The following is a 55,594-nucleotide window of genomic DNA, read 5'->3' on the forward strand; positions in this document are numbered from 1 at the left end:
TCTGGTGCGCCTGTGGCTGTCGTCACCCCGGGGCCCTTGGTTCCGGCACCACATCTTCGACCTCCTCGTCGTCATCATCCCGCCGCTCAAGCCGCTGCGGCTGCTTCAGGCGTTCACGCGGGTGGCGTCGAAGCGCACGTCGCAGGGGACCGCGCTGCGCAGCCGCATCTCGGTGTATGGCGCGGGAGCCGCCCTCATCCTCATCTGGGTCGCTGCCCTCGCGGTGCTCGACGCGGAACGCGGCAAGCCGGGCGCGAACATCGAGACGTTCGGGGATGCCGTGTGGTGGGCGTTCGTCACGATCACGACGGTGGGGTACGGCGACTACTATCCCGTCACCGCGGCGGGTCGGACCGTCGCGGTGGGCCTCATGGCCGGAGGCGTTGCGGTCGTCGGCGTCGTGACCGCGACGTTCGCGTCGTGGGTGCTCGAGAGAGCGGCGGCCCGGTCCAGCGACGACGACGAGCCGGCGACGCGCGGCCAGATCCGCGCCATGTCGAAGGACCTCACGCGGATCACGAACCGGCTCAGCGGAGGTCCCCCGCCGGAGCAGTGATCACCCCTTGAAGCTCAACGGCTGCTCGAATCCTGGACCCGCAGGAGCAGATGCGCCTCGCGATGGCCAGACAGCAGCGCGCATCCGGGGCGATATGCTCGGCCTGTCAGCCGTCCGAGCCCAGAGGGAGCGCCGATGACCGACGGTCACAGCGGCCGGCAGGGTCGACGGGTCGGCGGCCTGCATCTGGTGCGGCGGCATTTCGCAACCGACGAGGGCGTCTACGGCGTCATCCTCGTCGCGGGCATGATCGTCGCTGCGGGCTCACACGAAGCGACGGCCTGGCAGGTCTTCCTGCAGGTGGTCGGCACGGTGATCGTGTTCTGGGCTGCGCATGTGTACGCGGGCACCGTCGCACATCACGGGTTCGAGGACGGCCGGATCATCGGCATCCGAGAATCGCTTCGACTTTCGCTGCGCCGATCGTGGGGGCTTCTCGTCTCGGCTCTGATCCCCTCGAGCATCCTGCTGCTGGGGGTCGCGCACATCGTGCCCGACGACGCCGCGGCCTGGATCGCCCTCTGGACGTGCGTGGCCGTGCTGGCCGTGCTCGGCTACATCGCGTTCGCGCGTCGCAAGGCACGCTGGTACATCCGCGTACTGGGTTCGATGGCGACGGCCGGGTTCGGCATCCTGATGATCCTGCTCAAATCCGGCGTCCACTGACCGATGCAGACGGGGGGTCCGGCCGGGTGACCGGCTCGGACCCCCGCTGCGATCGCGCTCAGCTCAGCAGCTTGGCCTTGGCCGCTGCGAACTCCTCATCGGAAAGGATGCCCTGTGCGTGCAGGGTGCCCAGCTGGTTCAGCTGCGCCATCAGGTCGGAGCCGCCCCCGGCCGGAGCTGCAGGCGGCGGCGGTGCAGCCGCCTGGGCGTTCGCCACGGCCTGCGCCGCTGCTGCGTCCATGGCGGCCTGCTGCTGCTGGGCCTCGTAGGCCTGCGCTTCGTAGGCCTGATTCGCCTTGTCCTGCTGGTGGCCGGCGACGGCGCCGGACACCGCGGTTGCGGTCCCCGCGACGACGGCGGTGCGAGCGGCCATTCCTACGAGACCGGGACGGCCTCTCCTTCTCATCATGATCTTCTCCTTCAGCCCATGTGCTCGGACAGATATGCATTCACCAAGGGTGCGGGGATTCCCTGCCGGGCGACGACCATGCCGCCGGCATCGTAGAGAGCGCCCGCGAAGGCCTTCGCCCAGAGCAGCTCGACGACGAGGATCGCCGCCGACGTCCCTGGTTCGATGCCCTCGGTGAGGTCGCTGATGTCCTCCTCGCTCGCGAGACCGGCGAGGTCCAGGGCGGGGACGCCGGCATCGTCCATCGTGTCGGAGAGCTCCAGCACGGTCAGTTCGCCGTCCTCGGACTTCGTGGCGAACACCAGGTCGAGGAGATTCACCGTGCCCGACGTGACGAGGTCGTCGATCGCCTGGAGGACCCCCGGCCCTGGTCTCTCGCCCTCGAAGCCGATGGCGTAGAACTCGATCGGGCCGTAGTCGAACGTTGTCATGGATACCTCCGAATTCAACTGCCGTAGGCGGTCGAAGAGCCGCTCGGCGGATGGGTTGTGAACCCAAGCCTCGTGTCGTGCCGACCGGCGGTCGTCATCCCACTCGGGTGATTTGAGACTACGGCTGAACACGCAAGAGCGGCAGGCCTGTTCGGATGAACAACGCCTGCCGCTCTGGACGCTTCTGCAGCGCTCAGCCGGCCAGCGCCTTCGCCTTGATGGCGTCGAACTCCGCCTGCGTGATGGCGCCGGAGTCGAGGAGGGACTTCGCCTTGGCGATGTCGTCCACGCTGCTCCCTCCCGCTGCCGTGCCCGCGGTCTGACGGATGTAGTCGTCCTGCGCCTTGCGCATCTCGGCGGCCTGCGCCATGCCGCGCTTGGTCATGCCGTTGCCGCGAGCGATGAGGTACACCAACGCGGTGATGAATGGCACGAAGATCAGGAAGACGATCCAGACGGCCTTCCACCACCCGCTCAGCTCGGAGTCCCGGAAGAGGTCGCTCAGGATCGAGAAGAGGACCATCAGGTAGGCGAAGAAGACGAAGACCCAGAAGAACCAGACAAGCAGAGACCACAAGCTGCTGTTGTCAGAGAAGATCATGTCGTTCCATTCGTTCGGGGCGAGCCGGGTAGCCCACCGCTTCTCTTTGACGCTAACGATGCGTCCGCTGGCGTTGCGTCACCCGCCACGGGTGAGAATTTAGGCCTCTCCGGGGTCGACCGGGTTCACCGACACGACTTCGATGTGCAGCCCGTCGAACATGTCGAGCAGGCCGAACAGCATCGACTGATCCGGAACGGGCCCGATGATCCGTGTCAGTCCGCCCTCGCCGGGCTCGACGTCGAAGCCGTCCAGCGCGGCGACGAGATCCGCTCCGAGCCTGCCTCGCACGACGACCTCCATGACGTGAGCGTGCATGCACGACCTCCTCGCCCCGCGGTCGTAACCCGCGGATAGCGGTATCGTGCGACATCCTCACCCGGCTGCCGTCATCCCTGTGGGATGATTCTCCTGCCCACGCGAACTCGCACGCAGAAGGCGGTGACGGATGCCGGTTGACCGGATCGTTCCTCCCCACGCCGTGGACCGGCCCGAACTCCTGAGCCGTCTCGACGTCGGGATGGATGCGCCGCTGACCCTCATCGTGGCGCCCGCCGGCTCAGGCAAGACCGTCCTCCTCACGCAGTGGGCCGCCACGGTGGGCGAGGGTCGCGTCGGGTGGCTGGACATGAGCTCCGCCGATGACGACGCCGTGCATTTCGTGCGGCGCCTGGTGGCCGAGCTCGCCTCGCTCGACCCGGCGCTGGCCGGCCTCGACGGCCCGCTCTCGACGGTCGGCGAGGGGCTCGGCGACGCACTGCTCGAGCTGATCGCTGTGACACTGGCCGAGGTGCCGCACAAGATCGTGATGATCTTCGACGATCTGCACCGCGTGTCGAACCGGGAGATCGTGACCGACCTGTGGCGCCTGGCCGACCTGCTTCCGCCGAACACCCACTTCGTGTTCTCTTCGCGCGTCGACCTCCAGCTCGGCTGGAGCCGCCACCGCCTGCAGCACGGGCTGGTGGAGCTGCGACAGGCGGAGCTCGCGTTCGACCGCGACACCGGCGGCAGGGTGCTCGAGCGGATTCTGCGACGGCCGGTCGACCCTGCCACGGTGGCCACGATCGTCGAACGGACCGAAGGATGGGCAGCCGGCATCCAGCTGACGGCGCTCAGCCTGCGATTCCGCTCCGATCCGGACGAACTCGTCGATGCGCTGGCCGAGAGCGATCGGCTCGCGATCGACTACCTCAGCGAGGAGGTGCTGGACGCGCAGTCGGCCCGCCGCCGCCGCGCCCTGCTCCAGCTGTCGGTCCTCGACGAGATCAGCCCCGGTCTGGTCGAGGTCGTCGGCGGGATCGACGAGGGGGCGTCGTTCCTGCGCGACCTCGAGAACGAGTCGATGTTCGTGGTCGCCGTCGCCGGCAGGCCCGATCACTACCGCTTCCATCATCTGTTCCGGGATCTGCTGCGCTACCGCCTGCGCGCGTCCGACTCCGAGGCGGAGCCCGAGCTGCTCACCGCCGCCGCCGGATGGCACTCGGCCCGCGGTGACGCCGCTGCGGCGATCGAATGCCTGCTCGCAGCGCGGCGCTGGGATCGGGCCCTCGACCTGATCCTCCTTCGCGGCCGCGATGTCTACGAGCGGGGCGAGACGGCGACGGTCGCACGCTGGCTCTCGCTGGTGCCGCCGCGGGACCGCTCCGCGCGGATCGACGCCGAGCTGCTGTACGGCATCCTCGAGGGGATGTCAGGTCATGCCGCGACCGCCGAGGAGGTCTTCCGCGGGATGCTTGCAGACCGCGGGCTGCCCGTCGGACATCGGCTCGTCGTGCTCGCCTACCTTGCGGCGGCCGTGCAGTTCCGCCCGCACCCCGAGGTCTACCTCGATGCGGGACGCCGAGCACTGGAGCTGCTCGAAGAGGCCGGTGACGCGTCGATGCCCGACGTCATCCACATGACGGACCGGGGGCTGGTGACCTCGCTCGGACTCGCGTCGGTGGGCCGCGCGCACTTCTATCTCGGAGACGTGACGGCGGCGCGCGAATGGCTCGAACGGGCGCTGGAATCCTCGGGCGGTACGTACGGGCCGTTCCGCGTCCACATTCTGGGCAGTCTCGCACTGGTGCACGCGTGGCAGGGCCGGCTCACGCGGGCCGCCGAGCTGGCCGACGAAGCACTCGCGCTCGCCACGGAGCTCGCTCTGCTCGGGCATCCGTCCCCGGCAGACGCCTACCTCGCCAAGGCGCTCATCGCGATCCAGCGCGGCGAACCCGAGGCCGGCGCCTTCGCGCTGCACGAAGGGCATCTGCGCGCCGCCTCGAACGGCCGGGTCCAGCTCCTGTGGATCGCCCACGCCCTGTCCCGCCTGGTGGACCCTGACGGGACGGATGCCGCGGCGATGCCGCCCGCCGGGGCAGCCCCGCCGATCGTCCGCACCGCCCTGCGCGCGATCGACCATCGGAGGATACGAGAGAGCGGCGGGTCCACGCCGCCGAGTCCCGAGACCGACTGGTCCGGCCTCTCGTTCGAAGACGTCGCCGGGGTGCTGGCCGCGGGTGATGCAAGCGCAGCGCGGGCCAGGCTGCAGGCCATGCCGGGACAGGAGATCACGAGCCCGGCGCACACCGTCGAGCGCGACATCCTCCTGTCGTGGCTCAGCGATCTCGAGGGGCGTCCGTCGGAGTCCCGCCGACTGCTGTCGGCTGCGCTCGCGGCGGCCGAGGGCGAGGAGCTGATCCACCCGTTCCTGCGAGCCGGCGCGTACATCGAGGGACTGCTCCTGGCGATGCCCGGTCAGCCCACAGGCTTCCGCCGAGTGATCCTCGGCCGCTTCACGCCGAGCACGCACCGCCAAGCCGGACAGCTCACCGAGCCACTCACCGCCCGTGAGCTCGAGCTGCTCGCCTACCTTCCCAGCAGGCTCACGAATGCGGAGCTCGCGGCGCGATGCTTCGTGTCGGTCAACACCGTCAAGACGCACATGGCGCACATCTACCGCAAGCTCGACGCGGGCGGGCGGGATGCCGCGATCGCTCGCGCCCGCGAGCTGGGCCTCCTTGAAGTCGGCGATATCGCCCGCGTGGGATGACCCGCCGCCCGTCTCACGGGTCTACAGTGCGGCGCATGAGCAACTCGTCCGACGAGGTCGTGCCGGGGCATCCGGAGCCGACTCCGCCAGCAACACGTGCGGAGGCGGCTGCCGCGCGCAGCGACATGCTCACCCAGGAGCCTGAGCCGGCACCCCCGGTTTCGCGCGAGGCCCGGCGCGGAATCCTCACCGTCATCGAGCGCCCGCTCGCCGTCGGATTCATCGCGACGCTGGGCGTGCTCGGGGGCATCGTCCTCGGATCCGCGATCGCCTCGATCACCTCGATCCTGATCTACATCATCCTGGCGCTGTTCATCTCGCTCGGCCTCGACCCCATCGTGCGGATGCTGGAACGCAGAGGTCTCAAGCGCGCTGCCGGGATCGCCATCGTGTTCGGCGTGTTCGTCCTCATCGCCACGGCCTTCCTCTTCTTCGTCCTGCCGCCGGTGGTTCAGCAGATCGGCCTGTTCATAGAGTCGATACCGAAGGCGATCAACGAAACGCTGCACAGCGAGTGGTTCCTTTCGCTGCCTGCGGACCTCCAGCTGGCGGTCACGGGTGCACTCGAACAGGCTTCGTCAGGGCTCGCGCATCCGGAGACGATCGCCGCGATCGGCGGCGGCATCCTCAAACTCGGGGTCGGCATCGCCAGCGCCATCACGGCGGGCTTCATCATCACCGCCCTCACGCTGTACTTCCTCTCGTCCCTCGACGGGATGAAGCGGGCGCTGTACTCGCTCGCGCCCGCCTACGACCGCCCGACTCTCTCACGGATGACGGAGCGGGTGACCGCCTCGGTCGGCAGCTCGCTGCTGGGGTCGGTGATCCTGTCCGCCATCAACGCGGGCGTGGTCTTCTTCCTCCACCTGGTGATCGGACTGCCGTTCCCCGCGCTGATGGCTGTCATCGCGTTCGTCATCACCCTTATCCCGCTGTTCGGCTCGGTGATCTTCCTGATCTTCGCGTCGATCGTCGCGCTGTTCTCGAGCCCGACCCAGGCGCTGATCTTCGCGATCGGGTACCTCATCTACATCCAGCTCGAGTCGTACGTCGTGAGTCCTCGGGTCATGAACCGCGCGATCTCGATTCCGGCCGCCCTCGTCCTGATCGGGGCGCTCGTCGGCGGCACGCTCGCGGGAGTGATCGGCGTCCTCGTCGCCCTTCCTGTGATGGCATCCATCCTCCTCATCATCCGAGAAGTCGTGGTTCCGAAGCAGGACGCGAAGTTGCGAGCCTGACGCTCCCGTTGAGTTCGCCCTCGGCGGACGTGAGCCCACCTGGTCGGTGAGTGTCGGCGGGGTCTGAGATCCTGGATGTCGGCGACGGGCGCACTTGCGCGCCCAGGGATGACGACGCTGACGTCACCGTCGCCTCACCTCACCCTTTTGGAGACCTCCGTGCTCGGCAAACTCCTGTTCCGATATCTGAAGACGTATCGCTGGCTGCTCCTCGGCGTCCTCGTCTTCCAGTTCGCGTCGGCGATGGCGTCGCTCTACCTGCCTCGCCTCAACGCGAACATCATCGACCAAGGCGTCGCCAAGGGCGACACCGCCTATATCTGGTCGACGGGCACGGTCATGCTCGCGATCTCGCTGGCCCAGATCGTGACCTCCATCATCGCCACCTACTTCGCGGCCCGCGCGGCGATGGCGATGGGGCGCGACATCCGCCGCGATGTGTATGGGAAGGTGAGCGGCTTCTCGGAGCGCGAGGTCTCGAAGTTCGGGTCTGGTTCGCTCATCACCCGCAACACCAATGACGTGCAGCAGGTGCAGATGCTCGCGATGATGGGCGCGACGATGCTCGTCACGGCGCCGCTCCTGGCCATCGGCGGCGTGATCATGGCGCTCCAGCAGGACGTCGAGCTGAGCTGGCTGATCGCGGTCGCGGTTCCGGCCCTGTTGCTGCTGGCCGGCATCGTCATCAGCCGGATGGTCCCGCTCTTCCGCATGTTCCAGACGAAGCTGGACGCCGTCAACCGCATCATGCGCGAGCAGCTCACCGGCGTGCGGGTCGTCCGCGCGTTCGTACGCGAAGACATCGAAGAGGAGCGCTTCCGCGGCGCGAGCACCGACATCATGGTGGTCGGCCGCAAGGTCGGGTCGCTGTTCGTGCTGCTGTTCCCGCTCGCGATGCTCGTGCTCAACGTCACGGTCGTCGGCGTGATCTGGTTCGGCGGCATCCAGGTGAATGCCGGCACGATCGAGATCGGGACGCTGTTCGCATTCATGCAGTACGTGGGTCAGATCCTGATGGGCGTGCTCATGGCCAGCTTCATGACGATCATGATCCCCCGCGCCGCCGTCTCGGCCGAGCGCGTGAGCGAGGTGCTCGCCAGCGAGTCCACTCTCACTCGGGCGGAGAACGCCGTGAGCGACTTCCCCGAGCCGGGGTCGCTGAGCTTCGACAGCGTGCAGTTCACCTACCCGGGTGCGGAATCCCCGGTCCTGCAGGGCATCAGCTTCACGGCCCGTCGCGGCGAGACCGTGGCCATCGTCGGATCGACCGGATCGGGCAAGACGACCCTCGTGTCGCTCATCCCGCGCCTGTTCGATGTGACCGGCGGCGCGGTGCGCATCGGCGGAGTCGACGTGCGGGATGCCGACCTCGACCAGCTGTGGAAGGGCATCGGGCTCGTGCCGCAGCGTCCGTTCCTGTTCACGGGAACGGTCGCATCGAACCTGCGCTTCGGGCGCGAAGAGGCGACCGACGACGACCTGTGGCGGGCCCTGGAGATCGCGCAGGGGCACGACTTCGTGGCAGAGATGGACGGGCAGCTGGGTGCGCGCATCGCGCAGGGCGGCACCAATGTCTCGGGTGGCCAGCGGCAGCGGCTCGCGATCGCGCGTGCGATCGTGCATCAGCCCGACATCCTCGTCTTCGACGACTCGTTCTCGGCACTGGACCTGACCACCGATGCGAGGCTGCGGCAGGCGCTGTGGCGTGAGCTTCCCGACGTCACGAAGATCGTCGTCGCCCAGCGGGTGTCGACGATCACGGATGCCGATCGGATCGTCGTGCTCGAGGACGGGCAGATGGTCGGCGTCGGCACGCACGAGGAGCTGCTCGAGACCAGCGTCACCTACCGCGAGATCGTCGAGTCGCAGCTGGGGGTGGAGGCATGAGCGCCCCCGACATCCTCACCGAGGAAGAGCGCCTCGAGCTCGAGCTCGCCGAGCAGGCGCGACTGACCTCGGGCGACTGGGACAGCGTCAAGCCCGGTAAGGCGACCGATTTCACCAAGAGCTTCCTGCGCCTGATCGGCCTGCTGAGGCCTCATGCCCTCGGGTTCATCTTCGTCTCGATCCTGGGTTCCGTAGGCGTGCTGCTCGCGGTGATCGCGCCGAAGGTGCTGGGCCAGGCGACCAACATCATCTTCGAGGGCTTCGCGTCCAATGCGCTCGCCGCGCAGTTCCCGGCGGGCACGTCTCAGGCGACGGTCGTCAAGGCCCTCGACGCCGCCGGGCAGACCGATCTCGCCAACATGATCGGCGCCATGGGCGACTTCGTCGTCGGAGCGGGGGTCGACTTCGACCAGCTGCGGATGGTGATCGTCGCCGTGCTCGCGATCTACGTCGTGTCGTCGCTGCTCAACTGGGTGCAGGGCTATGTGATCAACGTCATCATGGTCCGCACGATGTGGCGCCTGCGCGAGTCGGTCGAGGCCAAGATCAACCGCCTGCCGCTCTCGTATTTCGACAGGGTGCAGCGCGGCGAGCTCATCTCGCGGGTGACCAACGACATCGACAACATCACCCAGACGATGCAGCAGTCGCTGTCCACGGTGGTGACGTCGGTGCTGACGGTGGTCGGCGTGCTCATCATGATGTTCTCGATCTCATGGCAGCTGTCGATCGTCGCACTGGTGTCGCTGCCGCTCATGGCCGTGATCTTCGGCGTCATCGGTCCCCGCTCGCAGAAGGCCTTCGGCATCCAGTGGCGCAAGGTCGGCCGCCTGAACGCGCGTGTCGAGGAGTCGTTCTCGGGTCACGCCCTCGTCAAGGTGTTCGGTCGCGAGGCCGATTCGGCCGCCAAGTTCCAGATCGAGAACGAGGAGCTGTACGAGGCGAGCTTCAAGGCGCAGTTCCTCTCGGGCATGATCATGCCGGGCATGATGTTCATCGGGAACCTGACCTATGTCGGCATCGCGGTGCTCGGCGGGCTCATGGTCGCGAACGGCCAGCTGCGCCTCGGCGATGTGCAGGCGTTCATCCAGTACTCGCAGCAGTTCACCCAGCCGCTGTCGGAGCTCGGCGGCATGGCGGCGGTCGTGCAATCGGGCACGGCGTCGGCCGAGCGCGTCTTCGAGCTGCTGGATGCCGAGGAGCAGCACCCCGATTCGCCCGATGCTCCGAAGCCGGTCGACGGCGAGGGCGTCATCGAGTTCGAGAGCGTCCGCTTCTCGTACACCCCCGAGCGCCCGCTGATCACCGACCTGTCGTTCCGCGTGGAGCCGGGTCAGACCGTCGCCATCGTGGGGCCGACGGGTGCGGGCAAGACGACGCTCGTGAACCTCATCATGCGGTTCTACGAACTCGACGGCGGCCGCATCCTGCTCGATGGCCAGGACATCGCCGAGCTCACGCGCGATGACGTCCGCTCCCGCACCGGCATGGTGCTGCAGGATCCGTGGCTGTTCGCGGGCACGATCCGCGACAACATCCGGTACGGACGTGAGTCGGCCACCGACGATGAGATCGTGGCGGCGGCGAAGGCCACGCGCGTCGACAGGTTCGTGCATTCTCTGCCCGACGGCTACGACACGGTCCTCGACGAGGATGCGTCGAACGTCTCTGCGGGTGAGAAGCAGCTCATCACGATCGCGCGAGCCTTCGTGGCGCAGCCGTCGGTGCTGATCCTCGATGAGGCGACGTCCTCGGTCGACACCCGCACCGAGCTGCTGCTGCAGCACGCGATGGCGGCACTGCGCGAAGGACGCACGTCGTTCGTGATCGCGCACCGCCTGTCGACGATCCGGGATGCCGACCTCATCCTCGTCATGGAGCACGGCGACATCGTCGAGAAGGGCTCGCACGACGAGCTCATCGCGGCGCGCGGCGCGTACTGGCGGCTCTACCAGTCGCAGTTCGAGCAGGCCGCCACCGACCTGGACGCCGAGGCGGCGCTTCTCGAGACCGGCGCCGTGCCCGTGGGCAGCGGGGCGGATCAGCCGCAGGACGCCTAGCCTGGCCGGCGCTGCCGGGGGCCCCGCCGGCGCGGGAACCTGGCCGTCGCTGCCGGGGGCCCCGCCGGCGCGGGAACCCGGCCGGCGCTGCCGGGAGCCCCGCCGGCGCGGGAACCCGGCCGGCGCGGGGCCTGGTGAGCAGTCGAGAGCACTGCCGGCGCGGGAACCCCGTCGGCGCTGAGAAACCACTTCGGCGGTGAGAAACCACTTCGGGGCTGACAAACCATGCAGGATGTGGTGTCTCATCGCAGGAGTGGTTTATCGAACGACGTCACGCCCGGAGCGGTCGGCGCTGGGGTCGGGCCGCTCGCCAGGCTCGGCACATGACAGCTCCGGCCGCGCCCGTCGCATCACCGCGGCGGGCCCGGTGACTGCTGCCGACCTTCGCGGGATATCGGCGCGCGTGGCTCGCGCCCGACATCGTCGGCGGTATCTCGGCAGGCGCGGTCGTGGTGCCTCAGGCCATGGCCTACGCGACCATCGCGAACCTGCCGGTGCAGGTCGGCCTCTACACCTGCATCGTGCCGATGCTCGTCCGCGACTGAATCGCGGACGTCGAGTTCGATTTTTCCCTGGAATTCACGCGCCATCCTGCATCACCCTTCGAACGTCGAACCGTCAGACGTCCCGGACGCAGCGGAACCCGATGTGCGACATGCCGGTGTCCTCGGCCTGCGGCGACCGCGCGGCGGGCCGGAACCGCAGGCAGTAGTCCGGCGAGCACAGGTGCGATCCGCCCTTGAGCACTCGGCGCGGAATGGTCGGGAACCCCTCCTGCGCGCTCGCGGTGGCGAGCAGGTTGTCGCGCCTGCCGGCGTCGACCGGCCGGTCCGAGAGCCGCAGATGTCGCGGCGTGTAATAGTCGGTGGTCCACTCCCAGACATTCCCGGTCATGTCGTAGAGCCCGTACCCGTTGGGCGGGTACGAACCGACCGGAGCCGTCCCCCCGACCCCCCGGTTCTCGTAGGGGAAGCGGCCGAGCCACGAGTTGGCCTGCGGCACCCCGCCGGGATACGTGTCGTCACCCCACGCGAACCGCGCGCCGTCCACGCCGCCGCGAGCCGCATACTCGTGCTCTGCCTCGGTCGGCAGGCGCTTTCCCGCCCAGGCTGCGTAAGCCCGCGCGTCCTCGAACGAGACGTGGACGACGGGATGCCGCATCCGCTCGTCGATCGACGAGCCAGGTCCCTCGGGCGCTCGCCAATGGGCCCCGGGCTCCCAGCGCCACCACTGGCGCCAGTCCCGCAGATCGACCGGCCCGGTCGTCGGAGTGAACACCATGGCGCCCGGGACGAGGTCGGCCGGATCGGCGTCCGGCATCGTCGTGGGATCGATGTCGCGCTCGGCGACTGTGACGTACCCCGTGTCCGTGACGAACGCCGCGAAGTCCTCGTTCGTGACCTCGTAGCGATCGATCTCGAAGGCGCCGACCGACCTCTCGTGCACCGGGCGCTCGTCGGGATAGAACTCGTCCGAGCCCATCTGGAACGTGCCGCCCGCGATGCGAACCATGTCGTCGGCCATGCACCTACGCTATCCGCGCGGCTCCCGCTCGTTGAGCGAGGAGCGCAGCGACGAGGCGAAACGCGCCGGGCCTATCGGCAGGGTGTGGCGCGTTTCGTCTCGCTTCGCTCGCTCAACGACCCTGGACGGAACCACGGCGGTTGAGCGAGGAGCAGAACGCGGGCCGGGTCAGCTCAGCAGCTTCGCCTTGGCCAGCGCGAACTCGTCGGAGGTCAGCACGCCGGCCTCATGCAGGGCCGCCAGCTTCTGCAGCTCGGCGACGACATCCGTCCCTGCTGGTGCGGGCGGCGGAGCAGCCGCGGCCTGCTGCGCTTGGGCGTTCGCGACGGCCTGCGCCGCCGCGGCGTTCATCGCGGCCTGCTGCTGGGATGCCTCGTACTGCTGGGCGTTGTACTCCTGCTCGGCCTTGTTCTGCTGGTGGCCTCTCACCGCGCCGCTCACCGCGGTCGCGGTGCCCGCCACGACGGCGGTGCGCGCCGCAAGGCCGACGAGCCCGGGGCGTCCCATTCTGCGCATCATGAGCTTCTCCTCTCACTCCTGCTCCGCGGCGAGCGCGAGCACTTCGTTGACGATGGGGGCGGGGATGCGCTCGCTGCGCAGGATGACGCTTCCCGAGGCGGCGAAGCGCTCCGCGAGGCGGCGCGCCCAGACCAGTTCGAGAGCGACCAGCGCCGCGGACGATCCCGGCTCGATCTGCTGGGCGAGCTCGTCGATGTCTTCGTCGCCCGCGAGCCCCACCTCGGCGAGTTCCACCCCGCCGAATCCGTACTCTTCGGTCTGGTCCTCGATCTCGGTGACGGTGACCTCGCCGTCCTCGGACTTCGACACGATCGTGAAATCGAGCAGCCGCACGATGCCAGCCTGGATCAGATCGACGATCGCCTCGATCACCGACGGGTCTGGCCGGTCGCCCTCGAATCCGATGAGGTGGAGCTCAACAGGTCCGTACTCGAATTCCGCCACGATCTTCCCTTCCTCGAGGACGCGGCGCTCGACGCGTCAGAAGCCGGCGATCCCCTTGCCGATCAGCGAGACGCCGATCACCAGCAGCAGCACAGCCATGATGACGGCATTCTCGCGCGCAAGCCAGACCCTGAGCGCGTGGAGGGGGGCGCGCAGCCGGTCGGCGGCGAGCTGGTAGCCCAGCACGGGAATGAGGACGGTGGATGCCGCGATCACGGCGTAGATCACGATGACCCCACGCCGACGCGCCCACCCTCAGCTCGGCGTCGCCGATCCCCGTGCCGGCCGCGGCCGCCGTGAGGATGGCGGCGATGATCGGGATCGGGCTGATCGCGACTCCCAGGGCGAAGGGGAGGATCTCGCCGATGACCGCACCGATGCGCCGCTCCCGTCAGTTGCTGCCCTTCGTGACGTCGATCGGGCCGGTGTCGAGGCTGTCCTCGGGCCGCATCCTGCCGGACAGCCGCTGCCAGAGCTTCTCACGCCAGCCGACGTGCGGCGTCAGCGCCTCGATCGCCGCGCGGTTCGTCGCGTAGACGTGTCGTTCCCGATGATGCCGAAATGCTCGAGGCGCGGACGCGCGCCCGACCGCACGCGGCTGAAGGCCAGCGTGATCGACTGGCTGTCGAGCCACTCGCGCAGGGCCGTGAACGACTCGGATGCCGTCACGTCGATGTCGGTGACGGCTTCCATGTCGATGACCATGTGGTGGACGGCATCCGCGCCACCGGCCGACGTGACCGCGGACTTGACCGCCGTCGCGAACACGTCGCCGTTGGCGAAGAAGAGCGGTGGCGCCGGAATCGATCTTGACCCCGAGCATCTTCGCGATCTGCGAGACCAGGTCACGCCCGCGAGGAGCTCGCGGCCGAGGTTCTTGCGCGTGAGCCCGGCGAGTGGTCGTTGCACGTGAGCCTCCGGGGGTATGGCTCGAGGCTAGCGCGACGATCAGGCGGGATCGATCCTCAGGAATTCCGCGGCCTCGCCGATCGCGAGATCCTCCACGATCCGAAGGGTGCGAGCCAGGTGGTCGACCGCGCCGATGACGATCCCGAAGCGCTCGCGATCGGCGCAGACGGCGGTGACCGTGACGAAGTGGGTGCCGGTGTCCCACGTGTAGGTGGCGAATGGAGGCGTCCGGGTGTCCGAGGGCAGCGGCATCGCGAGCTTCTCGCCTACCCCGAGGTGCACGTTGCGGAAGGCCTCGGTGTCGTCGTACTCCATCGGCATCATGGCCCGGGCCGTGCGCAGCTGGGGCGTGGCCTCCTGAACCTGAGCCATGACGACGAGCAGATCAGGGTTCGCCTTCCACACCCACACCAGCACGCGCCCTCCGGCGCGCTTCATGAGGAGCGGCGCAGCCTGGCTCACCCCCCAGGCCAGGATGCTGCTGCCCGGGCGCTCGGTCTGGCCCATCGCACGATTCGCCTGGGTCAGCAGCATCCGGATCGCCGCCTTGCGGTGGCGGCGACCCGCGAAGCCGAGCGAGTCGGTGACGGGCACCCACAGGGTCGGATCGGCATCGGCCTGCAGTCGCATTGTTCCAGCGTACGGCCGGGTCCGTTCTCGGGTGCGGGCGACCCCCTCGGGTACAGTGGAAGCCGCGCGCCCACCACCCCACCACCCCGCCGGCCGCGCCCCTCCGCCGCACAGACAGGCCATCCCCTCCCCGTGACCGATCCCGCGACGCCCGACGACACGCACGCCGACGGCGCGCCTCGACGTCCGCTGACGATCGTCATCGGGGCCGACACGTTCTCGCCTCACGTCAACGGCGCCGCGCGCTTCGCCGAGCGCCTCGCCGCCGGCCTCGTCGCACGGGGCCACGAGGTGCACGTCATGGCGCCGGGCAAGACCCACGCCCCGCACGGCACGTTCACCGAGGTCATCGAGGGCCAGGAGATGATCGTCCACCGGATCCCGTCCCACCGGTACTGGCCGCACGACTGGCTCACGTTCGTGTTCCCCTGGATGACGAAGCACTACTCGCGCCGAGTGCTGAACGACGTGAAACCGGATGTGGTGCACATCCAGTCGCACATCAATCTCGGTCGAGGTCTCTCGCGCGAGGCGCGCAAGCGCGGCATCCCGATCGTGGCGACGAACCACGTGATGGCGGAGAACATCCTCGACTTCACGACGCTGCCGCCCCTCCTCGACAAGGTGGTGGTGAAGCTCGCGTGGGATGACGCGAAGCGCACGTTCGACATGACCCGTGCAGTGACCACCCCCACCCGCAAGGCCGCGGACTTCCTCGAATCGACGATCGACATCAAGGACGTCATCCCGATCAGCTGCGGCATCGAAGCGAGCAACTACAGGCCCGACTACACCCCGCGCGAGGCGAATCGCCTCGTGTTCGTCGGCCGGCTCACCACCGAGAAGCAGATCGACGTTGTACTGCGGGCGATGACGAAGCTCGATCCGAGCCTGGACGTGACGTTCGACATCGTCGGGAACGGCGACCAGCGGCGCAACCTCGAGCAGCTGATCAAAGAGCTGGACCTGAGCGACCGTGTCACGTTCCACGGGCTGACCTCGGACGAAGAGCTGCGCGCAACGCTCAGCCGGGCGAGCCTCTTCGTGATCGCCTCGATCGCAGAGCTGCAGTCGATCGCGACCATGGAGGCCATGGCATCCGGCCTGCCGATCGTCGCCGCCGATGCTGTCGCGCTGCCGCATCTCGTTCACGACGGCGAGAACGGCTATCTCTTCACGCCCGGCGATCCCGACGACCTGGCGGCGAAGCTCACCAAGGTGCTCACTCAGACGCCCGAGGAGCGGCTGCGCATGCAGCGGGCATCCCGAGACGGTGTCAAGGTCCACGACATGCAGCGCACCCTCGACACGTTCGAGGCGCTCTACCGCGGCGAACCGATCCCCGAGTAGCGCCGTGCACGTCGTGATGTTCGGCGATCAGCACCTCGAGTCACTCGGCGGCGCGCAGGTCTCGATGCGGCTGCAGCGGCGGTTCCTCGAGAAGGCCGGGCACACTGTCACCGTCGTCGCGCCCGCGATGCACAGGCCGCGCGCGGCTGCTGCGGCGGTCGCCACTCCTCCCGATGCCTCGTACATCGACCTTCCGTCGCTGCCCATCACTCCCGACCGCGAGTACTCGTTCACCTGGCCGGGCGCAAGGACCGATCGGTTCCTCGACGACGCGATGCGAGGCCGGCCCCACGTCGACCTGGTCCACGTGCAGGCGGACTTCTGGGGCGCGATCATCGGGCACCGGTTCGCGAGGCGGCACCAGCTGCCGGTCGTTCACACGATGCACAATCGGGTGGATGTCGGAATCGAGGCGACCACGCCGTTTCCCGGTCTCGTGCTGAGAGTGCTCAACGCATGGCAGCGGCGCGCGCTCGGCGGCTACATCGAGTCGAGACCGCCCGGACGTGACGGGTGGTCGTATCTGCGTCGGTTCGCTTCGCGGTCGGATGCCGTCACCGCTCCGTCATCCCACTTCGCGGACCGGCTCGAGGATCGAGGGGTCGTGCCTCAGGCGGACCCGCACATCGACGTCATCTGGAACGGGATCGACGACGACGTGCTGGACGCTGCGCTGGCATCGGCTCCAGCCACCCGCCCGCCCGGACCGCCCCGATTCGTGTGGATCGGGCGGATGAGCCCCGAGAAGGGACTGCTGCCGTTCCTCGAAGCGCTCGCCGAGGCCGACGTTCGCGCCGAGGTCGAGGTCATCGGCGGGGGCGGCCAGCTGCGCGCAGCACGCAGACTCATCGAGAAGCGCCGGCCGACGGCATCCGTCGTCTTCGCAGGCAGGATGCCGTATGCCGAGACGCTCCGCCGGATTCAGGTGGCCGACGCCGTGGTGCAGACCTCGATCGGATTCGAGACGCAGGGCATGACGATCTTCGAGGCCGCGTCGCTCGGCACCCCGGCGGTGGTCAGCGACCCCGACCTCGCGCGCGAGCTCGGCTCGGGCCGGTGGGATGTCGCCGACGGCTCGGTCGGCGCGCTCGCGGGGGCGCTGCGCCGAGCTGCCGCGGATATCGACGCCGGCACGACGCCCGCGCCCGACCCGACCGTGCGGGAGCGTTTTCGCCAGTCGTCCCGCACGGCCGCGATGATCGAGGTCTACCGGCGGGTCACGGCCTGACGAAACGCGCTGAACCTCGCGTCCCGGATCAGGGGATGCGGGACCAGTCGGTGGGGGTCGGACGGTAGCCGTCGTTGCGGAGGACGGCGATCGTCGAAGCGATCCCGGCGATGGACAGTGCTGCAAGAAGGATCACCATGAACATGGCAGAAACGCTACGCTTGCCCTAGGACTGCCACCAGTGGCAGAATAGCCACACATCGTACGAAAACTGCCACGCTCCGGCTGGCCAGCACAAGGAGATCCCGATGAAGACAGTCGCCGTGATCGTGCAGGACGGCTTCGCGCCGTTCGAGTTCGGCGTCGCCTGCGAGGCGTTCGGCCTCGATCGGTCGGATGACGGCATCCCGAACTTCGACTTCCGCATCGTCACTCCCGAGCCCGGCGTCGTGCAGTCCAAGATCGGCTTCTCGATCAACGTCGAGAACGATCTGTCCTTCGCCTACGAGGCCGATCTCGTCGTCGTCTCCCCCACGCCGCACGAGTACTGGGCCCACACCGACGAGCGCGTCCTCGATGCGGTGCGCGACGCGGTCGCGCGCGAGGCGTGGGTGCTGAGCGTCTGCAGCGGATCGTTCATCCTCGGCGCGGCGGGCGTGCTCGACGGGCGCAGGGCGACCACGCACTGGATGTACGCCGACACCATGGCGCGCATGTACCCCGCGGTCGACGTCGATCCCGACGTGCTGTACGTGCAGGACGGGCGCATCATCACCAGCGCCGGCACCGCGGCCGGGCTCGACGCGTGCCTGCACCTGCTCCGGCAGGAGCTCGGCGCCGAGATGACCAACCGCATCGCGCGGCGCATGGTCGTTCCGCCGCAGCGCGACGGCGGCCAGGCGCAGTTCATCGACAAGCCACTGCCGCAGGTCGCGTCGCTCTCGCTCGCGCCCGTGACCGACTGGATGCTCGGCAACCTGCGCCTCGAGCTCACGGTCGATCAGCTCGCGGCGAAGGCGCACATGTCTCCGCGCACGTTCGCCCGCCGATTCAGGGCCGACCTCGGCGCGACGCCGGCGGCCTGGCTCGCGCGTCAGCGGATCATCCACGCCCAGCGTCTGCTCGAGAAGACCGATCTGGGGCTCGACCGCATCGCCTACGAGAGCGGATTCGGATCCGCGGCGGTGCTGCGCCAGAACTTCGCTCGCGTGCTCGCGACGACCCCGACGGCGTATCGGGCGCGGTTCTGCTGCACGCGGGAGGCCATGGAGGCAGCCGGCGCTGACGCTGCGCTGCTCGAACCCGTCGCCTGACGGCGCTCCCGCCCGCGGCTCACCAGGCGGGGCCGGCGATGGCCTGCGGGTTGCGGCGGACGTACGAGCTCACGAAGAATCCGCGCAGCGGCAGGCAGTCGACGTTGGATCTGATCCCGGTCGATTCGGACGGGTGGGACGTGTCGAGCATCACTGTCACATCGTCGCGATCGGGCTGGTTGGGGTCGTAGACGCGAATGATCGCCGTCCTGCCGCGCTCCGAATAGCCGTAAGCGACCACCTGGTGGCACTTGCCGAGGGCGGCGGGGTCGAGCGAATGCACGGTGACCAAGCCGAGGTTCGCCGGACGCCCCGCATCGATCTCACGAGCGATCTTGGGGATCTGATCGAGGATCGTCCGGCTGGCGATGCCCCGGAAGACGAGAGGCGGGATGCCGGTATCCGCGTCGGGTGTGTTGGCCCAGCTGTAGTACCTGAGCACCCCGTGCGGAAGATCGAAGCTGTCGAGCATCCGCGCGGAGACGTACCGGAACACCGGGTCGTCTTCACCAGGAGGGGTGGTGGCGGCCGGCGGCAGCCGCTGCGCGAGATAGATGTCGGAGGCTGTGAACGCCATCCCCCCGCACAGTCCGTTGCCGGCGTCACCGAAGCGGATCCGGCCGACAGGCGCGACATCGACCACGTAGCCCGGTGCGCCGTGCGGCCAGGCATTGGGGAAGTGCAGTCCCTGGGTCGACGGGAGGAATCGCGGCAAGGTGGGCATCGATGGCTCCTCTCGTGGACCGATGCACCAGAGAGAGGATGTGGCGTCAACGGCTGATACACGGGGGCCGGCTGCGGCATCCATGATTGCCCTTGTACCGCACGTTGGTTAGACTTGAGTCCCGGCGACTCAACTTTCACGTCGGCCGGCTCAGACTTCCAGGAGAACCCATGAACGCCACCCAGAACCCCGGGCAGGAGGATGCGCGCAGCGCCCTCGAGCAGTTCGGGATCAACCTCACCGACCGCGCCAGGCAGGGCAAACTCGATCCCGTCATCGGCCGCGACAGCGAGATCCGCCGCGTCAGCCAGGTGCTGACCCGGCGCACCAAGAACAACCCGGTCCTCATCGGCGAGCCGGGCGTCGGCAAGACCGCCGTCGTCGAGGGACTCGCGCAGCGCATCGTCGCGGGCGACGTCGCCGACTCGCTCAAAGACAAGGAGCTCGTCACCATCGACATCTCCGCCCTCGTCGCGGGCGCGATGTACCGCGGCCAGTTCGAGGAGCGGCTCAAGAGCGTCCTCAAGGAGATCACCGACTCCGACGGCCGCATCATCACGTTCATCGACGAGCTCCACGTGCTGATGGGCGCCGGCGGCGGCGAAGGGTCGGTCGCGGCATCCAACATGCTGAAGCCCATGCTCGCCCGCGGCGAGCTGCGCATGATCGGCGCCACCACCCTCAACGAGTACCGCGAGTTCATCGAGAAGGATGCTGCGCTCGAGCGCCGCTTCCAGCAGGTCTACGTCGGCGAGCCGAGCGTCGAAGACACCGTCGCGATCCTCCGGGGACTCAAGGAGCGATACGAGGCGCACCACAAGGTGGCGATCTCGGATGCCGCCCTCGTCGCCGCGGCATCGCTCAGCCACCGCTACATCCCGAGCCGTCAGCTGCCCGACAAGGCGATCGACCTCATCGACGAGGCCGCGTCGCGGCTGCGCATGGAGATCGACTCGGCCCCCCTCGAGATCGACGAGCTGCGCCGCCATGTCGACCGGCTGAAGCTCGAAGAGCTCGCCCTCAAGCGTGAGAAGGACGATGCGTCCAAGGAGCGCCTGGCACAGCTGCGCGCGACGCTCGCGGCCGAAGAGGCGAATCTCGGAGAGCTCCAGGCGCGCTGGGATCAGGAGCGCGCATCGCTCAACCGCATCGGCGACCTCAAGACCAAGCTCGACGCGGCGCGGATGGAAGCCGAGCGCGCGCAGCGCGAGGGCAACCTCGAGAAGGCGTCTCGACTGCTGTACGCCGAGATCCCGGCCCTCGAGCGGCAGCTCATCGAGGCCGAGCGCGAAGAGCCGACCGGGCCGCGCATGGTCAACGAGCAGGTCACCGACGAGGACATCGCCGCCGTCATCGCGGCGTGGACCGGCATCCCGGTCGGAAGGCTGCTGCAGGGCGAGACCGAGAAGCTCCTGCACCTCGAGACGGAGCTCGGCAAGCGCATCATCGGGCAGAAAGTGGCGGTGAAGGCGGTGTCGGATGCCGTCCGCCGGTCGCGCGCCGGCATCAGCGATCCCGGTCGCCCGACCGGGTCGTTCCTGTTCCTCGGGCCGACCGGCGTGGGCAAGACCGAGCTCGCCAAAGCGCTCGCGGAGTTCCTCTTCGACGACGAGCACGCCATGGTGCGCATCGACATGTCGGAGTACGGCGAGAAGCACTCGGTGTCGCGCCTGGTGGGCGCTCCTCCTGGCTACATCGGCTACGAGCAGGGCGGGCAGCTGACCGAGGCGGTGCGGCGGCGCCCGTACAGCGTGGTGCTCCTCGACGAGGTCGAGAAGGCGCACCCCGAGGTCTTCGATGTCCTCCTGCAGGTGATGGATGACGGCCGCCTCACCGATGGCCAGGGCCGCACGGTCGACTTCAAGAACGTCATCCTGATCCTCACCTCGAACCTCGGCTCACCGATCCTCATCGATCCGACGCTGTCGACGGAGCAGAAGCGCGAACAGGTCCAGGTGCTCGTGCGGCAGGCGTTCAAGCCCGAGTTCATCAACCGGCTCGACGACATCGTGATGTTCGAGGCGCTCACCGAGGACGACCTCGCCCAGATCGTCGAGCTCGCCGTCGACGCGCTCCAGCGCCGCCTGCGAGACCGGCGTCTGACGCTCGCCGTGACGCCCGATGCCCGTGCGTGGCTCGCCGAGCGCGGATACGACCCGGTGTTCGGCGCGCGCCCGCTGCGGCGGCTCATCCAGTCCGAGATCCAGGACCGCCTCGCGATGGCGATACTGTCGGGCGGTGTCAAGGACGGCGATGTGGTGCGGGTGGATGTCGCAGCCGACGGGTCTCAGCTCGTTCTGACGAGCGAGGGACCCGCCGCCGCAGACGAGCCTCCGCTCGACGACGACGAGGTCATCGAGGCCATCCTCGAGGACTGATTCCCGGCTACGCGTCGACCAGGATCGACTCGGCGATCGGGCGGCGCGTGCGCGGCGCGGTCTCGCGGGTCTGCAGCTCCTCCGAGACGGTCCGGATGTCGCCCAGCTCGCCGACGGCCATGATCGTGATCGGGGTGAAGTCATCGTCGAGGCCGAACGCCTCGGAGATCGCGGCGCGGTCGAAGCCGCCCATCTGATGGGTCGACAGGCCATCGGCGTGCGCCTGCACGGTGAAGTGCGCGGCGACCTGGCCGGTGTCGTAGAGGGCCCACGTCATCGGCTGCCCGTCGCGGGTGGTCTCGGCCACGAACACGACCAGTGCCGCGGCATCCCCGGCCCATGCGGAGTTGAAGCCGGCAAGGGTCGCCATGATGGCGGCGTGCGCCTCGCTGCCCCTGCGGGCGACGATCAGCCGCCACGGCTGGGTGTTCGCCCCGGTGGGTGCCCAGCGCGCGGCTTCGAGGGCGCTCGCGAACGCCGTCTCGTCAAGCGGGGCCTCCCGGTCGAAGATGCGGGTGCTCCAGCGCTCGGCGAGGATGTCGAGGATCGGAGAGTCGGTCGGGGCGGTGCGGGCGAGGATTGCGGACATGGCGTCTCCTTCGGTTCGGATCTTTCGAGCGGGACGCCGTCGGCCCATCCCATGCAACCGCATGCACGTGTGAACTGTTCCCAGGTGGGCGCATTCACGTCGGGCGCCGAGCCGAAGCGACCCGCGCCAAACGGCGGACTGCGCCGCTACGGTCGGAGAATGCACCGACCGACGCCCCTCCGCGCGACGGCGCGGGCACTGTGGGGCTCGACGCACCCGGGGCCGACGCTGGTCGTCTCGGCGCTCGCCCTGGTGCTCGGCATCGCGGTGGGGCTCGAACCCTGGCGGCTGGTGCTCCTGACCCTCGCAGTGTTCTGCGGCCAGCTGTCGATCGGGCTCTCGAACGACGCGATCGACGCGCCACGCGATCGCGCCGTCGGGCGCACCGACAAGCCGATCGCGCGAGGCGACCTGAGCGAGCGACTCGCGTGGAGCTGGGCGCTGGGCACGCTGGTGGCTGCACTGCTGCTCTCGGGAGCGCTCGGGTTCGGGATGCTGGCAGCCCACGCACTGTTCCTGGCATCGGCCTGGGCGTACAACGCCGCTCTGAAGTCGACGGTGTTCTCGCTCGTGCCGTTCCTGGTGAGCTTCGGCATCTTCCCGTCGCTGGTCACACTCTCCGCGGCGGACCCGCGCGTGGCGGCGCCGTGGGGCTGGGTCGCAGGCGCCGCGCTCGGGGCCGCCGTGCATCTGACCAACGTGCTGCCGGACCTCGATGACGACCGGCGCACCGGCGTCCGCGGCCTGCCGCACCGTCTCGGACCCCGCGGGTCGGCCGTCGTGGCGGCCGCCGGAATCATCGTCGGGGCCGTGGCCGTGCTGCTCGGCGCCTCCGATGGGGTCGTAGCGGCCATCTCGCTCGCGTCCTGGCTCTTCTTCGCGGCCGTCGTCGTCGTCGCGGTGGCGACGGCGGTGCTGGCGCTGGTTCGCCCGCCCACACGCGCCCTCTTCCGCCTCGTCATGCTGGCCGCGCTGCTGCTGGCCGCGCAGCTCGTCGCGACGGGCGGAGCGGTCGCGGCTTGAGGGAACTCCGTGAGCTCGTTCGCGGGGGCCAGGCGCCCGAGCGCCTGATCACGCGTCGCGGTCGAATCCCATCGCGTAGGCGTGGGCGAGCAGCCGCGCGCCGGGCGGCAGCAGCGCGAGGCGCAGACCGATGCGCCGGACGCGATGCGCGCGCGGCCCGAGCGGTCGCCCGAGCGACGTGTTGAGGGACGCGATCGCGGCTGCAATGCGTGCCGAGGCCACGCGGCGCTGCTCCCACCGGGCCAGTTCGACATCGGGTGGTTCGCCGGTGCGCACCCATCGTGCGAGGAGCGGCGCCAGGGTGACGGCATCCATCAGCCCCAGGTTCATGCCCTGGCCGCCGATGGGACTCACTTCGTGCGCCGTGTCGCCGATCGCGAACAGGCCGCCGCGGCGCAGCGACGGAGCCACCGCGCGTCGCACGGCGAACGGCGTCGCGGACGTGATCTCTGCGGCGGCCACGTGCTCGCCTCGCGAGGTCAACGCGGCGCGCAGGCGCTCGGTGCGGGCGTCGTCGGCCGTGTCGCCCGGCGACACATCCCATGCGACGAAGCGCCGCCGCCCGCCCGGCAGCGGGAAGGACTCCAGGACGCCCGACCGATCGATGTTCACCACGGCGAGGTCCGCGTCACGGCCGGCCGCGACATCCGCCATCAGATAGCGGTCGGCGTAGGGCCGCACACGCAGGCCGCCCGGTCGGTAGACCAGCTCGCGCGCCCGCCAGCCACCGGCGACGACGACGATCGGAGCCGTCAGCGCTTCGTCATCGCCGAGCCGCACCCGGATGCCGTCAGCCCCCGGCGCGACGCTCCTCACCGTCGCCCCCCGCCGGGGCTCGGGGGCATCGACCGCCAGCGCGGTCTCGGTCGCCGCCTGGGGGAGCGCCGCGACGAACGGGAACCGCCGGTGCAGCCGATCGAAGCGGACGGTGCCGAGCGGCCGGCCGTCGGACCGTGCCTCGCCGCGCGACACCCGGACGGCGGACGCGAGCAGCCGCTCGGTGGTGCCGGACGCCTCGAGTGCGGCGAGCACAGGCGCGTGCACCCCGATCGCGCGCGTGCCGTCTCCCGGCTGCGCACGTCGCTCGAGCAGGGCGACCTCGACGTGGGCGCGGGTGAGCTCGGCGGCGAGGAGCGTTCCCACCGGACCGGCGCCCACGACGATGACTTCAGGCACCGGCGCGCCCGACGGCGAGGGTGCGAAACGGCGATGCAGCCTCGACGCGCCAAGGGTCGCCGAGCGCCGCCGCGAGCTCGTCGACCCGGTAGCTGCGGCGGATCGAGCGCAGTCCGTCGGTGCGCAGGAACGTGCCCGGCGCGAACGGGGTGACGCCGACCGTGTAGAGCGCATACGCGAGGCGGCCGCGGCGGATGTCGGAGTGCACCACGATCCCGTCCGACAGCGCGAGCGACTCGTCGGCGAACACCCGCAACTCGACTGCCGAGAGATGGTGGAGCACATGGTTGGACACGACGGCGTCGAAGCGAGCGCCCTCAGCGTGCAGCCCCGCGGCATCCGTGCACCGGAAGACCACACCGGGCGCCGTGCGCTCCTGCGCGACCGCGATCGCGCGAGGGTCGGGATCGGCGCCCACCCATTCCACGTCGAGGCCGTCCCGGGCAGCGAGACCGGCGAGCCGCACCGGCAGGTCCCCGCCCCCGCACCCGAGGTCGAGAACGCGCGCAGGGCGGCCGAGCGACGCGAGATGCGGGCGCAGCCGCGATCGATACACCCCGCCCCAGCCGCTGATCAGCCGATTGACGGTGTCGAACCGGCGGAGCGTCGCCGCGAGCCGCCGCGGGTCGCAGTCGGGATCGTCCATGAGCTCGGCGACTTCGGCGTCGCGGACGCCGAGGTTCACGCCCGGTCCGCCGCGGTCCGCGTGAGCAGAGCGGATTCGACCGTCAGTCCGGGCCCGAACGCGAGGGCGGCGATGAGCGCGCCATCCGGAACCGCCTCGTCGCACAGCAGCTCGCGCAGGATGAACAGGATCGTGGCGCTCGACATGTTGCCCTGCCGGCGAAGGACCGATCGGGATGCCTCGAGCGCATCCGGTTCGAGGCTCAGTCCGCTCTCGACCCGATCGAGCACGCTGCGCCCGCCGGGGTGGACCGCCCACAGGTCGGGAGTGTCGGCCCCGAGGAACGAGCCGACGGCATCCCGGATCTCGCGCCCGATGATGCGCGGCACCTCGGCGGTGAGGATCATGTCGAAGCCGTCGTCGCCGATCGTCCACACCATGTCCGATTCGCCCTGGCTCGTCAGGACGGTTCCGAAACGCTGCAGCTCCAGCCGCGGCCCGGTACCCCGCGATCGCTCGGAGACGATGGCAGCAGCCGCGCCGTCCGCGAAGACCGAGGCGGCGACGATCTGCTGCGGATCCTCCGACGATCGGATGTGCAAGGTGCACAGCTCGGCCGCCGCGACCAGGACCACGGCGTCCGGCTGGGCGGCGCAGATGCGGGCTGCCGCGCGCAGGCCGGGGAGCGCCGCCGCGCAGCCCATGAACCCGATGTGATATCGCTCGACGGTGCCCGGCAGGCCGAGGTCCTTCACCAGCCGGAAGTCGGGACCCGGCGCGAACATCCCCGTGCACGAGACCGTGACGACATGCGTGACCTCGTCGGGTGCGATGCCGCCCTCGACGAGAGCCTGCGCCGCTGCGGCCGCGAACAGCGCCGGGGCGAGCCGGATGTAGGCCGCGTTGCGCGCTCCCGTCGACGCGGCGAGGATCGTGCCCTCGGCGCCCGCGAGCGACATCCCGTGCTCAGCGCCCGGATCCGCCGCGCCTGTCGCGTACGAGACGAGGTCGGCGAGGACGGTGTTGCGGTGGTCGATCGCGGACGCGTCGAACGCGGCGTGGATGAGACGCTGCGTGATGCGGCTGAGACCGGGCTGGCTCGCGAACACGTCGCGCGCGATCGTCTGCGACACGCGTGCCGGGGGCACCGCGGTGCCGATCGACAGGATGCTCGCGGCCATGGTCCACCTTAGGCACGGCTGACGGCATCCGTGGCGCTCACCGGCTCAGGCGATTCTGCGGAATCAGGGCGGATGCCGCCTCGATCGTCCTGATTCGGCAGACTCGCCTGATCGGGCCACCGTCGTCTGACCACCGCGTCCGCACCGGGCTACTCCTCGGAGCGGGCGTGGTCGGCGTGGGCCTCGGGCAGCTCGCGCATCGTCCAGAACGGCCCGATCACCACGAACAGGCAGGACAGCAGCTCGCCGAAGGCGGCGATCCACAGCGTCGGCACGACCCCGATCCAGGTGCCCAGCGCGCCGGCCAGCAGGGCCGAGATCGGCATGACACCCCACACCACGAAGCGCACCGAGGCATTCATGCGACCGAGCAGGCGGGGCGGGGTGATGCGCTGCCGGAACGTCACCTGCGTGATGTTGTAGAGCAGCACGGTGAAGCTCATCAGGAAGAACTGGACCACCAGGAAGGGGAATGCCAGCGCGGGGACCAGCGAGATCGCCGGGAGGAAGAACGGCACGAGGCAGAAGCCGATCGCGCTGATCGGGATCGCCCGGGCCTCGCCGATGCGCGCCACGATCCGCGGGGTCGCGATGGCGCCGAGGAGGCCCCCCACCGCCGAGAGCGAGAAGACGATGCCGAGCATCGCGGGGGTGAGCCCCAGTTCTCGCAGCACGAAGATCGGGAGCAGCGTCATCGCGATGTGCCCGAAGAAGTTCGCGACGCCGGTCGTGCCCACGATCCGCCGCAGCAGCGGGTTGCCGAACACCCACCGCAGGCCCTCGCCGATCTCCTTGAGCAGCGGGGCATGGTCTTCCGGCGCGCGCAGCTTCTCGTGGTCCTTCGTGAACAGCAGCGCGAAGAAGGACGCCACGTACGTGAGAGCGTCGATGAGGATGGCGAACGGGGCCGCGAGGGCGCCGACGAGCCAGCCGCCGGCGGCCGGGCCCGCGAGTCCCGCGAGCTGCTCGGTGGACTGCAGCTTGCCGTTCGCCTCGGCGATCTGGTCGGTGCGAACGAGTGCCGGGATGAAGCTCTGGTTCGACACGTCGAAGAAGACCGTCGCCACGCCCATGATGAGCGCGACCACGTACAGGTGCCAGATCTGCAGAGCCCCGAAGATCGCGAGAGCGGGGAGTGCCGCGAGTGCCACGGCGCGGACCGCATCTGCCCAGATCATGACGTGACGCTTGCGCATGCGGTCGATCCAGGCGCCGGCAGGCAGCCCGACGACGAGGAATGCCGCCATCTCCGCGGCGTTGAGGACGCCGATCTGCCATTCGGACGCGTCGAGGATCAGCACCGCGAGCACGGGGAGGGCGATTCCGGTGATCTGCGAGCCGAACTGGCTGAGGGCCTGACCGCTCCACAGGACGAGGAAGTTCCGATCGCGCCAGAGCGATCCCTTGCGGGCTTGAGTGCCGGCCGCGGTGTCTCCGATCTCGCGATCCGCCTCGGCGGCATCCTCGCTGCGCGAGGGTGAGAGCGGGGAGATCGCTTCCGCGCGCGCCTCGGCGGCCGCGACGTCCTTCAAGGCGGTCTCGATCGCTGCGTCGTCTGATTGAGGCATGCCAATCAGTCTGCAACCCCGATTGAGGATTGTCAATCAGTCGGATACCCTGGGCCCGTGACCGAACCGGGCGAAGAGCGCATCGAGCTGAAGCGGGGCGATCCCGAAGGCGAGGCACGCCTGCGCGCGCTGAGCTCGCCCCTCCGGCTGCGGGTGCTCCGGCTGTGCGCGTTCGAGTCCCGCACGAACAAGGAGCTCGCTGAGCTGCTCGGGGTCAATCCGGGCTCGATGCTCCACCACGTGCGCACGCTCGTGCAGACGGGCTACCTTGCCGCGGAGCCGGAGCGCGCCGGCGCGCAGGGCGCGCGCGAGATCCCGTATCGCGCCACGGGCCTCTCGTGGCGGACGCCGATGCCGGGCGGATCCCGCATCCTCGTCGAGACGTTCCTGCAGCAGATCGAAGGGGTCGACGACGAAGAGCTCGACACCACCTGGCTCGGCCTGAAGCTCAACGCCGAGCACAAGGCCGAACTCGAGGACCGCCTGTACGCGATCGTCACGGAGTTCAAAGAGCGCGGACCGGATGCCGATGGCGCGACCTACTCGCTGTTCACCGCGCTGCATCCCGACCTGAACCCGCCGAGCGCTTCGTCCTGAAGGTCAGGCCGCGAGCGCCTCGCGCAGCTTGACGCGCCCGCCCATGCGCAGCAGCGAGTTCTCGTAGATGCGCGCGCCCACCAGGATCGCCGCCACGCACGTCGCGATGAGGATCGCGAGCGAGACCAGGGGCTCCCACCACTGCGCCTCGCCGAGGAAGATGCGCACCGGCATCCCGACCGGCGCCGAGAACGGGATGTACGACATGACCGCGAGCACGACGGGGTTGTCGTTGAAGAAGATCACGAGGATGTACGGCGCCATGATGAGCATCGTGAGCGGCGTCGTCGTGGAGCCGATGTCCTCCTGCCTCGACACCATCGCGGCGGCGGCGGCGAACAGCGAGGCCAGGAGGATGAAGCCGAACAGGAAGAAGACCGCGAACCACGCGATCGGTCCGCCGAGCCCCTGCAGCACCGCGACCTGAGCCGTGATCGCGAGTCCGGTGACCGCGATCGCGGCGAGGATCAGGATCTGCGACATCGCCAGCACCGTGTTGCCGATCACCTTGCCGGCGAGCAGAGTCCGCGCCGGGATCGCCGAGATCAGGACCTCGACGACCCGGGTCTGCTTCTCTTCCACGACGCTCTGCGCGATCGTGCCGCCGAACAGCGACGCCGCCACGAGGAACACCACGCCGAAGCCGATGGCGACCACGAGCCGGATGGCCGAGTTCGCCGCATCCGGCTCGAGCAGGTGGACCGTCGGCACCTGCGCCAGCGTCAGCAGCAGCTGCGGGGGCACGCTCGACTCGGCGATCAGGCTGACGCCGACGGGCGATGAGGCGTCGCCCACGATCGCGGCGTCCGCCTGTCCGCTCTGCACGAGCGCGACCGCCTCCGCCTTGCCCGACACGTGGGTGATGTCGAGACCGGGCACGTCCTGCACGTACTTCGCGGCGTCGGAGGTCACCGCAACGGGGGTTCCGGAGGTGTCCTGGGCGCTGAACCCGCCCCAGATCACGAGCGCCAGCGAGCCGATGAACAGGATCAGAGTCGAGATCAGGAACGCCTTGCTGCGCAGCTTCGAGCCGATCTCGCGCCGGGCGACCAGCCCGATGCTCCGCATCGCGCTCGGTGCCTGGCCGTTCACCGCCGACGGCGGATTGCTCACTGGATGACCTCCTTGAAGATCTGGGCGAGGGTCGGATGCTGCGGCGCGAAGCTGGCGACATCCCCCAGCGCGACCGCCAGGCGCAGCACCCGCTGCGCCGTCTGATCGCTGTCGACATCGAATTGGGCGTATCCGCCGTCGAGCGAGACCACCTCGACTCCCGGCTCGCCGCGGAGCCACGCGGCGCTCGAGACCGAGATGAGTTCGAAGCGACGGGTGGAGTGCTGCTCGCGGAGCTCGTCGCGGGACCCGGCGGCGCGGATCTTGCCGGCTGCGATGATCACGAGGTCGTCGCAGAGGCGCTCCACCACATCCAGCTGGTGCGACGAGAACAGCACGGCAGCGCCTTGCGCGGCGCGCGCCTGCAGCACCCCCGCGACGATGTCCACCGCGAGGGGGTCGAGTCCCGAGAACGGCTCGTCCAGGATCAGGACCTCCGGGTCGTGCACGAGCGCCGCGGCGATCTGCGCCCGCTGCTGGTTTCCGAGCGACAGCGTCTCGACGTTGTCGCGGAGCCGCTCGCCGAGGTCGAGCTGTTCGAGCAGCGTGCGCGCGCGGGTCTCGGCATCCGTCTTCGAGAATCCATGCAGGCGCGCGAGATACACGACCTGCTCGAGCACCTTCATCTTCGGGTACAGGCCGCGTTCCTCCGGCATGTAGCCGATGCGCCGGCGATCCGCCGCGGTGATCTCGGCGCCGTCGAGGGTGACCGAGCCCGCGTCCTTCGCGAGGACGCCGAGGATGATCCGCATCGTGGTCGTCTTGCCCGCCCCGTTGCCTCCGACGAAACCCGTGAGCCGACCCGGCCGCACGACGAAGGAGACCTCGTCGAGGACGCGTCTGCCTCCGTAGCTCTTCGTGATGCCCGTCAGCTGCAGCATGGCGTTTCTCCTTGTTCGTGCATCCACAACGCTACGGAAATCGGGCGCGGAGAAGAAGCCGGATTCGCGTGCGTGCGAATGGACCGAGCTCCGCGTCCGCGCCGCATGCGGCGCCCGACGGTCAGTCGCGCAGCGGGGTGCCATCGGCTCCGACATCTTCCGGACGCTTGCTATTGACAAGCATGGTTGTTTTTTGCAAGCATGAACTCAGCCCACCAACCGGGCCCAGGCGGCGACGAACCGCGAACGACTGGCAAGGAGCAGGGAAATGACCTCGATCTTCGTCAACATGCCGACAAGCGACCTCGAGCGTTCGAAGGCCTTCTACACGGCCCTCGGCGCCGACATCAATCCCAAGTTCACCGACGACAACGCCGCGTGCATCGTGTGGGACGAGAAGGTCTACTTCATGGTGCTGACCAACGAGTACTTCGCGACGTTCACCGACAAGCAGACGGTCGACCCCAAGACACATGCCCAGGTGCTCATCGCGCTCAGCCGCGACTCCCGCGAGGACGTCGACAAGGTTCTCGAGGCCGGCCTCGCCAATGGCGGCTCCGAGCCGTCGGCGCCGAAGGACTACGGCTTCATGTACACCCGCGACCTCGACGACCCGGACGGCAACGGCATCGAGTTCCTCTACATGGACCCGGTGGCCGCCGAGCAGGGCCCCGAGGTCTACATGGCGGAGCAGGCGAAGGCCTGACCCGTTGGCATCTCGCAGCTACGGGCAGTACTGCGGGGTCACGACCGCCGTCGAGCTGGTCGGCGAACGGTGGGCGATGCTCATCGTCCGCGACCTGCTCGTCGGCCCACGCCGGTACACCGACCTCAAGCAGGGACTGCCCAGGATCCCCACCAACATCCTCTCCGCTCGGCTGAAAGAGCTGCAGGAAGGCGGTGTCGTCAGGCGCGTCCCGCTCATGAACTGCGGACTCGTCTACGAGCTCACCGAGTACGGCCGGGCGCTCGAGCCGATCGTCCTCGCGCTCGGACGCTGGGGGTTCCAGCAGATGGGCGAGCCGGGCCTCGACGACGTCATGACGGCGGACTCGCTCACGATGGCGCTGCGGACGGCATTCCAAGCGGATGCCGCGGCCTCGCTGCCGTCGGCGGACTACGAGCTGCACATCGGCGACGTGGCGCTGCGGGTGCAGGTCGACGGGGCCGTGCTGCGCATCGCGCAGCTCGCGCCGCCCGCGCCTCCGGTGGGCGGGAGGCTGCCGGCCGGTGAGCCCGAACTCGTCTTCGCGGCGGGGGCCGGCATCCGGCACATCATCTCGGGTGAGCTGACCCCGAGTGCGGCGATCGACGACGGGGTGCTCACCGTCGTCCACGGTGACGCGACGCTGCTCGAGCGGTTCGCAGCAACCTTCTCGATCCGATCTCTGGAAAGGACACGGCAATGACCGGACGCATCTTCATCGACTTGTTCATGACCCTCGACGGAGTGGCGCAGGCTCCGGGAGCCCCCGACGAAGACACCTCGGGCGGATTCCCCTACGGCGGCTGGCAGGCCCCCGTGGCCGACGAGCTCGTCGGCCGAGAAGTGGTCGCGGGCATCGAACAGCTCGACGCGCTCGTCCTCGGCCGAAGGACGTATGACATCTTCGCGGCGTACTGGCCGAACCACACCGACAACATGATCGGGAAGCGGTTCGAGGCCGTCCCGAAGTACGTCGCGTCCCGGGGCGCGCCCGAGCTCGGCTGGGCGGGCACGACCCAGCTGGGACCGGATGCCGCGGCAGACGTCGCGGCACTCCGAGAGCGTCACGAGAGCATCCACGTGATCGGCAGCATCGACTTCGTGCAGACGCTCCTCGCCGCAGAGGCGTACGACGAGCTGGTGCTCTGGGTGTACCCGATCGTGCTCGGTCAGGGCAAGAAGGTCTTCCCCGACGGCGCCACACCGGCGAACCTCCGGCTCATCGCACCGCCGACCGCCGGATCGTCGGGAGCCGTCGAGCTGCACTACGCACCGGCGGGCGGGCAGCCGCAGACGGGCGTGATGTCCGCTGACGACTGACGGCGCCGGCGCTGGTCAGAAGATCATCGGCCGATCGAGGTCCTCATCGTCGTCCGTGGCGAAGTCGAGGTCGACTACGACCGGGACGTGATCGCTCGGGACCTTGCCCTTGCGCTCGTTGCGGTGGATCTCGGCTCCGGCGACGGCGTCAGCGAAAGCCGGTGAACCGAGGATGAAGTCGATCCGCATGCCCTCGTTCTTCGGGAAGCGCAGCCGCTTGTAGTCCCAGTACGTGAAGCCCGCCGGAACGAGCGGTCGCACGACATCCGCCATCCCGACCGCAACGAGGTCCGCGAACGCCTGCCGCTCGAGCGGCGAGACGTGGGTCGAGAAGCCCGGGACCACCGCGGGATCGCCGTTGTCGGCATCCGTCGGCGCGATGTTGAAGTCACCGACGAGCGCCAGCGGCAGCCCCGGGTTCTGCGACAGCGCGCCCTTCGCGTACTCGGTCAGCGCCGCGAGCCAGTCGAGCTTGTAATCGAAGTGCGGATCGCCGAGCGCGCGTCCGTTGGGCACGTAGAGGCTCCACACCCGGACGCCCGAGACCGTGGCACCCATCGCGCGCGCCTCCTGCGGCACATCCTCGCCGAAGCGCCCGTCCGCAAAGCCCGGCATGCCGGGAAAGGCGACCTCGACCTCTGCGAGCGGCTCACGGCTCGCGATCGCGACGCCGTTCCACTGCGAGAACCCGTGCGCCTCGACGTGGTAGCCGGCGTCCTCGAACTGCGCGGAGGGGAACTGCTCGGCCTTGCACTTGATCTCCTGCATCGCGAGCACGTCCACGCTCTCGCGCACCGCGAAGTCGACGATCCTGTCGACGCGGGCACGGACGGAGTTGACGTTCCAGGTGGCCAGGCGCATGGGGTCCAGCCTACGGCGGGGGACGGACGTCGTCCGGCGTCACAGGGCGTCGCGGATCGCCGGCAGCCGCTGGGTGAACGCGCTGACGCGGCCGCGGGTGCGTTCGGGCTCGCCGCGCTCGCGCAGCGCCAGCATCCCCGGGTCCGCACGCCGGATCCCCACCTCGATCCGCGCCGACGCCCGTGCCATGCGATCGGTGACGGCATCGAGCAGAGCGGATGCCGCGACCCCGCCATACGCGTCGGCGGCGAGGCTCACGCGGCGCGCGGCATCCGTCGGCGGAACCTCACGGAACAGGGGCACCCCGCTCCAGCAGAGGAACGCCAGATCATCGAGCGGATGCCCCGGCCCGGCCTGGTCCCAGTCGATCATGCCGGCGAACCTGCTGTCGTGAACGATCCAGTTGTAGGCGCCGGTGTCGTTGTGGCAGATGACCTGCCCCGGCGCGAGCGCCGAGACCGCCTGACGCCACACCTGGGGCCCCGGGTCGTAGTCGCGGACGACATCGTGGTATCGGCGCAGCCAGGCCGCGGCATCCCGCACGACGCCATCGGGCGCGACCTCGTCGTCGACGGCGATGGTCCGACCCGGCAGGTGCGTGAGGATCTCGCGTCCTTCCTCGTCGAACCCCACCACGTGCGGGATGCCGTCGAGGCCGTCCACCGCGAGGAACTCGAGCAGCGCGTGCACCGCGGGCGTCCACGGCCCGCTCGGCCGATGCACCACGGGACCGGCCACGGGGTCGTCGGCATACCAGACGCCGCCCGAACCGCCAGGAAGGTGCATGCCGTCGACCACTCCTCGACGGTAGTCCCGCATCCGTAGACTCGGTGCCATGACCGCCGCCTCCACGCCCGAACTCGAAGCCGACCGCCGGGCGCTCATCGCGCTGATCCAGGACGAAGCCGTGTTCCACGGGGATTTCACGCTGTCCAGCGGCAAGAAGGCCACGTACTACGTCGACATGCGCAAGCTCACCCTCGACCACCGGGCGGCGCCCGCGATCGGGCGGATCATGATGGATCTGATCCGCGATGTGGACGGCATCGTCGCCGTCGGAGGCCTCACCCTCGGCGCGGACCCGATCGCGAACGCCGTGATGCACGAGTCAGCACGCTCCGGCCACCCGCTCGACGCGTTCGTGGTGCGCAAGGAGCCCAAGGATCATGGTCGCGGCCGTCAGATCGAGGGGGCGGATGTCGCGGGCAAGCGTGTCGTGGTCGTCGAGGACACCTCGACCACCGGGCAGTCCGCCTTGAAGGCCGTCGAGGCGCTGCGCCGGGAGGGCGCCGAGCCCGTGGCCGTCGCGGTGATCGTCGACCGCAGGACCGGCGCGCAGGGGGCGGTCGAGGCCGAGGGTCTGCAATGGCTCGCCGCGATCGACCTCGACGACCTCGGCCTGCAGCCGCAGTAGCACCGGCCGACCCCACGGGTCGTTGTGCGACGAGCGCAGCGAGGAGTCGAAACGGGCTGAGCCTCCGCGGAGCGGCCGGGTTGAGGGCGTTTCGTCTCGCTTGGCTCGCTCAACGACCGGTGGGGGACGGGGCTCAGTCGTCCTTGTCCTTGCGGTTCATCCGGATGTACTGCCAGACGAAGACGATGAGCGTGCCGACGAGCACCACTCCGGTCGCGGCGAACAGCAGCGACTGCTCGAACTCGCTCATTGCGGGCGCCTGCCGTCCGCGGCATCCGCCACGATCTTCGCGATGCGGGCCGCCCGCGTCTCGGGCCTCCGGGCGCCGTCGACCGCCGCGATGCCGAACTTGCGGCTCGACGGAGGGAAGGCATCCCACCGCTCTCGAGCGACGGGCGCGGCGTCCAGCGCCTGTGCCAGGTCGTCCGGCTCTCGCAGCGCCTCGGCGTTGTCGAGGATCGTCCATGCGCCGTTGGCCTTCGCCAGCTCGACGGCACGGATGCCGGCCTCGGCCATCAGCCCGGCCTCTTCGAGCGCCACCAGCCGGGCCTTGTTGGTGGCGGCCCAGCCGCTCGACGGGCGACGCGGAGCGAACCAGAGGCCCCCGGTCTGCTCGTCGAATGAGCGCACCGGACCGTCGATCCACCCGAAGCACAGCGCCTGCAGGATCGCATCTTCGTAGTCGATGAGCTCGAGGTCGGACCCCGGCCGAGGTCGCACCAGCCACGCGCCCTTGGATGTCGCGTGGTTCGCCTCGAGCCAAGTGCGCCAGGTCGCGGCGTCCCTCGCGACGACCCGTTCGCCGTCATCCAGTGCTCCCATCCCGTAACCCCTATCGACGACCCCGGACTTCGCGGACCCGCCCTACAGACCCTCGACGATGTCGGTCTCGGGCAGGTCGGTTTCGACCGGCTCGGAAGAGAGCAGGTCGGCGACGGAGTCGAGCACCTCGTCCGGGCGGAACGGGAACCGCTCGATCTCGGCTGGATCGCTGATGCCGGTGAGCACCAGCACGGTGTGCAGGCCGGCCTCGATGCCGGCGACGACGTCGGTGTCCATGCGATCGCCGATCATGCCGGTGTTCTCGGAGTGGGCGCCGATGCGGTTGAGCGCGGAGCGGAACATCATCGGGTTCGGCTTTCCGACCACATACGGTTCCTTGCCGGTGGCCTTCGTGATGAGCGCGGAGATGGCGCCCGTGGCAGGCAGCACGCCGTCGACCGACGGACCGGTCGCATCCGGGTTGGTCGCGATGAACCTCGCGCCCCCGCCGATGAACCGGATCGCCTTCGTGATCGCCTCGAACGAGTAGTTGCGGGTCTCGCCCACGACCACGTAGTCGGGATCGGTCTCGGTCATGATGAATCCGGCCTCGTGCAAGGCCGTGGTGAGGCCCGCCTCGCCGATCACGAAGGCCGAGCCGCCGGGCATCTGGCTCTGCAGGAAGTCGGCCGTGGCGAGGGCGGAGGTCCAGATGGACTTCTCGGGCACGATGAGTCCCGATGCCCGCAGCCGGGCGCTCAGGTCACGAGGCGTGAAGATCGAGTTGTTCGTGAGCACGAGGAACGGCGTGCCCTCGTCGCGCCACTGCTGCAGCAGCGCCGAGGCCCCCGGGACGGGGGTGTTCTCGTGCACGAGGACGCCGTCCATGTCGGTCAGCCAGCATTCGATGTCGGCGCGGGTCCGCATGCACTCAGCCTATCGACGGCGAGTGCGGTAGCCGGGCGTAGGGTCGGAGTCGTGCCACGAGCCGATCGCCGCTGGGATCCCCAGCACCTGCCCGACCTGACCGGCCGCAGCTACCTCGTCACCGGGTCGAACGCGGGCCTCGGCTACTTCGCCTGCGAGCAGCTCGTTCGCGCCGGCGCGCGGGTCGTCATGACGGGCCGCAACCCCAACCGGCTCGCCGCGGCGCGTGCGGCGATCCACCGTCGGGTGGTGGATGCCGCGCCCGCCCTGGTCGAGACGCTCCTGCTCGACACCAGCAACATGGGATCCGTGCGTGCCGCCGCGGCCAGCGCCCGGATGGGCGACCGGCTCGACGGCCTGCTGCTCAACGCGGGGATCGTGCATCCGCCGAAGAAGCGCGAGACCACAGGCGATGGGCACGAGGTCGTTTTCGCGACGAACGTGCTCGGCCACTTCGCGCTCGCCGGCGAGCTGCTGACGATGCTCGCGTCGTCCGCGGGCCGGATGGTTTGGGTCGGGAGCATGTCGACGACGGTGACGCCCTACGATCCGGTGGATCCCCAGCTCACCGCCGACTACTCGGGCTGGCGGGCGTACGTGCAGTCCAAGGTGGCCACGACCGCGCTCGGGTTCGAGGCGGATCGCCGGCTGCGCGCCGCGGGGGTCGCGGTGACCAGCGTGGTGGCGCATCCCGGCTATTCGACGAGCGGGCTCACTCCCGGCATCGCCGGGGTGAACTCGCCCTCGAAGGCCACCCGGTTCGCCGACAATCTGCAGGCGCTCTTCTCGCAGTCCAAGGAGCACGGCGCGTGGTCGCTCGTTCGTGCTCTGGCGGATCCCACGATCGAGGGCGGGGAGTTCTGGGGTCCTCGCACCGGTTCGCGCGGCGAGCCTCGGCGGCAGACGGCTGCGAAGATCACGCGCGATCCCGAGATCGCCGCCCGCCTGTGGCGCACCTGTGAGGACGTTACCGGCGTGAAATGGCCCATGGAGGAGGCGGCGCAGGCCAGCAGGCGCTGAATGGACGATCGCGAAGGCGCCGCGCGGTCGGCGCTTTCGGCGGCGCGGCGAACCGACGGCCGACGAGACGCCGCGGCTCGGTCAGGCGCTCAGCCAGACGGCGCCGGCCGCCTCGGCGGGCAGCGTCACCTCGTCGCCTCCGATTCGCAGGGTGTCGGCATCCGTCACCGTCACGTCCGCCCCGACGGAGACGCCGGCCGCCTCCATCGCCCGCAGCAGGCGCGGGTCGCGGTCGCTCACGCGCAGGACGCGTCCGGCGTGCCCGGGCGCGGCGGTCGCGAGCAGCACGAACGGCTCGCGGTGGACATGGCCCGAGGCATCCGGGATCGCATCACCGTGCGGATCGAAACGCGGATACCCGAGCCGCTCGTCGATGCGCTCGAGGAGCCGGTCGCTGATCGAATGCTCGAGGACCTCGGCCTCGTCGTGGACCTCGTCCCACGAGTATCCGAATTCGCGCACCAGCCACGTCTCGATGAGGCGGTGGCGCCGGATGATCGCGGCTGCGCGGTGCTCGCCGGCCTCGCTCAGCGCGATCGGGCCGTACGGGCGGTGGGTCACCAGCCCCTGCGTCGCGAGCTTCTGCACCATCTCGGTGACGCTCGACGGCGCCAGCCCGAGCTCGCCCGCGAGCTGCGAGGGCGTGATGCGATCGGTCTGCCACTCGGTGTGGTGGTAGATCGTCTTGAGGTAGTCGTCGACGGCGGGGGAGGCCACGCGTTCAGGGTACCGGCCGGCCGCTCACGAGCCGCTGAGCACCAGCCAGAGCAGGATCGCGTTGAGCGCGATGAGGAAGACGGATGCCGCGATGCCCGCGACCGTGGTCCACACCCGGTTGCGGTACACGCCGAGCACGTCGCTCTTCGCGGTAAGGGCGACGAGCGGCACGAGTGCGAACGGGATGCCGAACGACAGCGCCACCTGGCTGAGGATCAGCGCGAGGGTCGGGTCGATGCCCGCGCCGAGGATGATGAGCGCGGGGATCAGCGTGACGAGCCGGCGTGCGACGAGGGGCACGCGGATGTGCAGCAGCCCGTGCATGATCTCGGCGCCCGCGTAGGCGCCGACCGACGTCGAGGCGAGGCCGCTCGCGAGCAGCCCGACGGCGAACAGGGTCGCGACGAGAGGTCCGAGTCCGACGCTCAGCGCCTGGTACGCACCCTCCAGTGTCGACGTCCCGGGGACGCCCGCCAGGTTCGCCGCCGCGAGGAGCAGGATGCACAGGTTGACGGTTCCCGCGATGATCATCGCGATCGAGACATCCCATCGTGTCGCACGAAGCAGGCGCGAGGTCGGGATGCCGCGGAGCTCCTCCAGCGGGATGTCGATGCGGATCGGCGCCGGGGCATCCCCGTCGCCCGCGACCGGCGCTGCGCCGAACTCGGAAGCCGCGCCCGCATCGGTCCCTGAGACCCCCGCACGGACCGATGCGCCCACCGCGGCGGGCGCCGGGGCGAACCGGTCGCGCGCGAGCGCGCTGTGCGCGTAGATCGCGTGCGGCATGATGGTCGCGCCGAGGATGGATGCCGCGAGCAGCACGGAACCCGAATCGGCGAACCGGGGGACGAGCCCGCCGATCACGGCGGCAGGATCGGGCGGTCCGACGAACACGCCGAACGTGAAGCCGATGGCGATGATCGCGACGAGGCCGATGACCACGAACTCGAAGCTGCGCGGCCCGCGACGGGACTGCACGATCAGCAGCACGAGCGAGACCGTGCCCGTGATGAGCCCGCCCATCAGCAGCGGCAGGCCGAAGAGCAGGTTCAGCGCGACGGCGCCGCCGATGACCTCGGCGATGTCTGTCGCCATCGCGACGAGTTCGGCCTGCAGCCAGTATGCGCGGCGCGCCCAGCGATTGCGGATGCGCTGACCGATGGTCTCGGGAAGGCTCCGGCCCGTCACGATCCCGAGCTTGGCGGAGAGGTACTGGATGAGCCATGCCATCACGTTGCCGAGGACGACGACCCACACGAGCAGATAGCCGTAGCGTGCGCCGGCGGTCATGTTGCTCGCGACGTTGCCGGGGTCCAGGTATGCCACGCCCGCCACGAGCGCAGGGCCGATCAGCCACGCCAGGCGGCGCGTCGACGGGGCGGGCGCCGGGGCGGCGGCCACGACATGCGGGGCGGTGCCAGTTTTCGGCATACCGAAATCATACGCCCTCTTTCGGCCGACCGAAATGAGCCACGGCCGGGTCGTTGCGCCGGGTTGGGGGCGTTCGTCTCGATTCGCTCGCTCAACGACCGGGGGGCACCGCGACTAGCCTGGCGCGGTGAGCAACCCCCAGCACGAGCACGCCGAGCCGATGCTGCCGATCGGCGTCGGGCCGTGGCCGGGCGGCCCGGCGTCCTGGCCGGACGACCCGCGCTACGACCGCGAGCTGCTCGCACACGGCGATGCCCGCAACGTCATCGACCGCTACCGCTACTGGTCGATGGACGCGATCGTGGCCGACTTGGACGGGCGGCGGCATCCGTTCCATGTCGCGATCGAGAACTGGCAGCACGACATGAACATCGGGTCGATCGTGCGCAGCGCCAACGCCTTCCTCGCCGCCGAGGTGCACATCGTCGGCCGCCGGCGCTGGAACCGTCGCGGCGCGATGGTCACCGACCGATACCAGCACGTGCATCACCACGAGGACGTTGCGGCGTTCGCCGCATGGGCGGATGCCGCATCCCTGCCGATCATCGCGATCGACAATGTGCCCGGCTCGGTGCCGCTGGACCGCGCCCCGCTGCCCGAGCGCTGCGTGCTGCTGTTCGGGCAGGAGGGACCCGGTCTCTCTCCCGACGCGGTGGCCGCGGCATCCGCCGTCATCGAGATCACACAGTACGGCTCGACGCGCTCTATCAACGCCAGCGCGGCCGGAGCCGTCGTCATGTACGAGTGGTGCCGCCGCTGGGCGTGACCGGTCTGGTCAGACCTGCCGGGGCGCCAGCGCCGTACGTTCGCGACCGCGCGTGCCGACGGAGACCGGACGCTCGGCACGCGGCGTGAGCACGAAACGCGCGAGGTCGGACACGACGCCGGCGGCGCGGCGCCGCGAGGGCATGAAGCGGAGGAAGAACACCAGCCGGAGCAGCCAGGCGAATGCGCCCGTGAGTGGGATGCCGTTCAGCTCGGCGATCCCCTTCCCGAGCCCGAAGGACGCGGCACGGCCAAGCCCGCGATAGCGGAATCGCCTCGCTCGGCGCCCGCGCAGCTCGCGCGCGATGGAACGACCGATGTGATCGCCGCCCTTGATGGCCCAGAGGGCGACGGCGGGTACCGGATGACGGGTCACGGGGTTCCAGACCTGGGCCGCGTCGCCCGCGGCCCATACTCCTGACGTGACTCTGAGGCTGCGCTGGGTGCGCAGACGGCCACGGTCATCGCGCCAGCGATCCAGACCGGGGATGCGCACGGGCCGCTGCCCGGTCGTGGCGACGACTCTGTGGCTCTCGAGGGAGGCGCCGTCCGAGAGGAGGGCGGTCGACGATGTCACCCCCACCAGCCGGGTCGCGGTGAGGACGGTCACACCCGCACGGGAAAGCTCCACCTCGGCGCGCGCGACCAGCCGGGGCTGGTCGTCCCACTCGCAAAGCACACGGGCGGCCGAGTGCACCAGGGTGACCGGATGCCCGCGATCGGCGATCGCGGCGGCCAGTTCGACGCCCGCGACGCCGCCTCCGGCGACGACCACCGGCGCGCCCGGTTCGGCTGCCAGACGGTCGGCGAGGATGCCGATCTCGTCGGGTCCGCGCAGGGTGAAGCCGTGGCGGCCCAGACCCGCGACTTCCGCGGTCGGCTCCCTGGCGCCGGTGCCGACGACGAGGTGGTCATAGCCCACGGTGACGAGCGACGCGTCGTCACCGGTGACGTATGAGACCCGCCGCAGGCCGGTGTCGATGTCCACGGCTCGGCCGATGATGATCCGTGCGAGCGGCATCGCCTCTTCCAGCGGTGTGGCGAGCCGGTCGCGATCGATCATGCCCGCGAGGAGTTCACCCGTGAAGCCGTGGAAACGATGCGCGCGATCGGCCGAGATCACGACGATCTCGACATCGCCACGCCGTACCTCCCGTCCGAGACGGCGCACGAGGCTCGAATAGGCGTGAAGCGTGACGTAGCCGCCGCCCAACAGCACGATGCGGGTCATGCGATCACCGCCGTGCGGGACTCCAGGACGACGGGTCTGCAGAAGCTCGTGAGCGCCGCCGCCCGGACGGGGGTGCAGGGTGAACGCGAAGGTTCCGGATCCGGACACGCGACGCTCCTTCCGGCGTGGTCGAATGCACGCCTTGCGAGCTATGAGCGGCCTGATGTCGCCGTGATACCACCGCTCGCCCGTGGCAGCAGGCGAGCAGCAGAGGCGTGACGGATCAGACGGGGACGGTCATCCAGGTGTGACCGCGCACCCGCCAGCCCAGGGTGGCGAGGCGCGCGAGCATGTACACGCCGAAGAATGCGACCGCCAGCCACGCGAGTCCGGCCGCGCCGACCGGGTGAACCGCCGCGACGAGCACGAGAGCCGGCAAGAACGGCACGAGGTTCAGCAGCCCCGCGAGCGCCAGGTACCTCGCGTCCCCGGCTCCGATCAGCACGCCGTCGAGCACGAAAACGATCCCGCAGACGGGCTGCGCCACCGCGAGCACGACGAGCGCGGGCTGAACCAGGGCGGCGATCGCGGCATCCCCCGTGAACACCAGCCCGATGACGCCCGAGAGACCGCCGATGACCGCGCCCACGATCACGCCGAACCAGGCTCCCCACGCGACGGTGCGGCCCAGCACGCGCCGCACGAAGTGCTCGTCGCCCGCGCCGAGGCCCTTGCCGATGAGTGCCTGTGCGGCGATCGCGAGGGCATCAAGGGCGAACGCGGCGGTCGAGAAGATCGTGAACGCGACCTGCCAGCCGGCGAGCTCCGCCGTGCCGAGGCTGGTCGCGATGACCACGGTCGCGAGCAGGGCGAACCGCAGCGACACCGTCCGGAGGAACAGCCATCCGCCGGAGCGCGCCGAGCCGGTCACGCCCTCGCGATGGGGACGGACGGATGCCGCATGCCGGCGTGCCAGCCCGCCCACCACGACGACGTACGCGGCGACCATTCCCCACTGCGCGACGACGGTCCCGCTGGCGGAGCCGGCGATCCCCCAGCCGAGCCCGTAGATGAAGAACCAGTTCAGCAGCGCGTTCGCGGCGAACCCGAGCCCGGCGATCCACAGCGGGGTGACGGTGTCCTGCATCCCTCGCAGCAGGCCCGTCGCCGCGAAGACGATGAGCATCGCCGGAAGCCCCCACATCGAGATCCCGAGGTAGGTCTCGGCCTGCCCGGCCACCTCGGGCGCGGCCCCGAACAGTCCGACGAGGAACGGCGTCGCGGCGTATCCGACCAGGGCGAGAACGGCGCCGAGGGCCAGGGCGAGCCACATCCCGTCGATGCCGACCGACACGGCCTTGGAGAGACTGCCCGCTCCGAATCGCCGAGCCACCGCCGGAGTGGTCGAATATGCGAGGAACACCATCAGCCCGACGACGGTCTGGAGCACCGCCGAGGCGATGCCGAGCCCCGCGAGCGGCGTCACGCCGAGGTGTCCGACGAGTGCCGAATCGATGATGAGGAACAGCGGTTCGGCGACCAGCGCGCCCAGTGCGGGCACGGCGAGGCGCAGGATGTCGCGGTTCAGCGTCGGCCGAGTGCTCGTCACGCTTTCAGCCTAAAGTCGTGCCTTCGATCACAATGCGATCACGAGGCCGGATCCGTCGTCGGGCGGACGGCACGACCGGCGCGGGAGCATATCCTGGAACGCATGACCGATGCCCCCCGTTCGGGTCTGGCTCTCGATGAGCTCAGCGCCGAGATCCGCCCGCAGGACGACCTGTTCCGCCACGTCAACGGCGCCTGGATCGAGCGCACCGACATCCCCGACGACAAGGCCCGCTGGGGCTCGTTCCATCTCATCGCCGAGCAGGCCGAGAAGGACGTCCGAGCCATCGTCGAAGAGACGCAGGATGCAGAAGCCGGCACCGAGGCGCGGAAGATCGGCGACCTGTACACGAGCTTCATGGACACCGGGCACATCGCCTCGCTCGGCGGCTCGCCGCTCGTGAGCCAGCTCGACCGCGTCGACGCGATCGACGGCATCCCGAGCTTCCTCCGCACGGTCGGCGAACTCGAGCGCGACGGCGTCGCGGGTCTCGTCCACCTGTACATCGAGCCCGACCCGGGCAACCCGCAGCGGTATGTGCCCTTCTTCATCCAGGGCGGACTCTCGCTCCCGGACGAGAGCTATTACCGGCTCGAGAACTTCCAGGACACCCGCATCGCCTTCCGCAATCACGTCGAGAAGATGCTCGAGCTGGCGGGTGTCGCTGATGCCGCGGTCGCGGCCGACCATATCGTCGCCCTCGAGACCGAGCTCGCGGCTGTGCACTGGGACAACGTCAAGAGCCGGGACGCGGTGGCGACCTACAACCTGAAGACGTGGGACGAGCTGCAGGCGCTCATCGGCGTTGACCTCGACCCCTGGCTCGAGGGAATCGCGCCGACCCACCCGGACGCCTTCGCCGACGTCAATGTCTATCAGCCGAGCTTCGTCGAGGGTCTCGGAACGCTCCTCACCGAGGAGCGGCTCGATGAGTGGAAGGCGTGGCTGCGCTTCTCGGTCATCCACGCGAGCGCGCCGTTCCTCTCGGACGAGTTCGTCGATGAGAACTTCGGGTTCTACGGCACGCAGCTCACCGGCGTTCCGGTGAACCGCGAGCGCTGGAAGCGGGGTGTCGGTCTCGCCGAGGCGGCGATGGGAGAGGCGATCGGCCGCGTCTACGTGGAGCGCCACTTCCCGCCCGCCGCCAAGGTCGCGATGGACGAGCTCGTCGGCAACCTGATCGAGGCCTACCGCCAGTCGATCGGCGAACTCGAATGGATGAGCCCCGAGACGCGGCAGCGCGCGCTCGCGAAGCTCGACGCGTTCACGCCGAAGATCGGCTACCCGGTGAAATGGAAGGACTACTCTACCCTCGAGATCGACGCCGCCGACCTCGTCGGCAACGTCCGTCGAGCGCACATCCACGAGCACGACCGCCAGCTCGACAAGATCGGCCAGCCGATCGACCGTGACGAGTGGTACATGACCCCGCAGACGGTCAACGCCTACTACAACCCGCTGATGAACGAGATCGTCTTCCCGGCCGCGATCCTGCAGTACCCGTTCTTCGACGCCGAGCGCGACGCCGCGGCGAACTACGGCGGCATCGGCGCCGTGATCGGTCACGAGATCGGCCACGGCTTCGACGACCAGGGCAGTCGCTTCGACGGCGACGGGTCGCTGCGCGACTGGTGGACCGATGACGACCGCACCGCATTCGAGGAGCGCACCTCGAACCTCATCGCCCAGTACAGCGAGCTCACTCCGCTCGGGCTCGAGGGCGATCACAAAGTCAACGGCGCGCTCACCATCGGCGAGAACATCGGCGACCTCGGCGGCCTCGGCATCGCGCTCAAGGCCTACGCGCTGCACCTGAACGGCACTGAGGAGGTCGAGATCGACGGGTTCACCGGCATCCAGCGCCTGCTCCTGAGCTGGGCGCAGATCTGGCAGCAGAAGGGGCGGGATGCCGAGACCATCCGCCTTCTCACGATCGACCCGCACTCGCCGAACGAGTTCCGCTGCAACCAGATCGTGCGGAACATCGGCGCGTTCTACGATGCCTTCGACGTCTCGGAGTCGGACGCCCTCTGGCTCGACGCAGACAAGCGTGTGACCATCTGGTGAGCCTGCGGGCTCCCGAAGGCCCCCACTCACATGCGCTCTCGCGCACGGCCGGTCGACGGCCGGACCCACAACCGAATAACGCAGTTCCAGCACCCACCCACAACAGAACAGTCCGCAGCAGCATGCATCTCACGCGCGCCGACAGGCGCTCATTCCTCACCCTCGCCAATCCACCGGAAGGAAGCCCGCTCGTGGGCACGCCCCCTGAGCCCAACAGGGCAGCAGAGTCGCAACGGGGGTCGCGACGAAGCACCAGCCGACGACTGCCGAAGCGGGCAGCCGCCGGCCGCCGTTCCTTCGTCGCCACGCTCAAGGCGCTCGACGACCTGGCCTCGTCGGGCGCGAAGATCTCCGTCAGCATCACGGATCTCGACCGCGGCACCGCCGTACTCTCGGGTGACGACTTCGTCACGCTGCCCATCGGCGGCCTCGGCATCGTGCCGCTGCTGATCGAAGTCGCCGCCGGATTCGAGTCCGGGCGACTGGACCCGCTCGAGATCATCGAGCGCTCGTCGGTCGAACCCGTCGGTGTCGCGGGCGTGTGGCAGCATCTCAAGGCTCCCGCGCTTCCGCTGGCGGACCTCGCAGTCCTCACGGCATCCACCGGCGACGCGCTCGCCGCGAACGCGCTGCTCGCGCGCGTGGGCCTTCCGGCGGTGCGCGCCCGGATCGAAGAGCTGGGCCTCGAGCGCTCGGCGCTGCTGGACCGCTTCCGCGACGAGCGCGGGCCGGATGACGCACCGCATTTCGCACTGGGCTCCGCCCGCGAGCTGGCCCAGATCTTCGCCGCGCTCGTCAATTCGCAGGCGGTCTCGGCCGGGGTCAGCGCGCAGGTCGCGGAGTGGCTCAGCCTCAACCACGATCTGTCGCTCGTCGCGTCCGCGACCGGGCTCGACCCGTTCTCGCACGACAACGACGAGCACGGACTGCTCTTCATCAACAAGACGGGGCGGGATGCCGGCATCCGCGTCGAAGCGGGGGTGCTGGCCGGCCCCCGTGCCGGAGTGGCGTACGCCCTCATCGTGTGCTTCGACGACCTGTCGATCATGCACCGGATGCGCGCCCACGAGGCCTTCCGGACGCTGGGCACGGACCTGATGGAGTACGTGTTCTGAGGCTTCGGGCGTCGGCCGTGCGGCCGTGGCGCGTCGGCGGAGCCTCGGTCGACTCGGTCATCCCTTGAGCTGCGTTAGCAGCTCGGAGTGATCGGTCGTGCCTGAGAACTCCGCGATGCGCCCCTTCGTCACGCGGTAGATCGCGAACTCCGCGACGTTGGCGTGTCGTCGCGTCGGGGCGATGCCGCGGAACACGCCCAGATGGGTGCCGCTCGCTCGCAGATGCGCGGCGAGGCGATCGTCCTCGACGACGAGCTGAATCCGGCGCCAGCGCCAGTCGGGGAATGCATGGAAGAGATCGGCCATGTCGGCGACCCACGCGTCCGCTCCTCCCGGCAGGTGCGAACGCCGGACCGATGGCGCCACGAACGAGCGGATCGCGTCGAGGTCGTGCCGGTTGCACGCGTCGAGGTACTCTGCGTACCACTCGCGCATCTCCCAGGGCTCCACGTCCTCATTATCGGCACCGGTCGCGGCGCGCAGCGACATCTGGACTTGCCCTGGCAGATGCATAGGATCTCTGCATACGACGAGAGCGGAGCAGGAGACACGATGATCACCACACTGAATGTCGTTTCCATCTACGTCGTGGACAAGGATGCCGCCCTGGACTTCTACGTCGACAAGCTGGGGCTGGAGAAGGGCAGCGATGTGCGGCAGGGCGACTATCGCTGGCTGACGGTTCGGGTGCCGGGCGGCGGAGCCACCGAGATCTCACTGGAGAAGCCCGGACCGCCCATCCACGACGAAGAGACCGCGGAACGAATCCGCGAGCTGGTCGCCCAGGGTGCCCTGGGTGGCCTCGTCTTCATCACCGATGATGCGCACGCGCTGTATGAGACGCTCCGCGAGCGCGGCGTCACGGATTTCACCCAGGAGCCCACGGAGAACTTCTACGGCATCGACATGGCCCTTCGAGACCCCTTCGGCAACAGCATCCGGTTCCTGCAGCAGGGCGGGTGAGCCGGCAGAAACCGCCGAACCGGGGTTTGGGGCGCCATCCGTCCGTTGGGGCGTGCAACCTCCGCCCCACCGGACCAAACCCGCCCCGAACCCGAGGGAGTGGCCCGCGCGCCACGGACGATCCGAGAATCGACGTGCGCCATCCCGTGCACCTGCCACGGCCTCGTCGCCTGACGGGCGGCTTTCCGATGAACGACTGAGCCGAGCACCGTATGGTGCGGGGGCAGTCGGCGGGGCATGCTCGGATCATGAGCACACCGGAGTGGATCCAGCACCGCGGGCTTGTCGCCTGGGTGGAGAAGATGGCCGAACTCTGCACGCCGACGGACGTCCACTGGTGCGACGGGTCGGATGCGGAGTACGACGCCATGTGCGAGGAACTCGTCGCGGCGGGCACGTTCATCCGGCTGAACCCGGAGAACCGGCCGCGCAGCTTCCTGGCGCGCAGCGACGCGAGCGACGTCGCCCGGGTCGAGGAGCGCACGTTCATCTGCGCGCGCAGCGAGGAGGATGCCGGCCCGACGAACAACTGGATGGAGCCGAGGGAGATGATGCGGATCCTCCGCGGCCTGTTCGCGGGCTCGATGGCGGGCCGTACGATGTACGTGGTGCCGTTCAGCATGGGGCCGCTCGGCTCACCGATCGCGCAGCTGGGTGTGCAGATCACGGATTCGCCGTACGCCGCGGTGAGCATGAGGATCATGACTCGGATGGGGCGTGCCGCGGCTGAGGCGCTCGGCACCGCCGGCGAGTTCGTGCCGTGTATGCACAGCGTCGGGGCACCGCTGGGCGAGGGTGAGCAGGATGTCGCCTGGCCCTGCAATCCGACCGAGAAGTACATCGTGCACTTCCCGGAGACGCTCGAGATCTGGTCCTACGGGTCCGGCTATGGCGGCAACGCGCTGCTGGGCAAGAAGTGCCTGGCGCTGCGCATCGCGTCCACCATGGCACGCGACGACGGGTGGCTCGCCGAGCACATGCTGATCCTGGGGGTGACCGACCCGGAGGGGGAGAAGACGTATGTCGCCGCGGCGTTCCCCAGCGCGTGCGGCAAGACCAACTTCGCGATGCTCGTCCCGCCGGCGACGTTCACCGAGCAGGGGTGGAAGGTGACCACCGTCGGCGACGACATCGCGTGGATCAAGCCGGGCGAGGACGGCACCCTGTTCGCGATCAACCCGGAGGCGGGCTACTTCGGCGTCGCGCCCGGCACGTCCTACTCGACGAACCCGAACGGGATGGAGTCGATCCGCTCGGACACCATCTTCACGAACGTCGCACTCACCGACGACGGAGACGTGTGGTGGGAGGGGATGGACGGCCCCAAGCCGGCGCATGCCATCGACTGGCAGGGCAACGACTGGACTCCCGAGTCGGGGACGAAGGCGGCGCACCCGAATTCGCGGTTCACCTCACCTGCCGTATTGAACCCGGCGCTCGACGAGTCCTGGGACGACCCGCAGGGCGTGCCGATCCGGGCGTTCGTGTTCGGCGGCCGTCGGGCGGGCACCATCCCGCTCGTCGTGCAGAGCTTCAACTGGGCGTTCGGGGTCTACATGGCGGCGACGATGGGCTCCGAGACCACGGCCGCCGCGTTCGGGGAGCAGGGTGTGGTGCGCCGTGACCCGTTCGCGATGCTGCCGTTCTCGGGCTACCACATGGGGGACTACATCAACCATTGGCTCGGATTGGGCCGGAAGGTCCGCAACGCCCCCCGCATCTTCCAGGTGAACTGGTTCCGGCGCGACGAGACCGGACGATTCCTCTGGCCGGGGTTCGGCGAGAACATGCGCGTGCTGCAGTGGATCGTCGCCCGCTCACGCGGCCGGGCGCTCGCGATCGAGAGTCCGCTCGGATGGATGCCGCGCTACGAAGACCTCACGTGGGACGGCCTGGACTTCTCGGAGGAGGACTTCTTCGCCTGCATGGCGATCAACCGCCGCGACTGGACCTCGGAGCTTCTGGACGTCGAGGAGCTGTTCATGAAGCTCTACAACCGGCTGCCGAAGGAGATGGAGATGATCCGATCCCTCACCACCAGCGCACTATGGCGCTCGCCCAAGCAATGGGAGATGAACGCCGACCCCACGTGATCGCCGAGGCGCACCGCTCGGCGCCGACCCTCGTCTTCGCACCCGACGCCGGGGTGCATCACTCGTGGTGGGTGGTGTGGTCCTCGACGTCCGGCTCGGCCCGGAGGACGTCGGCGATCTCCTCCTCGGGACGCGGCGCGATCGTCTCGTCCTCCTCGAGCTCTGGGACGGTCGGCTCGTCGGGGCCCGGAACACGCCGCTGCGTGGAGTGCTCGTTGTGGATGGACACGGCGACTCCTTCGGTCGGCAACATCCATAGCGTATGCCGATCCGGCTGGCCGCGGAGCCTAGGCTGAGGCCGTGACGACCCTGACCACCGCTCCTCGCAGAGCCGCGGGGCGCGACGATCGCATCACGCTGCGGTTCATGTCGACGCCCGCCGACACCGCCGCCGGAGGGCGCTCGGTGGCGGCGGGGAGCGTGATGGAGTGGATCGACAAGGCCGGATACGCATGCGCCGTCGGATGGGCGGGCACGTACTGCGTGACCGCCTACGTGGGCAATGTCCGCCATCGCCGTCCGATCGCGCCCGGCAGCCTCATCGAGGTGCAGGCGCGCATCATCCACACCGGCAGGACGAGCATGCACGTCGTTGTGACGGTGTCATCCAGCGAAGTGAGCGAACGCGCCTACTCGCCCGCCACGACGTGCGTGCTGATCTTCGTCGCGAAGGACGCCGACGGCCGCCCGACCGAAGTGCCCGCCTGGGAGCCCCGGTCTCGCGCCGATCGCAGGCTCGCGGCGGCCGCGCTCGATCGCATCCCCTCCCGCACCGAGATCAAGCGGCTCATGCTGTCGGAGGAGTACACCGACGCCTCGAGGGCGCCCAGCGCCACTCTGCGGTTCCTCGTGCCGCCGAGCGTCGTCAACTGGGGCGGCAAGGCGCACGGCGGGACCGTGATGCGCTGGATCGACGAAGCGGCTTTCGCGTGCGCGGCGGCGTGGACGAAGGACGGGGATGCCGCGAGCACCGCCGTCGCCGTCTACTCCGGCGGCATCCACTTCTTCGCACCGGTGACCATCGGCGATCTCGTCGAGGTCGAGGCGCGGCTGCTGTACACGAGCGAGCGCAGCATGCATCTCGGCATCCGCGTCTCGTCCGCGGATCCGCGCGCGCCACGCGATCTCACCCTGACCACGCAGTGCATAACGGTGTTCGTGGTGCCCGGTGCTGCCGGGGTCGCTCTTCCGGTGCCGATGTGGCGCCCCGAGGTCGACGAAGACCTGCGCCTGAACGAGCTCACCCGCGAGATCATCCGGGTGCGCGAGTCGATCGTGCCGCTCGCGCCGTCGCTCACCCTCGAGCCGTAGCGTGCTACCGCACCCTGTGCTCAATGGGGGCTCCGCCCCCAAACCCCCCAGTCGTGCTACCGCACCCCTTTCATCAGCGACAGCACGGGCTTCACCGCCAGGAGCAGCGCGCCGCCGAGCGCGATCGCGATCAGACCGAGGATCAAGAAGTACGGCACCTCGTTGTTCGGGTCGTAGAACCGGGCGAGCCATCCGGCGATCGCCGTCCCCAATGCCACCGACAGGAAGAACAGCGCCACCATCTGCGTGTGGAAGGCCTTCGGGGCGAGCTTGGTCGTGACCGAGAGGCCGACCGGCGAGATCAGCAGCTCGGCGATCGTGAAGACCAGCAGGATGCCGACGATGCCGATGAGCGGCGTGGAGTTCGGCCCGCCGTTCGCGAACGGCAGGAACAGCAGGAACGCGATGCCCATGACGATCGAGCCCAGCCCGAACTTCACCGGGGTCGACGGCTGGCGTGACCCGAGCTTGGTCCACAGGGCCGCGAACGCACCCGACAGGATGATGATGAAGATCGGGTTGATCGACTGCACGAAGGGCACCGGCATCTCCCACCCGAAGATGTTCCGGTCGAGCTTCTTGTCGGAGTAGATCGTCAGCACCGTGAACTGCTGCTGGTACAGCGACCAGAAGCCGACGCTCACGATGAACAGCGGGATGAAGCTGAACACACGGGAGCGCTCCGTTCCGTCGATGCGCCTGCTGGCGAGGATCACCGCGAAGTAGGCGACGGTCGCCACCAGGGTGACCAGGATGACGACGCCGGCGAGGTTGTCGGCGCGGATGATGCCCGACAGCACCAGCACCACGACGAGCGCGATCGCGGCGAGCGCGATGCCGATCATGAGCATGCGGCGGTTGACCGGCAGCGGGTTGGGGACGACGCGGGACTCTTCGGGAAGGTTCCTGCGCCCGAACGAGTACTGGATGAGTCCCGCGGCCATGCCGATCGCGGCCAGGGCGAACCCCGCGTGGAATCCCCACGTCACCTGGGCCCAGCCGGTGAACAGCGGACCGAGCAGCGCACCGAGGTTGATGCCCAGATAGAACAGCGAGAAGCCGGCGTCGCGGCGGGTGTCCTCCGGGGAGTAGAGGGTTCCGACCACCGAGGTCGCATTGGCCTTCAGGCCGCCGGACCCGACCGCGACGAGGATGAGGCCGACGCCGAGTCCCCAGAAACCGGGCAGCAGCGCGAGACCGATGTGACCGCACATGATCACGATCGCGCTGAAGAACAGCACCTTCTCGGATCCGAGGAGGCGGTCGGCGACCCAGGCGCCGAGGATCGTCGAGAGGTACACCGAGCCGCCGTACGCGCCGACGATTCCCGTCGCCACGGCCTCCGGCATCCCGAGCCCGCCCTGCTCGAGCGAGTAGTACATGTACAGCAGGAGGATGCCCTGCATGCCGTAGAAGCTGAAGCGCTCCCACATCTCGACGAAGAAGATGTGCACGAGGTCCCACGGCTGGCCGAAGAAGCGCGTGTCGCGATGGCCGTGCTCTGGTTCGCTCTCGGTGGTCGGCGCGAGGGGCGGTCCGACCGGGACCTGCTCAGAGCCCTCGTTCTCGCTCATTGCGCCAGGCTAGCGGGCGCCCCGCAGGTGTCACCAGGGGTGGCTCACTCCGGCAGGGACGGATGCCGCTCCTCGGGAGCGTGGTGCGCGGGGATGAACAGGGCGAGCACCAGAGCAGCCACGGCACCGGCCCCGGCGAGCAGATACGTGAGGTGGAAGCCTGCCGCGCTCGGGATCTGCACGCCGTTCTGCACCGTCGACGAGGCGGCGAGCACGGCTCCCATGACGGCCGCCGCCGTGCTCGTGCCGAGCGACCGGAACAGCGCGTTCAGCCCGTTCGAGGCGCCGGTCTCGTTCTGCGGCACCGATCGCATGATCAGCATCGGCATCGCGGCGAAGCCGAAGCCGATGCCGACCCCGATGAGCAGGTTCGAGACGAGGATCTGCCACACCTGGCTGCCGGCGATCAGCACGAATGCGTACGCGGCCACGAGGGCGATCGCACCCATGATCAGCAGGGCACGCGGTCCGATCACGTTCGACAGCCGGCCCGATACCGGCGAGAGGACCATCATCACGAGTCCGGCGGGCATCACGACGAGGCTCGCGAGGATGAGCGACAGACCGAGTCCTGCGCCGGTCTCGACGGGCAGCTCGAGGATCTGCGGAAAGACGACGTTCGACGCGAACAGCGCGAAGCCCATCCCGATCGAGGCGAGGTTGGTCAGCAGCACCGGCCGGCGACCGGCGACCCGCACGTCGAGGAGCGGCTCCGCGATGCGCAGCTCGTACCACCCCCACACGAGCAGCAGGGCCACGCCGCCGAGCCCGAAGCCGAGTGTCGGCGCCGCCAGCCAGCCCCATTCGCTGCCGCGGGAGACGGCGACCAGGATGCCGGTCAGTCCGACGGCGAGCCCGGCCGCGCCGACGAAGTCGAAGCTCCCGGGCGAGCGCAGCACGCTGACCGGCACGATCCACAAGACCAGTCCGAAGCACAGCGCGCCGAGACCTGCGGCGAGCCAGAAGAGGATGTGCCAGTCGGCGAACTCCGTGATGAACGCGCTGATCGGCAGCCCGAGCGCGCCGCCGACCCCGAGGGTCGCGCTGATGAGGGCGATCGCGCTGTTCACGGACCGGGTGTGCAGCACATCTCTCAGGATCGCGATGCCGAGGGGCACCACGCCGACGACGGCGCCCTGCAGGGCGCGGCCGATGATCACTCCGATGAGATTCGTCGACAGGGCCGCGATGACCGAGCCGATGACCAGCAGCACGAGAAGCACCAGCACGATGCGCCGCTTTCCGTACATGTCGCCCAGTCGTCCTGCGATCGGCGTGAAGATCGCGGCGGCGAGCAGTGTCGCGGTGACGACCCATGCGGTGTCGTCGCGGCTTGCGCCCAGCAGCTCGGGCAGCTGGGCCTGGATGGGCACCACCAGCGTGAACATGAACGACGAGGCCAGGCCGGTGAGCGCCAGCACCGCGACGATGGCGCCCTGGCGCGGCATCCGGGTGAGGCGCCTGCGTGCATCCTCATCCCTCGTCGCCACTCGTTCAGGCTATCGGCGCGCGGCGGAGCGAGGGCCGGATGCCGGGGCGGCCGCGGCCTCGGCGATATCGTGTCGTCATGGCCGAGGCATCCATCCAGACACCACCCGGAATGGACATCCGCGCGCTCGAAACCGTCGAGGCCGTGTTCGCGGCGTCGGAGGTGCTCGCCGAGGTGTGGGGCGGCGACCACGCCGGCATGCCGCCGAACCTGCTGCGCGCGCTCGCCCACTCGGGCAACTACGCCGTCGGGCTGTACGACGGGGATCGGATCGTCGGAGCATCCGTCGCGTTCTTCGCGGCACCCGCCGATCGCTCGATGCACTCGCACATCACGGGTGTGCTGCCCGACCACCAGAGCCACGGCCTCGGCCGGGTCCTCAAGCAGCACCAGCGTCAGTGGGCGCTCGCACGCGAAGTCGGCCACATCACCTGGACGTTCGACCCCCTCGTCGCCCGGAACGCCCATTTCAACCTGCGTGTGCTCGGCACGCGGGTCGACGAGTACCTCGTGAACCACTACGGCCCGATGGACGACGGGGTCAACCGGGGCGACGAGACCGATCGCATCCTGGTGTCGTGGGCCTTGGCGTCGCCCCCGGTTCCCACACCCGAGGACGAGCGGGTGGTCGCGTCGGTCGCGATCCCGCACGACATCGAGGCGCTGCGCCGCGAGTCGCCGTCGGATGCCGCGGCCTGGCGCCATCGCGTGCGCGACGAGATGCTCGGCCACCTCGCCGCGGGGCTGGCGGTCGGAGGATTCGACGACGCGCGCGGGTACCTGCTGGTCGGGCCGGACTGAGCCGTTCCCTCTAGGCTTCTGCGCATGCCCATCCCCGAGTTTCGCGCGCACTTCGACTTCGACATCCGCTTCGCCAACGGCGGAGAGCTCAGCGGCACCGGGTTCCGGCTCGACATCCCCTCCGCGACCGTCTCGACCGACGAGATCGGCCTGCTCCTGGTGCGTCACCTCGGCCTCGCGCTCGTCGACGACGTCGAGCTGCGGGGGCTGCGCATCGTCGAGGAGCCGCATCGCGGCAGCCGCGACGTGACCGAGCCGGTGGCGGGCACCGGCACGCGGGTCGTGGACCTCAGCCATCCGATCCGTGCCGGACTCGTGACGTATCCGGGCCTGCCGGCTCCGACGATCACCCCCCACCTCACCCGCGAGGACTCGCGCGCCCGATACGCGCCCGGCACCGAGTTCGCGATGGACGTGATCACGATGATCGGCAACACCGGCACGTACCTCGACTCGCCGTTCCACCGGTACGCCCAGGGCCCGGATCTCGCGGGGCTCTCGCTCGAGACGCTGGTGGGACTGCGCGCCGAGGTCTTCCACCTCGAGGACGCATGGTCTGCGGATCGCCGCGGCATCCGGGCAGAGACGCTCGCCGATCGCGACGTGCGGGGCGCCGCGGTGCTGCTGCACACCGGGTGGGATCGCTGGTTCGGTCGCCCGGAGTACGGCGCCGGCGCTCCGTTCCTCACCGGCGAGGGCGCGCAGTGGCTCATCGAGGCGGGCGCGGCGCTCGTCGGGATCGACTCGGTGAACATCGACGACACCGAGTCCGGCGGCGAGCGCCCCGCCCACACACTGCTCCTCGGTGCGGGCGTCCACGTCGTCGAGCACCTCACGAACCTCGGCGCGCTGCCGCCGGGCGGTGCCAGATTCACGGCGGCGCC

The 55,594-nt window shown here is 69.4% G+C and carries 57 protein-coding genes (2 of these 57 cut by a window edge); 27 read left to right on the forward strand and 30 right to left on the reverse strand.

Going from position 1 to position 55,594, the window contains the following annotated elements:
• Positions 1–556, forward strand: partial view of a potassium channel family protein gene (locus tag ABD212_RS08905; protein ID WP_344093523.1) — the 3' portion only. Its footprint begins 167 nt before the window's first position; the window shows 556 of its 723 coding nt (coding positions 168–723); the start codon falls outside the window, past its left edge; its stop codon occupies positions 554–556.
• A 135-nt stretch (positions 557–691) separates the two neighbouring features.
• On the forward strand, positions 692–1,222 hold the full coding sequence (locus ABD212_RS08910) for a hypothetical protein (RefSeq protein WP_344093525.1): 531 nt from the start codon (positions 692–694) through the stop codon (positions 1,220–1,222).
• A 58-nt stretch (positions 1,223–1,280) separates the two neighbouring features.
• Here the strand turns inward: ABD212_RS08910 and ABD212_RS08915 are convergent, their stop codons facing one another.
• The 4 genes from ABD212_RS08915 to ABD212_RS08930 form a co-directional block, all read right to left on the reverse strand.
• A complete protein-coding gene (locus ABD212_RS08915; RefSeq protein ID WP_344093527.1) occupies positions 1,281–1,631 on the reverse strand; it encodes an SHOCT domain-containing protein in 351 nt (116 codons plus the stop codon).
• Between the two features lie 11 nt (positions 1,632–1,642).
• A complete protein-coding gene (locus tag ABD212_RS08920; protein WP_344093530.1) occupies positions 1,643–2,062 on the reverse strand; it encodes a DUF6325 family protein in 420 nt (139 codons plus the stop codon).
• 193 nt (positions 2,063–2,255) lie between these two features.
• Positions 2,256–2,663, reverse strand: a complete 408-nt coding sequence (locus tag ABD212_RS08925; RefSeq protein ID WP_344093532.1) for an SHOCT domain-containing protein — start codon at positions 2,661–2,663, stop codon at positions 2,256–2,258.
• A 99-nt stretch (positions 2,664–2,762) separates the two neighbouring features.
• On the reverse strand, positions 2,763–2,981 hold the full coding sequence (locus ABD212_RS08930) for a hypothetical protein (RefSeq protein WP_344093534.1): 219 nt from the start codon (positions 2,979–2,981) through the stop codon (positions 2,763–2,765).
• Between the two features lie 130 nt (positions 2,982–3,111).
• On the opposite strand from ABD212_RS08930, the gene ABD212_RS08935 reads away from it, so the two are divergent.
• From ABD212_RS08935 to ABD212_RS08955, 5 genes are all read left to right on the forward strand, one after another.
• The gene (locus tag ABD212_RS08935) at positions 3,112–5,697 is read left to right on the forward strand and encodes a winged helix-turn-helix domain-containing protein (RefSeq protein WP_344093536.1); all 2,586 of its coding nucleotides are present in this window, start codon (positions 3,112–3,114) and stop codon (positions 5,695–5,697) included.
• 35 nt (positions 5,698–5,732) lie between these two features.
• Positions 5,733–6,935: an AI-2E family transporter gene (locus ABD212_RS08940; RefSeq protein WP_344093538.1), complete on the forward strand. Its 1,203-nt coding sequence runs from the start codon at positions 5,733–5,735 to the stop codon at positions 6,933–6,935.
• Between the two features lie 159 nt (positions 6,936–7,094).
• Positions 7,095–8,822 (forward strand): ABC transporter ATP-binding protein, encoded by a 1,728-nt coding sequence (locus ABD212_RS08945; protein ID WP_344093541.1) that lies wholly within the window; start codon positions 7,095–7,097, stop codon positions 8,820–8,822.
• Positions 8,819–10,882 carry an ABC transporter ATP-binding protein gene (locus ABD212_RS08950; protein WP_344093543.1) on the forward strand — a complete coding sequence of 688 codons (2,064 nt, stop codon included), beginning with the start codon at positions 8,819–8,821 and terminating at the stop codon, positions 10,880–10,882. Before ABD212_RS08945 ends, ABD212_RS08950 begins: the two co-directional genes overlap by 4 nt.
• Before the next feature lie 419 nt (positions 10,883–11,301).
• Entirely contained in the window at positions 11,302–11,427 is a 126-nt protein-coding gene (locus ABD212_RS08955) for a SulP family inorganic anion transporter (RefSeq protein ID WP_344094136.1), read from the forward strand.
• Positions 11,428–11,500: 73 nt separating this feature from the next.
• On the opposite strand, the gene ABD212_RS08960 is transcribed toward ABD212_RS08955, so the two are convergent.
• From ABD212_RS08960 to ABD212_RS08975, 4 genes are all read right to left on the reverse strand, one after another.
• Entirely contained in the window at positions 11,501–12,394 is an 894-nt protein-coding gene (locus tag ABD212_RS08960; RefSeq protein ID WP_344094138.1) for a formylglycine-generating enzyme family protein, read from the reverse strand.
• Between the two features lie 180 nt (positions 12,395–12,574).
• Positions 12,575–12,925 carry an SHOCT domain-containing protein gene (locus tag ABD212_RS08965; RefSeq protein ID WP_344093545.1) on the reverse strand — a complete coding sequence of 117 codons (351 nt, stop codon included), beginning with the start codon at positions 12,923–12,925 and terminating at the stop codon, positions 12,575–12,577.
• 12 nt (positions 12,926–12,937) lie between these two features.
• Positions 12,938–13,369: a DUF6325 family protein gene (locus tag ABD212_RS08970; protein WP_344093548.1), complete on the reverse strand. Its 432-nt coding sequence runs from the start codon at positions 13,367–13,369 to the stop codon at positions 12,938–12,940.
• 36 nt (positions 13,370–13,405) lie between these two features.
• The gene (locus tag ABD212_RS08975) at positions 13,406–13,597 is read right to left on the reverse strand and encodes a GAP family protein (RefSeq protein WP_344093550.1); all 192 of its coding nucleotides are present in this window, start codon (positions 13,595–13,597) and stop codon (positions 13,406–13,408) included.
• Between the two features lie 137 nt (positions 13,598–13,734).
• On the opposite strand from ABD212_RS08975, the gene ABD212_RS08980 reads away from it, so the two are divergent.
• On the forward strand, positions 13,735–13,905 hold the full coding sequence (locus ABD212_RS08980) for a hypothetical protein (RefSeq protein WP_344093552.1): 171 nt from the start codon (positions 13,735–13,737) through the stop codon (positions 13,903–13,905).
• Here the strand turns inward: ABD212_RS08980 and ABD212_RS08985 are convergent.
• The gene (locus ABD212_RS08985; protein ID WP_344093555.1) at positions 13,871–14,278 is read right to left on the reverse strand and encodes a sodium-independent anion transporter; all 408 of its coding nucleotides are present in this window, start codon (positions 14,276–14,278) and stop codon (positions 13,871–13,873) included. The genes ABD212_RS08980 and ABD212_RS08985 overlap by 35 nt on opposite strands.
• Positions 14,279–14,317: 39 nt before the next feature.
• Positions 14,318–14,908, reverse strand: a complete 591-nt coding sequence (locus ABD212_RS08990) for a hypothetical protein (protein WP_344093558.1) — start codon at positions 14,906–14,908, stop codon at positions 14,318–14,320.
• A 132-nt stretch (positions 14,909–15,040) separates the two neighbouring features.
• Here ABD212_RS08990 and ABD212_RS08995 point away from each other — a divergent pair, with 132 nt between their 5' ends.
• From ABD212_RS08995 to ABD212_RS09005, 3 genes are all read left to right on the forward strand, one after another.
• Positions 15,041–16,258, forward strand: a complete 1,218-nt coding sequence (locus ABD212_RS08995) for a glycosyltransferase (RefSeq protein WP_344093560.1) — start codon at positions 15,041–15,043, stop codon at positions 16,256–16,258.
• 4 nt (positions 16,259–16,262) lie between these two features.
• Positions 16,263–17,486 (forward strand): glycosyltransferase, encoded by a 1,224-nt coding sequence (locus tag ABD212_RS09000; protein WP_344093562.1) that lies wholly within the window; start codon positions 16,263–16,265, stop codon positions 17,484–17,486.
• 248 nt (positions 17,487–17,734) lie between these two features.
• Positions 17,735–18,739: a GlxA family transcriptional regulator gene (locus ABD212_RS09005; RefSeq protein ID WP_344093566.1), complete on the forward strand. Its 1,005-nt coding sequence runs from the start codon at positions 17,735–17,737 to the stop codon at positions 18,737–18,739.
• 19 nt (positions 18,740–18,758) lie between these two features.
• On the opposite strand, the gene ABD212_RS09010 is transcribed toward ABD212_RS09005, so the two are convergent.
• Positions 18,759–19,463, reverse strand: a complete 705-nt coding sequence (locus ABD212_RS09010) for a hypothetical protein (protein WP_344093568.1) — start codon at positions 19,461–19,463, stop codon at positions 18,759–18,761.
• 170 nt (positions 19,464–19,633) lie between these two features.
• On the opposite strand from ABD212_RS09010, the gene ABD212_RS09015 reads away from it, so the two are divergent.
• The gene (locus tag ABD212_RS09015; protein ID WP_344093570.1) at positions 19,634–21,841 is read left to right on the forward strand and encodes an ATP-dependent Clp protease ATP-binding subunit; all 2,208 of its coding nucleotides are present in this window, start codon (positions 19,634–19,636) and stop codon (positions 21,839–21,841) included.
• Between the two features lie 7 nt (positions 21,842–21,848).
• Here the strand turns inward: ABD212_RS09015 and ABD212_RS09020 are convergent, their stop codons facing one another.
• Positions 21,849–22,430, reverse strand: coding sequence for a nitroreductase family protein (locus tag ABD212_RS09020; RefSeq protein ID WP_344093573.1), 582 nt, complete (start codon positions 22,428–22,430; stop codon positions 21,849–21,851).
• Between the two features lie 159 nt (positions 22,431–22,589).
• Here ABD212_RS09020 and ABD212_RS09025 point away from each other — a divergent pair, with 159 nt between their 5' ends.
• Complete coding sequence (locus tag ABD212_RS09025) at positions 22,590–23,453, forward strand: UbiA family prenyltransferase (RefSeq protein ID WP_344093574.1); 864 nt, start codon at positions 22,590–22,592, stop codon at positions 23,451–23,453.
• A 48-nt stretch (positions 23,454–23,501) separates the two neighbouring features.
• On the opposite strand, the gene ABD212_RS09030 is transcribed toward ABD212_RS09025, so the two are convergent.
• The 4 genes from ABD212_RS09030 to ABD212_RS09045 form a co-directional block, all read right to left on the reverse strand.
• Entirely contained in the window at positions 23,502–24,629 is a 1,128-nt protein-coding gene (locus tag ABD212_RS09030; protein ID WP_344093576.1) for an FAD-dependent oxidoreductase, read from the reverse strand.
• Positions 24,622–25,314 (reverse strand): methyltransferase domain-containing protein, encoded by a 693-nt coding sequence (locus ABD212_RS09035; RefSeq protein WP_344093578.1) that lies wholly within the window; start codon positions 25,312–25,314, stop codon positions 24,622–24,624. The genes ABD212_RS09030 and ABD212_RS09035 overlap by 8 nt, the downstream gene beginning before the upstream one ends.
• Positions 25,311–26,435, reverse strand: a complete 1,125-nt coding sequence (locus ABD212_RS09040) for a type III polyketide synthase (protein WP_344093580.1) — start codon at positions 26,433–26,435, stop codon at positions 25,311–25,313. Before ABD212_RS09040 ends, ABD212_RS09035 begins: the two co-directional genes overlap by 4 nt.
• 149 nt (positions 26,436–26,584) lie before the next feature.
• Positions 26,585–28,003, reverse strand: a complete 1,419-nt coding sequence (locus ABD212_RS09045; protein WP_344093582.1) for an MFS transporter — start codon at positions 28,001–28,003, stop codon at positions 26,585–26,587.
• A gap of 57 nt (positions 28,004–28,060) precedes the next feature.
• Here ABD212_RS09045 and ABD212_RS09050 point away from each other — a divergent pair, with 57 nt between their 5' ends.
• The gene (locus tag ABD212_RS09050) at positions 28,061–28,600 is read left to right on the forward strand and encodes a helix-turn-helix domain-containing protein (RefSeq protein ID WP_344093584.1); all 540 of its coding nucleotides are present in this window, start codon (positions 28,061–28,063) and stop codon (positions 28,598–28,600) included.
• Positions 28,601–28,603: 3 nt separating this feature from the next.
• Here the strand turns inward: ABD212_RS09050 and ABD212_RS09055 are convergent, their stop codons facing one another.
• Both ABD212_RS09055 and ABD212_RS09060 read right to left on the reverse strand, forming a co-directional pair.
• A complete protein-coding gene (locus tag ABD212_RS09055) occupies positions 28,604–29,668 on the reverse strand; it encodes an ABC transporter permease (protein ID WP_344094139.1) in 1,065 nt (354 codons plus the stop codon).
• Positions 29,669–29,709: 41 nt separating this feature from the next.
• The gene (locus ABD212_RS09060) at positions 29,710–30,594 is read right to left on the reverse strand and encodes an ABC transporter ATP-binding protein (protein WP_344093586.1); all 885 of its coding nucleotides are present in this window, start codon (positions 30,592–30,594) and stop codon (positions 29,710–29,712) included.
• A 268-nt stretch (positions 30,595–30,862) separates the two neighbouring features.
• Here ABD212_RS09060 and ABD212_RS09065 point away from each other — a divergent pair, with 268 nt between their 5' ends.
• Genes ABD212_RS09065 through ABD212_RS09075 form a run of 3 tightly spaced genes read left to right on the forward strand, consistent with a single transcriptional unit; the run spans position 30,863 to position 32,620 of the window.
• A complete protein-coding gene (locus ABD212_RS09065) occupies positions 30,863–31,300 on the forward strand; it encodes a VOC family protein (protein WP_344093588.1) in 438 nt (145 codons plus the stop codon).
• Positions 31,301–31,304: 4 nt separating this feature from the next.
• Complete coding sequence (locus ABD212_RS09070; protein ID WP_344093590.1) at positions 31,305–32,003, forward strand: winged helix-turn-helix transcriptional regulator; 699 nt, start codon at positions 31,305–31,307, stop codon at positions 32,001–32,003.
• Positions 32,000–32,620 (forward strand): dihydrofolate reductase family protein, encoded by a 621-nt coding sequence (locus ABD212_RS09075; protein WP_344093592.1) that lies wholly within the window; start codon positions 32,000–32,002, stop codon positions 32,618–32,620. The genes ABD212_RS09070 and ABD212_RS09075 overlap by 4 nt, the downstream gene beginning before the upstream one ends.
• Positions 32,621–32,635: 15 nt before the next feature.
• Here the strand turns inward: ABD212_RS09075 and ABD212_RS09080 are convergent, their stop codons facing one another.
• Positions 32,636–33,481: an exodeoxyribonuclease III gene (locus ABD212_RS09080; RefSeq protein ID WP_344093594.1), complete on the reverse strand. Its 846-nt coding sequence runs from the start codon at positions 33,479–33,481 to the stop codon at positions 32,636–32,638.
• 39 nt (positions 33,482–33,520) lie between these two features.
• Positions 33,521–34,318 (reverse strand): phosphotransferase, encoded by a 798-nt coding sequence (locus ABD212_RS09085; RefSeq protein ID WP_344093596.1) that lies wholly within the window; start codon positions 34,316–34,318, stop codon positions 33,521–33,523.
• Here ABD212_RS09085 and pyrE point away from each other — a divergent pair.
• Positions 34,317–34,895, forward strand: a complete 579-nt coding sequence (gene pyrE / locus ABD212_RS09090; protein ID WP_344093600.1) for an orotate phosphoribosyltransferase — start codon at positions 34,317–34,319, stop codon at positions 34,893–34,895. The genes ABD212_RS09085 and pyrE overlap by 2 nt on opposite strands.
• A 246-nt stretch (positions 34,896–35,141) precedes the next feature.
• On the opposite strand, the gene ABD212_RS09095 is transcribed toward pyrE, so the two are convergent.
• Together ABD212_RS09095 and ABD212_RS09100 are read right to left on the reverse strand one after the other, a co-directional pair.
• Positions 35,142–35,717, reverse strand: a complete 576-nt coding sequence (locus ABD212_RS09095; RefSeq protein ID WP_344093603.1) for a YdeI/OmpD-associated family protein — start codon at positions 35,715–35,717, stop codon at positions 35,142–35,144.
• Between the two features lie 42 nt (positions 35,718–35,759).
• Entirely contained in the window at positions 35,760–36,584 is an 825-nt protein-coding gene (locus ABD212_RS09100) for an HAD-IIA family hydrolase (RefSeq protein ID WP_344093605.1), read from the reverse strand.
• Between the two features lie 51 nt (positions 36,585–36,635).
• Here ABD212_RS09100 and ABD212_RS09105 point away from each other — a divergent pair, with 51 nt between their 5' ends.
• A complete protein-coding gene (locus ABD212_RS09105) occupies positions 36,636–37,604 on the forward strand; it encodes an SDR family NAD(P)-dependent oxidoreductase (RefSeq protein ID WP_344093607.1) in 969 nt (322 codons plus the stop codon).
• Between the two features lie 81 nt (positions 37,605–37,685).
• Here the strand turns inward: ABD212_RS09105 and ABD212_RS09110 are convergent, their stop codons facing one another.
• Together ABD212_RS09110 and ABD212_RS09115 are read right to left on the reverse strand one after the other, a co-directional pair.
• The gene (locus tag ABD212_RS09110) at positions 37,686–38,321 is read right to left on the reverse strand and encodes a metal-dependent transcriptional regulator (RefSeq protein ID WP_344093609.1); all 636 of its coding nucleotides are present in this window, start codon (positions 38,319–38,321) and stop codon (positions 37,686–37,688) included.
• Between the two features lie 24 nt (positions 38,322–38,345).
• On the reverse strand, positions 38,346–39,752 hold the full coding sequence (locus tag ABD212_RS09115; protein WP_344093612.1) for an Nramp family divalent metal transporter: 1,407 nt from the start codon (positions 39,750–39,752) through the stop codon (positions 38,346–38,348).
• 160 nt (positions 39,753–39,912) lie between these two features.
• Between ABD212_RS09115 and ABD212_RS09120 the strand changes: the two genes are divergently transcribed.
• On the forward strand, positions 39,913–40,518 hold the full coding sequence (locus ABD212_RS09120; protein WP_344094141.1) for a TrmH family RNA methyltransferase: 606 nt from the start codon (positions 39,913–39,915) through the stop codon (positions 40,516–40,518).
• Positions 40,519–40,527: 9 nt separating this feature from the next.
• Here the strand turns inward: ABD212_RS09120 and ABD212_RS09125 are convergent, their stop codons facing one another.
• Together ABD212_RS09125 and ABD212_RS09130 are read right to left on the reverse strand one after the other, a co-directional pair.
• Positions 40,528–41,856, reverse strand: coding sequence for an NAD(P)/FAD-dependent oxidoreductase (locus ABD212_RS09125; protein WP_344093614.1), 1,329 nt, complete (start codon positions 41,854–41,856; stop codon positions 40,528–40,530).
• A gap of 115 nt (positions 41,857–41,971) precedes the next feature.
• Positions 41,972–43,297 (reverse strand): MATE family efflux transporter, encoded by a 1,326-nt coding sequence (locus ABD212_RS09130; protein WP_344093616.1) that lies wholly within the window; start codon positions 43,295–43,297, stop codon positions 41,972–41,974.
• A gap of 102 nt (positions 43,298–43,399) precedes the next feature.
• On the opposite strand from ABD212_RS09130, the gene ABD212_RS09135 reads away from it, so the two are divergent.
• Both ABD212_RS09135 and ABD212_RS09140 read left to right on the forward strand, forming a co-directional pair.
• A complete protein-coding gene (locus tag ABD212_RS09135) occupies positions 43,400–45,364 on the forward strand; it encodes a M13 family metallopeptidase (protein ID WP_344093618.1) in 1,965 nt (654 codons plus the stop codon).
• A 122-nt stretch (positions 45,365–45,486) separates the two neighbouring features.
• Complete coding sequence (locus tag ABD212_RS09140) at positions 45,487–46,479, forward strand: serine hydrolase (protein ID WP_344093620.1); 993 nt, start codon at positions 45,487–45,489, stop codon at positions 46,477–46,479.
• A gap of 57 nt (positions 46,480–46,536) precedes the next feature.
• Here the strand turns inward: ABD212_RS09140 and ABD212_RS09145 are convergent, their stop codons facing one another.
• The gene (locus tag ABD212_RS09145; RefSeq protein WP_344093623.1) at positions 46,537–46,929 is read right to left on the reverse strand and encodes an ester cyclase; all 393 of its coding nucleotides are present in this window, start codon (positions 46,927–46,929) and stop codon (positions 46,537–46,539) included.
• A 102-nt stretch (positions 46,930–47,031) separates the two neighbouring features.
• Here ABD212_RS09145 and ABD212_RS09150 point away from each other — a divergent pair, with 102 nt between their 5' ends.
• Both ABD212_RS09150 and ABD212_RS09155 read left to right on the forward strand, forming a co-directional pair.
• On the forward strand, positions 47,032–47,442 hold the full coding sequence (locus tag ABD212_RS09150) for a VOC family protein (RefSeq protein WP_344093625.1): 411 nt from the start codon (positions 47,032–47,034) through the stop codon (positions 47,440–47,442).
• A gap of 248 nt (positions 47,443–47,690) precedes the next feature.
• Complete coding sequence (locus ABD212_RS09155) at positions 47,691–49,535, forward strand: phosphoenolpyruvate carboxykinase (GTP) (RefSeq protein ID WP_344093628.1); 1,845 nt, start codon at positions 47,691–47,693, stop codon at positions 49,533–49,535.
• Between the two features lie 58 nt (positions 49,536–49,593).
• Here the strand turns inward: ABD212_RS09155 and ABD212_RS09160 are convergent, their stop codons facing one another.
• On the reverse strand, positions 49,594–49,764 hold the full coding sequence (locus tag ABD212_RS09160; RefSeq protein WP_344093630.1) for a hypothetical protein: 171 nt from the start codon (positions 49,762–49,764) through the stop codon (positions 49,594–49,596).
• 71 nt (positions 49,765–49,835) lie between these two features.
• Between ABD212_RS09160 and ABD212_RS09165 the strand changes: the two genes are divergently transcribed.
• On the forward strand, positions 49,836–50,846 hold the full coding sequence (locus ABD212_RS09165; protein ID WP_344093632.1) for an acyl-CoA thioesterase: 1,011 nt from the start codon (positions 49,836–49,838) through the stop codon (positions 50,844–50,846).
• Positions 50,847–50,902: 56 nt separating this feature from the next.
• Here the strand turns inward: ABD212_RS09165 and ABD212_RS09170 are convergent, their stop codons facing one another.
• Both ABD212_RS09170 and ABD212_RS09175 read right to left on the reverse strand, forming a co-directional pair.
• Entirely contained in the window at positions 50,903–52,420 is a 1,518-nt protein-coding gene (locus ABD212_RS09170; RefSeq protein ID WP_344093634.1) for a peptide MFS transporter, read from the reverse strand.
• Between the two features lie 44 nt (positions 52,421–52,464).
• Positions 52,465–53,868 (reverse strand): MFS transporter, encoded by a 1,404-nt coding sequence (locus ABD212_RS09175; RefSeq protein WP_344094144.1) that lies wholly within the window; start codon positions 53,866–53,868, stop codon positions 52,465–52,467.
• A 119-nt stretch (positions 53,869–53,987) separates the two neighbouring features.
• On the opposite strand from ABD212_RS09175, the gene ABD212_RS09180 reads away from it, so the two are divergent.
• Positions 53,988–54,710, forward strand: a complete 723-nt coding sequence (locus tag ABD212_RS09180; protein ID WP_344093637.1) for a GNAT family N-acetyltransferase — start codon at positions 53,988–53,990, stop codon at positions 54,708–54,710.
• Between the two features lie 24 nt (positions 54,711–54,734).
• Positions 54,735–55,594 carry the 5' portion of a cyclase family protein gene (locus ABD212_RS09185; protein WP_344093639.1) on the forward strand. Its footprint extends 61 nt past the window's final position, so only the first 860 of its 921 coding nucleotides appear in the window; its start codon is at positions 54,735–54,737; its stop codon lies off the right edge, out of view.

It is taken from the genome of Microbacterium deminutum, from assembly GCF_039530205.1.
GTDB classification, from domain to species: domain Bacteria; phylum Actinomycetota; class Actinomycetes; order Actinomycetales; family Microbacteriaceae; genus Microbacterium; species Microbacterium deminutum.

What these genes read in the sequence shown, in the direction of transcription:
- ABD212_RS08910 (WP_344093525.1), top strand. Translation starts at nt 692, where the DNA reads ATGACCGACGGTCACAGCGGCCGGCAGGGTCGACGGGTCGGCGGCCTG.
- ABD212_RS08915 (WP_344093527.1), bottom strand. Translation starts at nt 1,631, where the DNA reads ATGATGAGAAGGAGAGGCCGTCCCGGTCTCGTAGGAATGGCCGCTCGC.
- ABD212_RS08920 (WP_344093530.1), bottom strand. Translation starts at nt 2,062, where the DNA reads ATGACAACGTTCGACTACGGCCCGATCGAGTTCTACGCCATCGGCTTC.
- ABD212_RS08925 (WP_344093532.1), bottom strand. Translation starts at nt 2,663, where the DNA reads ATGATCTTCTCTGACAACAGCAGCTTGTGGTCTCTGCTTGTCTGGTTC.
- ABD212_RS08930 (WP_344093534.1), bottom strand. Translation starts at nt 2,981, where the DNA reads ATGCACGCTCACGTCATGGAGGTCGTCGTGCGAGGCAGGCTCGGAGCG.
- ABD212_RS08935 (WP_344093536.1), top strand. Translation starts at nt 3,112, where the DNA reads ATGCCGGTTGACCGGATCGTTCCTCCCCACGCCGTGGACCGGCCCGAA.
- ABD212_RS08940 (WP_344093538.1), top strand. Translation starts at nt 5,733, where the DNA reads ATGAGCAACTCGTCCGACGAGGTCGTGCCGGGGCATCCGGAGCCGACT.
- ABD212_RS08950 (WP_344093543.1), top strand. Translation starts at nt 8,819, where the DNA reads ATGAGCGCCCCCGACATCCTCACCGAGGAAGAGCGCCTCGAGCTCGAG.
- ABD212_RS08960 (WP_344094138.1), bottom strand. Translation starts at nt 12,394, where the DNA reads ATGGTTCGCATCGCGGGCGGCACGTTCCAGATGGGCTCGGACGAGTTC.
- ABD212_RS08965 (WP_344093545.1), bottom strand. Translation starts at nt 12,925, where the DNA reads ATGATGCGCAGAATGGGACGCCCCGGGCTCGTCGGCCTTGCGGCGCGC.
- ABD212_RS08980 (WP_344093552.1), top strand. Translation starts at nt 13,735, where the DNA reads ATGACCGCACCGATGCGCCGCTCCCGTCAGTTGCTGCCCTTCGTGACG.
- ABD212_RS08990 (WP_344093558.1), bottom strand. Translation starts at nt 14,908, where the DNA reads ATGCGACTGCAGGCCGATGCCGATCCGACCCTGTGGGTGCCCGTCACC.
- ABD212_RS09005 (WP_344093566.1), top strand. Translation starts at nt 17,735, where the DNA reads ATGAAGACAGTCGCCGTGATCGTGCAGGACGGCTTCGCGCCGTTCGAG.
- ABD212_RS09010 (WP_344093568.1), bottom strand. Translation starts at nt 19,463, where the DNA reads ATGCCCACCTTGCCGCGATTCCTCCCGTCGACCCAGGGACTGCACTTC.
- ABD212_RS09015 (WP_344093570.1), top strand. Translation starts at nt 19,634, where the DNA reads ATGAACGCCACCCAGAACCCCGGGCAGGAGGATGCGCGCAGCGCCCTC.
- ABD212_RS09020 (WP_344093573.1), bottom strand. Translation starts at nt 22,430, where the DNA reads ATGTCCGCAATCCTCGCCCGCACCGCCCCGACCGACTCTCCGATCCTC.
- ABD212_RS09025 (WP_344093574.1), top strand. Translation starts at nt 22,590, where the DNA reads ATGCACCGACCGACGCCCCTCCGCGCGACGGCGCGGGCACTGTGGGGC.
- ABD212_RS09040 (WP_344093580.1), bottom strand. Translation starts at nt 26,435, where the DNA reads ATGGCCGCGAGCATCCTGTCGATCGGCACCGCGGTGCCCCCGGCACGC.
- ABD212_RS09045 (WP_344093582.1), bottom strand. Translation starts at nt 28,003, where the DNA reads ATGCCTCAATCAGACGACGCAGCGATCGAGACCGCCTTGAAGGACGTC.
- ABD212_RS09055 (WP_344094139.1), bottom strand. Translation starts at nt 29,668, where the DNA reads ATGCGGAGCATCGGGCTGGTCGCCCGGCGCGAGATCGGCTCGAAGCTG.
- ABD212_RS09060 (WP_344093586.1), bottom strand. Translation starts at nt 30,594, where the DNA reads ATGCTGCAGCTGACGGGCATCACGAAGAGCTACGGAGGCAGACGCGTC.
- ABD212_RS09065 (WP_344093588.1), top strand. Translation starts at nt 30,863, where the DNA reads ATGACCTCGATCTTCGTCAACATGCCGACAAGCGACCTCGAGCGTTCG.
- ABD212_RS09075 (WP_344093592.1), top strand. Translation starts at nt 32,000, where the DNA reads ATGACCGGACGCATCTTCATCGACTTGTTCATGACCCTCGACGGAGTG.
- ABD212_RS09080 (WP_344093594.1), bottom strand. Translation starts at nt 33,481, where the DNA reads ATGCGCCTGGCCACCTGGAACGTCAACTCCGTCCGTGCCCGCGTCGAC.
- pyrE (WP_344093600.1), top strand. Translation starts at nt 34,317, where the DNA reads ATGACCGCCGCCTCCACGCCCGAACTCGAAGCCGACCGCCGGGCGCTC.
- ABD212_RS09085 (WP_344093596.1), bottom strand. Translation starts at nt 34,318, where the DNA reads ATGGCACCGAGTCTACGGATGCGGGACTACCGTCGAGGAGTGGTCGAC.
- ABD212_RS09095 (WP_344093603.1), bottom strand. Translation starts at nt 35,717, where the DNA reads ATGGGAGCACTGGATGACGGCGAACGGGTCGTCGCGAGGGACGCCGCG.
- ABD212_RS09100 (WP_344093605.1), bottom strand. Translation starts at nt 36,584, where the DNA reads ATGCGGACCCGCGCCGACATCGAATGCTGGCTGACCGACATGGACGGC.
- ABD212_RS09115 (WP_344093612.1), bottom strand. Translation starts at nt 39,752, where the DNA reads ATGCCGAAAACTGGCACCGCCCCGCATGTCGTGGCCGCCGCCCCGGCG.
- ABD212_RS09120 (WP_344094141.1), top strand. Translation starts at nt 39,913, where the DNA reads ATGCTGCCGATCGGCGTCGGGCCGTGGCCGGGCGGCCCGGCGTCCTGG.
- ABD212_RS09135 (WP_344093618.1), top strand. Translation starts at nt 43,400, where the DNA reads ATGACCGATGCCCCCCGTTCGGGTCTGGCTCTCGATGAGCTCAGCGCC.
- ABD212_RS09140 (WP_344093620.1), top strand. Translation starts at nt 45,487, where the DNA reads ATGCATCTCACGCGCGCCGACAGGCGCTCATTCCTCACCCTCGCCAAT.
- ABD212_RS09150 (WP_344093625.1), top strand. Translation starts at nt 47,032, where the DNA reads ATGATCACCACACTGAATGTCGTTTCCATCTACGTCGTGGACAAGGAT.
- ABD212_RS09155 (WP_344093628.1), top strand. Translation starts at nt 47,691, where the DNA reads ATGAGCACACCGGAGTGGATCCAGCACCGCGGGCTTGTCGCCTGGGTG.
- ABD212_RS09170 (WP_344093634.1), bottom strand. Translation starts at nt 52,420, where the DNA reads ATGAGCGAGAACGAGGGCTCTGAGCAGGTCCCGGTCGGACCGCCCCTC.
- ABD212_RS09175 (WP_344094144.1), bottom strand. Translation starts at nt 53,868, where the DNA reads ATGCCGCGCCAGGGCGCCATCGTCGCGGTGCTGGCGCTCACCGGCCTG.
- ABD212_RS09180 (WP_344093637.1), top strand. Translation starts at nt 53,988, where the DNA reads ATGGCCGAGGCATCCATCCAGACACCACCCGGAATGGACATCCGCGCG.